The organism is Ochrobactrum sp. SFR4 (genome assembly GCF_019730395.1).
Lineage (GTDB): Bacteria > Pseudomonadota > Alphaproteobacteria > Rhizobiales > Rhizobiaceae > Pseudochrobactrum.
In genome coordinates, this window is the sequence record NZ_JAAPBB010000009.1 from 57,672 (window position 1) to 115,342 (window position 57,671).

General features: G+C 50.8%; 50 protein-coding genes, 3 tRNA genes and 1 riboswitch. Of the genes, 34 read left to right on the top strand and 19 right to left on the bottom strand.

The window, feature by feature from the left end; translation table 11 throughout:
• Positions 1-360: 360 nt before the first annotated feature.
• The gene (gene metE, locus HBA93_RS12505; protein WP_221723481.1) at positions 361-2,709 is read right to left on the bottom strand and encodes a 5-methyltetrahydropteroyltriglutamate--homocysteine S-methyltransferase; all 2,349 of its coding nucleotides are present in this window, start codon (positions 2,707-2,709) and stop codon (positions 361-363) included.
• A 64-nt stretch (positions 2,710-2,773) separates the two neighbouring features.
• Positions 2,774-3,067, bottom strand: a riboswitch (cobalamin riboswitch).
• A gap of 415 nt (positions 3,068-3,482) precedes the next feature.
• On the opposite strand from metE, the gene HBA93_RS12510 reads away from it, so the two are divergent.
• Complete coding sequence (locus tag HBA93_RS12510; protein WP_221723482.1) at positions 3,483-4,748, top strand: Glu/Leu/Phe/Val family dehydrogenase; 1,266 nt, start codon at positions 3,483-3,485, stop codon at positions 4,746-4,748.
• A 119-nt stretch (positions 4,749-4,867) separates the two neighbouring features.
• Here HBA93_RS12510 and HBA93_RS12515 read toward each other — a convergent pair whose 3' ends face one another.
• On the bottom strand, positions 4,868-5,215 hold the full coding sequence (locus HBA93_RS12515; RefSeq protein ID WP_121993161.1) for a VanZ family protein: 348 nt from the start codon (positions 5,213-5,215) through the stop codon (positions 4,868-4,870).
• Positions 5,216-5,578, bottom strand: coding sequence for a hypothetical protein (locus HBA93_RS12520; RefSeq protein WP_121993162.1), 363 nt, complete (start codon positions 5,576-5,578; stop codon positions 5,216-5,218).
• A 495-nt stretch (positions 5,579-6,073) separates the two neighbouring features.
• On the opposite strand from HBA93_RS12520, the gene mgtE reads away from it, so the two are divergent.
• Complete coding sequence (gene mgtE / locus HBA93_RS12525) at positions 6,074-7,495, top strand: magnesium transporter (protein WP_121993163.1); 1,422 nt, start codon at positions 6,074-6,076, stop codon at positions 7,493-7,495.
• A gap of 454 nt (positions 7,496-7,949) precedes the next feature.
• Positions 7,950-8,336, top strand: coding sequence for a MerR family transcriptional regulator (locus tag HBA93_RS12530; protein WP_022711931.1), 387 nt, complete (start codon positions 7,950-7,952; stop codon positions 8,334-8,336).
• A gap of 35 nt (positions 8,337-8,371) precedes the next feature.
• Here the strand turns inward: HBA93_RS12530 and HBA93_RS12535 are convergent, their stop codons facing one another.
• Entirely contained in the window at positions 8,372-9,334 is a 963-nt protein-coding gene (locus HBA93_RS12535; protein WP_221723483.1) for an acetyltransferase domain-containing protein, read from the bottom strand.
• A 940-nt stretch (positions 9,335-10,274) separates the two neighbouring features.
• Here HBA93_RS12535 and HBA93_RS12540 point away from each other — a divergent pair.
• Complete coding sequence (locus tag HBA93_RS12540) at positions 10,275-11,678, top strand: L-serine ammonia-lyase (protein WP_221723484.1); 1,404 nt, start codon at positions 10,275-10,277, stop codon at positions 11,676-11,678.
• 80 nt (positions 11,679-11,758) lie between these two features.
• Here the strand turns inward: HBA93_RS12540 and HBA93_RS12545 are convergent, their stop codons facing one another.
• Both HBA93_RS12545 and HBA93_RS12550 read right to left on the bottom strand, forming a co-directional pair.
• Positions 11,759-12,151, bottom strand: a complete 393-nt coding sequence (locus tag HBA93_RS12545; protein ID WP_221723485.1) for a pyrimidine dimer DNA glycosylase/endonuclease V — start codon at positions 12,149-12,151, stop codon at positions 11,759-11,761.
• Entirely contained in the window at positions 12,151-13,029 is an 879-nt protein-coding gene (locus HBA93_RS12550; protein WP_221723486.1) for a glucosamine kinase nucleotide-binding domain-containing protein, read from the bottom strand. Before HBA93_RS12550 ends, HBA93_RS12545 begins: the two co-directional genes overlap by 1 nt.
• A 646-nt stretch (positions 13,030-13,675) precedes the next feature.
• Between HBA93_RS12550 and HBA93_RS12555 the strand changes: the two genes are divergently transcribed.
• The 9 genes from HBA93_RS12555 to HBA93_RS12595 all read left to right on the top strand — a co-directional run bounded on the left by HBA93_RS12555 (position 13,676) and on the right by HBA93_RS12595 (position 25,173).
• Positions 13,676-14,950 (top strand): ABC transporter substrate-binding protein, encoded by a 1,275-nt coding sequence (locus tag HBA93_RS12555; RefSeq protein WP_121993202.1) that lies wholly within the window; start codon positions 13,676-13,678, stop codon positions 14,948-14,950.
• Positions 14,951-15,125: 175 nt separating this feature from the next.
• On the top strand, positions 15,126-16,055 hold the full coding sequence (locus HBA93_RS12560) for a carbohydrate ABC transporter permease (protein ID WP_113945627.1): 930 nt from the start codon (positions 15,126-15,128) through the stop codon (positions 16,053-16,055).
• Between the two features lie 10 nt (positions 16,056-16,065).
• On the top strand, positions 16,066-16,905 hold the full coding sequence (locus HBA93_RS12565) for a carbohydrate ABC transporter permease (protein ID WP_122005442.1): 840 nt from the start codon (positions 16,066-16,068) through the stop codon (positions 16,903-16,905).
• Positions 16,902-17,969, top strand: coding sequence for a Gfo/Idh/MocA family protein (locus HBA93_RS12570; RefSeq protein WP_221723487.1), 1,068 nt, complete (start codon positions 16,902-16,904; stop codon positions 17,967-17,969). Before HBA93_RS12565 ends, HBA93_RS12570 begins: the two co-directional genes overlap by 4 nt.
• A 62-nt stretch (positions 17,970-18,031) precedes the next feature.
• Positions 18,032-19,033, top strand: coding sequence for an ABC transporter ATP-binding protein (locus tag HBA93_RS12575; protein WP_221723488.1), 1,002 nt, complete (start codon positions 18,032-18,034; stop codon positions 19,031-19,033).
• Positions 19,034-19,273: 240 nt separating this feature from the next.
• Positions 19,274-19,936 (top strand): YiaD family glycine zipper/OmpA-like lipoprotein, encoded by a 663-nt coding sequence (locus tag HBA93_RS12580; RefSeq protein WP_121993171.1) that lies wholly within the window; start codon positions 19,274-19,276, stop codon positions 19,934-19,936.
• Positions 19,937-20,254: 318 nt separating this feature from the next.
• A complete protein-coding gene (gene recA / locus HBA93_RS12585) occupies positions 20,255-21,340 on the top strand; it encodes a recombinase RecA (protein WP_121993172.1) in 1,086 nt (361 codons plus the stop codon).
• 297 nt (positions 21,341-21,637) lie between these two features.
• Positions 21,638-24,298: an alanine--tRNA ligase gene (gene alaS / locus HBA93_RS12590; RefSeq protein WP_221723489.1), complete on the top strand. Its 2,661-nt coding sequence runs from the start codon at positions 21,638-21,640 to the stop codon at positions 24,296-24,298.
• Positions 24,299-24,426: 128 nt separating this feature from the next.
• Complete coding sequence (locus HBA93_RS12595; RefSeq protein WP_221723490.1) at positions 24,427-25,173, top strand: SDR family oxidoreductase; 747 nt, start codon at positions 24,427-24,429, stop codon at positions 25,171-25,173.
• A 284-nt stretch (positions 25,174-25,457) separates the two neighbouring features.
• Here HBA93_RS12595 and HBA93_RS12600 read toward each other — a convergent pair whose 3' ends face one another.
• Positions 25,458-25,937, bottom strand: a complete 480-nt coding sequence (locus HBA93_RS12600; protein WP_121993175.1) for an NUDIX hydrolase — start codon at positions 25,935-25,937, stop codon at positions 25,458-25,460.
• A 204-nt stretch (positions 25,938-26,141) separates the two neighbouring features.
• Here HBA93_RS12600 and HBA93_RS12605 point away from each other — a divergent pair, with 204 nt between their 5' ends.
• Positions 26,142-26,282: a hypothetical protein gene (locus HBA93_RS12605; RefSeq protein WP_221723491.1), complete on the top strand. Its 141-nt coding sequence runs from the start codon at positions 26,142-26,144 to the stop codon at positions 26,280-26,282.
• Positions 26,283-26,297: 15 nt separating this feature from the next.
• On the opposite strand, the gene gpt is transcribed toward HBA93_RS12605, so the two are convergent.
• The 3 genes from gpt to HBA93_RS12620 all read right to left on the bottom strand — a co-directional run bounded on the left by gpt (position 26,298) and on the right by HBA93_RS12620 (position 29,011).
• A complete protein-coding gene (gene gpt, locus HBA93_RS12610; RefSeq protein ID WP_121993176.1) occupies positions 26,298-26,795 on the bottom strand; it encodes a xanthine phosphoribosyltransferase in 498 nt (165 codons plus the stop codon).
• 393 nt (positions 26,796-27,188) lie between these two features.
• On the bottom strand, positions 27,189-28,085 hold the full coding sequence (locus HBA93_RS12615; RefSeq protein WP_121993177.1) for a universal stress protein: 897 nt from the start codon (positions 28,083-28,085) through the stop codon (positions 27,189-27,191).
• 179 nt (positions 28,086-28,264) lie between these two features.
• Positions 28,265-29,011, bottom strand: coding sequence for a competence/damage-inducible protein A (locus HBA93_RS12620; protein ID WP_286201909.1), 747 nt, complete (start codon positions 29,009-29,011; stop codon positions 28,265-28,267).
• Positions 29,012-29,286: 275 nt separating this feature from the next.
• On the opposite strand from HBA93_RS12620, the gene wrbA reads away from it, so the two are divergent.
• Together wrbA and HBA93_RS12630 are read left to right on the top strand one after the other, a co-directional pair.
• Entirely contained in the window at positions 29,287-29,886 is a 600-nt protein-coding gene (gene wrbA, locus HBA93_RS12625; RefSeq protein WP_121993178.1) for an NAD(P)H:quinone oxidoreductase type IV, read from the top strand.
• A gap of 381 nt (positions 29,887-30,267) precedes the next feature.
• Complete coding sequence (locus HBA93_RS12630) at positions 30,268-30,543, top strand: HU family DNA-binding protein (protein ID WP_022711909.1); 276 nt, start codon at positions 30,268-30,270, stop codon at positions 30,541-30,543.
• Positions 30,544-30,754: 211 nt separating this feature from the next.
• Here HBA93_RS12630 and HBA93_RS12635 read toward each other — a convergent pair whose 3' ends face one another.
• Entirely contained in the window at positions 30,755-31,060 is a 306-nt protein-coding gene (locus HBA93_RS12635) for a hypothetical protein (RefSeq protein WP_221723527.1), read from the bottom strand.
• Between the two features lie 574 nt (positions 31,061-31,634).
• Here HBA93_RS12635 and HBA93_RS12640 point away from each other — a divergent pair.
• From HBA93_RS12640 to HBA93_RS12655, 4 genes are all read left to right on the top strand, one after another.
• Positions 31,635-32,792, top strand: coding sequence for an efflux RND transporter periplasmic adaptor subunit (locus HBA93_RS12640; RefSeq protein WP_221723492.1), 1,158 nt, complete (start codon positions 31,635-31,637; stop codon positions 32,790-32,792).
• Positions 32,793-32,801: 9 nt separating this feature from the next.
• Positions 32,802-35,894, top strand: coding sequence for an efflux RND transporter permease subunit (locus tag HBA93_RS12645; RefSeq protein ID WP_221723493.1), 3,093 nt, complete (start codon positions 32,802-32,804; stop codon positions 35,892-35,894).
• A 157-nt stretch (positions 35,895-36,051) separates the two neighbouring features.
• Entirely contained in the window at positions 36,052-37,047 is a 996-nt protein-coding gene (locus HBA93_RS12650; protein WP_221723494.1) for an LLM class flavin-dependent oxidoreductase, read from the top strand.
• 4 nt (positions 37,048-37,051) lie between these two features.
• Positions 37,052-37,477: an OsmC family protein gene (locus tag HBA93_RS12655; RefSeq protein ID WP_221723495.1), complete on the top strand. Its 426-nt coding sequence runs from the start codon at positions 37,052-37,054 to the stop codon at positions 37,475-37,477.
• Between the two features lie 58 nt (positions 37,478-37,535).
• Here the strand turns inward: HBA93_RS12655 and HBA93_RS12660 are convergent, their stop codons facing one another.
• Together HBA93_RS12660 and HBA93_RS12665 are read right to left on the bottom strand one after the other, a co-directional pair.
• Positions 37,536-38,567, bottom strand: a complete 1,032-nt coding sequence (locus tag HBA93_RS12660; protein WP_221723496.1) for a DmpA family aminopeptidase — start codon at positions 38,565-38,567, stop codon at positions 37,536-37,538.
• 473 nt (positions 38,568-39,040) lie between these two features.
• Complete coding sequence (locus tag HBA93_RS12665; protein WP_221723497.1) at positions 39,041-39,889, bottom strand: D-amino-acid transaminase; 849 nt, start codon at positions 39,887-39,889, stop codon at positions 39,041-39,043.
• A 501-nt stretch (positions 39,890-40,390) separates the two neighbouring features.
• Between HBA93_RS12665 and HBA93_RS12670 the strand changes: the two genes are divergently transcribed.
• The 12 genes from HBA93_RS12670 (at position 40,391) to HBA93_RS12725 (ending at position 53,206) form a co-directional block, all read left to right on the top strand.
• Positions 40,391-41,158 carry an amino acid ABC transporter ATP-binding protein gene (locus HBA93_RS12670; protein ID WP_210307614.1) on the top strand — a complete coding sequence of 256 codons (768 nt, stop codon included), beginning with the start codon at positions 40,391-40,393 and terminating at the stop codon, positions 41,156-41,158.
• Positions 41,159-41,800 (top strand): amino acid ABC transporter permease, encoded by a 642-nt coding sequence (locus HBA93_RS12675; RefSeq protein WP_022711899.1) that lies wholly within the window; start codon positions 41,159-41,161, stop codon positions 41,798-41,800.
• Positions 41,797-42,459 carry an amino acid ABC transporter permease gene (locus HBA93_RS12680; protein ID WP_286201910.1) on the top strand — a complete coding sequence of 221 codons (663 nt, stop codon included), beginning with the start codon at positions 41,797-41,799 and terminating at the stop codon, positions 42,457-42,459. Before HBA93_RS12675 ends, HBA93_RS12680 begins: the two co-directional genes overlap by 4 nt.
• 36 nt (positions 42,460-42,495) lie before the next feature.
• A complete protein-coding gene (locus HBA93_RS12685; protein WP_286201911.1) occupies positions 42,496-43,335 on the top strand; it encodes a substrate-binding periplasmic protein in 840 nt (279 codons plus the stop codon).
• 58 nt (positions 43,336-43,393) lie between these two features.
• The gene (locus HBA93_RS12690; protein WP_221723499.1) at positions 43,394-44,530 is read left to right on the top strand and encodes an aldo/keto reductase; all 1,137 of its coding nucleotides are present in this window, start codon (positions 43,394-43,396) and stop codon (positions 44,528-44,530) included.
• Positions 44,531-44,911: 381 nt separating this feature from the next.
• Positions 44,912-45,001 (top strand): potassium-transporting ATPase subunit F, encoded by a 90-nt coding sequence (locus tag HBA93_RS12695; RefSeq protein WP_022711895.1) that lies wholly within the window; start codon positions 44,912-44,914, stop codon positions 44,999-45,001.
• 119 nt (positions 45,002-45,120) lie between these two features.
• The gene (gene kdpA / locus HBA93_RS12700) at positions 45,121-46,818 is read left to right on the top strand and encodes a potassium-transporting ATPase subunit KdpA (RefSeq protein ID WP_221723500.1); all 1,698 of its coding nucleotides are present in this window, start codon (positions 45,121-45,123) and stop codon (positions 46,816-46,818) included.
• Positions 46,819-46,827: 9 nt separating this feature from the next.
• Positions 46,828-47,001, top strand: a complete 174-nt coding sequence (locus HBA93_RS12705; protein ID WP_221723501.1) for a hypothetical protein — start codon at positions 46,828-46,830, stop codon at positions 46,999-47,001.
• An 86-nt stretch (positions 47,002-47,087) separates the two neighbouring features.
• Positions 47,088-49,148 carry a potassium-transporting ATPase subunit KdpB gene (kdpB, locus tag HBA93_RS12710; RefSeq protein ID WP_221723502.1) on the top strand — a complete coding sequence of 687 codons (2,061 nt, stop codon included), beginning with the start codon at positions 47,088-47,090 and terminating at the stop codon, positions 49,146-49,148.
• Positions 49,149-49,159: 11 nt separating this feature from the next.
• On the top strand, positions 49,160-49,723 hold the full coding sequence (kdpC, locus tag HBA93_RS12715; protein WP_221723503.1) for a potassium-transporting ATPase subunit KdpC: 564 nt from the start codon (positions 49,160-49,162) through the stop codon (positions 49,721-49,723).
• Positions 49,724-49,754: 31 nt separating this feature from the next.
• The gene (locus HBA93_RS12720) at positions 49,755-52,514 is read left to right on the top strand and encodes a DUF4118 domain-containing protein (RefSeq protein WP_221723504.1); all 2,760 of its coding nucleotides are present in this window, start codon (positions 49,755-49,757) and stop codon (positions 52,512-52,514) included.
• Positions 52,511-53,206 carry a response regulator transcription factor gene (locus HBA93_RS12725; protein ID WP_122092817.1) on the top strand — a complete coding sequence of 232 codons (696 nt, stop codon included), beginning with the start codon at positions 52,511-52,513 and terminating at the stop codon, positions 53,204-53,206. The genes HBA93_RS12720 and HBA93_RS12725 overlap by 4 nt, the downstream gene beginning before the upstream one ends.
• 133 nt (positions 53,207-53,339) lie before the next feature.
• On the opposite strand, the gene HBA93_RS12730 is transcribed toward HBA93_RS12725, so the two are convergent.
• A tRNA-Asn gene (locus tag HBA93_RS12730) sits at positions 53,340-53,414 on the bottom strand.
• A gap of 272 nt (positions 53,415-53,686) precedes the next feature.
• Positions 53,687-53,761, bottom strand: a tRNA-Asn gene (locus tag HBA93_RS12735).
• 900 nt (positions 53,762-54,661) lie between these two features.
• Between HBA93_RS12735 and HBA93_RS12740 the strand changes: the two genes are divergently transcribed.
• A tRNA-Cys gene (locus HBA93_RS12740) sits at positions 54,662-54,735 on the top strand.
• 171 nt (positions 54,736-54,906) lie between these two features.
• Here the strand turns inward: HBA93_RS12740 and HBA93_RS12745 are convergent.
• The 3 genes from HBA93_RS12745 to HBA93_RS12755 all read right to left on the bottom strand — a co-directional run bounded on the left by HBA93_RS12745 (position 54,907) and on the right by HBA93_RS12755 (position 56,458).
• Entirely contained in the window at positions 54,907-55,896 is a 990-nt protein-coding gene (locus HBA93_RS12745; RefSeq protein WP_221723505.1) for a tyrosine-type recombinase/integrase, read from the bottom strand.
• Between the two features lie 98 nt (positions 55,897-55,994).
• Positions 55,995-56,183: a hypothetical protein gene (locus tag HBA93_RS12750; protein ID WP_022711886.1), complete on the bottom strand. Its 189-nt coding sequence runs from the start codon at positions 56,181-56,183 to the stop codon at positions 55,995-55,997.
• A gap of 2 nt (positions 56,184-56,185) precedes the next feature.
• The gene (locus HBA93_RS12755) at positions 56,186-56,458 is read right to left on the bottom strand and encodes a hypothetical protein (protein WP_221723506.1); all 273 of its coding nucleotides are present in this window, start codon (positions 56,456-56,458) and stop codon (positions 56,186-56,188) included.
• Positions 56,459-56,778: 320 nt separating this feature from the next.
• Here HBA93_RS12755 and HBA93_RS12760 point away from each other — a divergent pair, with 320 nt between their 5' ends.
• Entirely contained in the window at positions 56,779-57,309 is a 531-nt protein-coding gene (locus HBA93_RS12760; protein ID WP_221723507.1) for a hypothetical protein, read from the top strand.
• A gap of 137 nt (positions 57,310-57,446) precedes the next feature.
• Here HBA93_RS12760 and HBA93_RS12765 read toward each other — a convergent pair whose 3' ends face one another.
• A complete protein-coding gene (locus HBA93_RS12765) occupies positions 57,447-57,653 on the bottom strand; it encodes a helix-turn-helix domain-containing protein (RefSeq protein WP_221723508.1) in 207 nt (68 codons plus the stop codon).
• Between the last annotated feature and the right edge of the window lie 18 nt (positions 57,654-57,671).

A 57,671-nucleotide genomic window follows, 5' to 3' on the forward strand; every position in this document is an offset into this window, starting at 1 on the left:
ATGCCTTTGTCAGATTGCAGAAGGCATGTCCTTATCCGGTATTTAAACACTAGAGCGTGTCGCGTTTAATCGAATTCACAGCGTTCGCTCTAGATTCATTTAATTGTCGCATGTTCGCGGACGCTAAATGAGTCCATTTAGCTGCGACATACTCTATCTGTCGCGCTTTTACGGCGCATAAGAGCATTACACAAGGTTTGGTGACGGGATAGTGGAGTCAGTTTTTGACCCGTTATATCAGGAAGATATCTCATCTTATTGTTTTTCAATAATCTATCCATATTTCTCACATAATAATAAAGGCCGTGACAGTAGGAACTGTCACGGCCTTTATCTTGTTTGTGATATTTGCCTTTATTGTCAGGCGGCAGCGCGCAGCTGACGGGCAGCTTCCACCAGATTAACCAGCGCCGGCTTGGTTTCTGCCCAGCCGCGGGTTTTCAGGCCGCAATCGGGATTAACCCAAATCTGCTGCGCTTTGAGTTTCCGGGCTGCTTTCTCGATCAGATCGACCATTTCTTCCACATCAGGAATACGTGGCGAGTGAATGTCATAGACACCCGGGCCGATTTCATTCGGATAACCCTGTTCAGAGAACGCGCTCAGCAGTTCCATCTTGGAGCGGGAGGTTTCAATCGAAATCACATCGGCATCCAGCGCCGCAATTGCAGGCATAATATCGTTGAATTCCGAGTAGCACATATGAGTGTGGATCTGGGTTTCGTCTTTCACACCTGCAGCGCTGAGACGGAACGCTGTCACAGCCCATTCCAGATAGGCAGCCCAGTCGCTTTTACGCAGCGGCAGACCTTCGCGCAGTGCCGGTTCATCAATCTGGATAACGCTGATGCCTGCGGCTTCCAGATCGGTCACTTCATCACGCAATGCCAGAGCAATCTGACGGCAAACCTCGGAACGTGGCAGATCATCGCGTACGAATGACCATTGCAGCATGGTGACAGGGCCGGTGAGCATACCTTTCATCGGCTTGTCGGTTTTGCTCTGGGCGAATTTTGCCCATTCGACAGTCATGGCAACCGGACGGGAAACATCACCATAGATTACCGGAGGGCGCACATAGCGCGAGCCGTAGCTCTGTACCCAGCCGGATTGGGTGAAGGCATAGCCGTCAAGCTGCTCACCGAAATATTGCACCATGTCATTGCGTTCAAATTCACCGTGAACCAGAACGTCAATGCCGATTTCCTCCTGCCAGCGGATTGCTGTTTCGGTTTCCTGCTCAAGGAAGTTTTGATAGTCGGAGGCAGACAATTCGCCTTTGGTAAAGCGCGAACGTGCCTGACGGACTTCTGCAGTTTGCGGGAAGGAGCCGATAGTTGTAGTCGGATAGAGGGGCAGTTTCAGGTGATCGGTCTGTAATTTGACGCGTGCATCAAACGGGCTGTTGCGATGCGATTGTGCATCGGTAATTGCTGCAACGCGTGACTGAACGGCTTTGTTATTGACCTTGGCTGAAGCCTTGCGGGCGGCAATAGCTTCATCTGAGGCCTTTAAAGCGGATTCTGCTGTTTCAGGCTTATCACCGAGTGCGGTGCCGAGCACGGACAGTTCTTCCAGTTTCTGCACGGCAAAAGCCAGCGACTGACGGATATCCGCGTCAAGTTTCTTTTCCGATGCCAGATCAATCGGCACATGTAGCAGCGAGCAGGATGGTGCAATCTGCACATTGTCTGTGCCATGCTTGGCAATAACTGATTTCACGCGCTCGGTAATGCCACGCAGATCAGCGCGCCAGATATTGCGACCGTTGATTACGCCGAGCGATAGCACCAGATCAGGGCGGGCGATTTTAGCAGCGGCATCAAGATCCTGTGGTGCACGCACCAGATCCAGATGCAGACCGGCAACCGGCAGTGTGATGGCGGTCAGCAGATTGTCGCCATAGGAGCCGAAATAATTGGCGAGCAGGATTTTCAGTTCCGGCAGTTCTTCCGCCAAAAACTCATAGGTCGTGCGAATGGCTTCGTGATCGCGGGCATTGAGATCAAGGCTGAGAACAGGCTCATCAATCTGCACCCAGTCAGCGCCTGCTGCATGAAGCTGACCAAGAATTTCTGCATAGACCGGCAGCAGGGATTCCAGTGTCTTGTTCAGATCAAAATTGGCATCATTGGATTTGCCGAGCTTGAGAAATGAAACAGGCCCGAGCAGAACAGGGCGGGTGTGAATGCCGAGTTCTTTTGCTTCATTGAATTCGTTGAGCGCTTTATTGTCGGTCAGGGTGAATGTCTGACCCGCGCTGAATTCAGGCACCATATAATGGTAGTTGGTGTCGAACCATTTGGTCATTTCCAGCGCAGGCACGCCATTGGCGGCTGTTTTATCGCCATGATTATGGCCGCAACCGCAGCTGGCAGCGTCTTTCTGCGCGCCGGTTTTACCGCCGCGTGCCAGAGCAAAATAGGTGTCCAGATCGACTTTACCGCTTTTCCAGCCATAGAGTGCCGGAACAACACCAAGTGTTACGGCCAGATCAAGCACATGGTCATAGAGGGAGAAGTCATTGGACGGAATGTTTTTGATGCCTTTTTCCTGCTGCAGCTTCCAGTTGGCGGCGCGCAAGGATTTGGCGGTGGCAAGCAGGTCTTCCTGTGAGGATTTGCCGGCCCAGTAGGATTCAAGAGCGAATTTGAGTTCGCGCTGTTTTCCGATACGCGGAAAACCGAGATTGGCTGTAGTAACGGTCATTTTAATACCCCGACGAATACTGACAAATTGTTGCTGCGGGCAGGAGGCGCGCAGCTCTTTCTGTCTCTTAAGGATGTACCGGGCAGGTCTCCTGGCTTGCGGGTCATCATTTGCTTCCGGTCTTCCCGAAATGTTGCCATTTCAGTGACCGCCCTTGGGCGTGTGCTGCAGGCACAGGCTGTCGGGGCAAATGTCCGGTGAAAAACTTCACAGAACAGGCGGAAGAAAACTCGCCGCTTACAGTTGCGGGGGCAGCTGCGGATTTGACCTGACCGGTATTTCAGTTGCTGAAAACCGGTTTGTTGGCCGCACCGCATTCCCTCTTAGCTTTCATGTAATCGGGCAAACGCTTGGGAGGATTGCGCAATTGCAGGAAAGAACCACGATGTACAAACACTGCATCATCAAAAACCGAATGTCAATAATGATATAAAGATTTGTTTATATGGATATATAGCTATGAATTTATGCTAAAATTGCGCATTGATACGCAAAAATCATTGGCAGGAGGTAAGAGGTGAAGTCTCACTGATACGAATCAAGTGGTGAGAATGTACGCCGTCAGGGATTTGTGCGGAGGCGGTATCAGATTATTTTTCTAATATACATTTCCGCGTCAGCTCATGTCGCATTAATCATGTGCTTACGGTCTGAGATTGTGCTGATTTTGCATAATGTCAGTATGGCTGCCATATTTATATTGCGCGAATGGCTGGCAAAAGTTATGCAAAATGTAATTTTTCATGCTGCAATCGCAAGAAAGGGAAATTTCGATGTCGCAGGATAATCCTCTCGAAAATGCACTTGTTCGTCTTGATGAAGCCGCCAGCCATCTGGATATTGACGCGGATGTTATCGAAAAGCTGAAATTTGCCCGAGAGACTACCAAGGTGCGACTGATGATCCGTATGGATGACGGATCTCGAAAATCCTTTATCGCATGGCGTTGCCGTTATGATGATACACGCGGCCCGACAAAGGGCGGCATCCGTTACCATCCGGAATCAACCGCTGAAGAGGTGGAAACACTGGCGTTCTGGATGACTTTCAAATGCGCGGTGATGAATCTGCCTTATGGCGGCGGCAAGGGCGCAATTCAGGTTGATCCGCGCAAACTCTCCAAAGCAGAGCTGGAGCGGTTGTCGCGCGCTTATATTCAGGCTTTCGCCCGTATTCTGGGGCCAGACCGTGATATTCCGGCACCGGATGTTTACACCAATTCGATGATTATGGGCTGGATGGCTGACGAATATTCGCAGATTGTCGGCCAGTCATCGCCTGCGGTGATTACCGGCAAACCGATTGCGCTTGGCGGTTCGCTTGGGCGTGATGATGCAACGGCGCGCGGCGGTTTCTATCTGGTGCGCCATCTGGCTGCCGATCTTGGTTTGAGCGAAGAGTTGCATGTTACCATTCAGGGCTTTGGTAATGCAGGGCAGCATATGGCGAGGCTCATGACCAGCGATGGTCATAAAATTGTTGCGGTTTCGGATTCTGAAGGTGCGGTTTATTGCGCATCCGGTCTGGATGTTGCGGCGCTGATCCATGCGAAACAGAATGGCCGCTCAGTACTGGCAACAGTTGGTCATGGCGGACATGAGGCGCTGGCATCGGAAGATCTGATCGGTGTTACCTGTGATGTGCTGGTGCCTGCGGCGATGGAAGATATGATCCATGCGCGCAATGCCGGTTCAGTCAAAGCCAGGCTGATTGTGGAACTGGCCAATGGCCCTGTAACACCGGAAGCCGATGCTATTCTGGAAAAAATGGGCGTGACCATTCTGCCGGATATTCTGGCCAATGCCGGTGGTGTAACCGTTTCTTATTTTGAGTGGGTGCAGAACCGTCAGTGTTATTATTGGGAGCTGGAAGAAATCCATTCGCGCTTACGCGTGATTATGGAGCGGGAAGGCCGCGCTATCTGGAATGTTGCCAAGGACAAAGGCGTGACCATGCGCACTGCCGCTTATGTTCATGCGCTGCTGCGTCTCTCGCAGGCGATTGAAGCACACGGAACGCAAAGCGACTTTGTTGCGTAAGATGCAACAGGTGTGATTTTATTGCATAGAACACTGCAAAGCAGATTTTATAGCTTAAAGAAAAGGCCGGTATAAACCGGCCTTTTTTAATTTATGAAGAAGATAAAATATCTCTTTGATTATTTTAAAGATTGTTTCCAAAAAAGAATAGTTTTTCCGAGGGCAACACCGGCAATTGCACCGGCAGATTTAACGATGAAATCTGAGATTTCACCATGTCTGTCCGGCGTCAGGCGCTGCATCAGTTCAAATAAACCTGCAGCAGAAATCAGCATAATCAGAACCAGCGCCCAGCGCTTCGGATAGGCCAGACAAAACAACAGGCCGATCACCAGCAACATTGTAAAACGCTCGGCGGTTACATAGCCCGGAATATGCGGACGAAAGCCGATCGGACTAATGGTGACTGCAAGAAGCACAGCCAGCATCAACCAGGCAAAAACAGGCAATACAGGGAAACGGCGCATTTATTCCTCGTCAGTCGGGAGCTGCTGCTGGCCGTCATCATCATTGCAGGGCAGATACAGCAATTCAGTAAAAAGCGTTTTGGCAGTTTCGCCGAGAATGAAATCACGGCGGGCAATTTCATCAACGCCGATGCACCATTGTACGCCGCGCGGAGAAAGGCCGAACTCCGTCGAGAGATAGGATTTTGCATAATCTATGCCGTCTGCGCAATCTGTCTGCTGGGCGTCTTTACAAAATCCGCCTTCCTGAGCAAGTTGTTTCAGAGACTGCTGGCCGACAGACATTGTATAAAAATAGGTGCCTGCGCAGGATACTGCGACCACACCACCAATGCCGATCAATGCAATGACTGCTTTTCTCATTGTAAACCTGTCTGGAGCGGTTCGGAAGGCTTCTGTCTGTCGCCTTAGCACGGAGGGGGATTGAGGGCTAGAGCATTTCACAGTCAGGTTGGATCAACTTGAAGCTCTTAAATTCGCCAGATTGGGTCAACCTGACGGCTGTGATAATGCGACCCAATAAAGAATATAGAGCGGGCGCTGTGGCCCAATCTGAATGCAAACCGCTCTGGAATATCGCTGAATGAATTATGATAGCCTTACAGGGCAGATTTATGGGGGAGTGCTATCTGCCCGTATTTCAGCTGTGTTGCACATCGGACATATCGGCAATGATAAGTCATTTTTCCGGTGGTTTGCTGCGGCGCAGCACCTTGTTATTATGCCGGCAGCTTTTTATAGAGTTGCTGTGCGCATTGCACAGATACGACACAAAACGGATATATAGTTCTGATAGACGCTGTTTTCCGAATTGCGTTTTTTCCCGCCATTTTCTGCTCTCTCACTGAAACGGTTCATATGCAGCACACTGACCCGTCCCAAAATATTGATTCCGAAAAACATATCCGTGAGGATGTGTATGATGAGGACGGTTCTGTCAGTGAGGCGCTTGTAACCCGTATTGAGGCTGCGCTTGAAGCGCGCGATTCAGATATTCTGCGCGATGAAGTGCGCGATCTGCACCCTTCAGAACTCGGTCATCTGCTCGAAGCACTGGATGCCACTGAGCGTCAGTCGCTGGTGGAGCAGCTTGGCGAAGAATTCGACTTTGAAGCGCTGACCGAGGTTGATGAAGCGATCCGTCTTGAGATCGTAGATGCCATGCCCAACGAGCAGATTGCCGAGGGTGTGCAGGAACTCGACTCTGACGATGCGGTTTATATTCTTGAAGATATGGACCAGCAGGATCAGGACGAGATTCTGGCCAAACTGCCATTTACCGAGCGCATTCGTCTCCGCCGCGCGCTGGAATATCCGGAAGACAGTGCAGGGCGCCGTATGCAGACGGAGTTTGTCGCCGTGCCGCCGTTCTGGACGATCGGGCAAACAATTGACTATATGCGTGAGGATAATGACCTGCCGGACCGGTTTTCGCAGGTTTTTGTAATCGATCCGGCTTTCCATCTGCTCGGCACGATTGATCTCGACCGCTTGCTGCGTGTACAGCGCGTTGTGCGGGTGGAAGACCTGATGGTTGAGGCGCGCCACGCTATCCCTGCGACTATGGATCAGGAAGAAGCCGCGCAGATTTTTGAACAATATAACCTGCTGTCCACCGCCGTTCTTGATGAGAATGAGCGTCTTGTCGGTGTGCTGACGATTGACGATGTGGTGGATGTTATTCAGGAAGAAGCCGAAGAAGACATCATGCGTCTCGGTGGCGTGGGTGACGAAGAACTGTCCGACAGTTTTTTGACAATTGCCCGTTCGCGGTCGCCGTGGCTGTTCGTCAATCTGTTTACGGCTTTCCTGTCTGCCTCAGTGATTGGTCTGTTTGACGGTACTATTCAGCAAATGGTGGCGCTGGCGGTGCTGATGCCGATTGTTGCCTCTATGGGCGGCAACGCAGCTACACAGACCATGACTGTTACCGTGCGTGCTATCGCGACCCGTAATATTGATATTCACAACGCCGCGCGCGTTATCCGTCGCGAAGCGCTGATCGGACTGCTGAATGGCATGATGTTCGCGATTATGATCGGAGCAGTGGCGGGGTACTGGTTTGATAACTCGCAGCTTGGCGGCATTATCGGCAGTGCGATGATTATCAATATGCTGGCTGCCGCACTGGGCGGAATTCTCATTCCGCTGCTTTTGCATCGTCTGGGGGCTGATCCGGCTATTGCATCTGCAGTTTTTGTGACAACTGTAACGGATGTGATCGGATTCTTTGCTTTTCTCGGTCTTGCAACATGGTGGTTCGGTTTTTCGTTCAGTTAGAAGCACAAGACTGAAATAGCGGGCTTTTTACTTATGCAGACATTTTGATAAAAGCCGTGCTGTCCGGAATGTTGTGAAACCGCATGTTTAAAAGTTGCGTAATATGCATCTTATGCGATTTTTTGTTGCGTATTTATTATTATTTAATATTGAATAATATTTTGCATTGATTGAGGGGCTATGCTGCCAATTGCTGCATAAGTTATATAAGCGGGTTTGTTTGACGGGGTTTCATCCAGGACACCATCTTAAAAAACGAACTAGAGCGTATCCCGAAAAGTGCGAAGCGTTTTTCGGATAAGATACGTGTTAAAACAAATAGTTAGAGCGGCTCTGCCGGTTCAGTATTAACCGGAACCGCTCTAGGTGTGATTATCAAGCTATTACGAATGAAATATTGACTTTTACGTAAGAGCGGTGTCACAAAAGAACAGAAAACAAATTGGTGGACTGAATGCGAGAATATTATTCGATTACGGAGCTGACGAGGGAGTTTGGGATTTCCACACGAACTCTGCGCTTTTATGAGGATGAGGGGTTAATTCATCCTCTGCGCCGTGGTCGCACACGTCTCTTCCGTCCTTCAGACCGTCATTTGCTTAAACAGATTATGCGCGGTAAACGGCTCGGCTTTTCTATCGCTGAAATACACGAGATCATTCAGATGTATCGCGAGCCGCCGGGTGAGGCCGGTCAGCTGCGTCTGCTCATCAAGCGCGTTGAAGAAAAGCGCGAGGATCTGCGCCAGAAACGCCGTGATATTGATGAGACGCTGAGCGAACTGGATCAGGTTGAAGAAGCCTGCATCGGGCGCATGGCCGAGCTGGGTGTGCGTACCTGATAGCGCGTTTAATTAATCAGAAGGGCAGCTTATTCTTATTGAACAGGCTGCCCTTCTTGCGTTTTGGCAACGCATTGTGCGGAGAATGCACTGAGTTTTTCGCGTTCTTCATCCGTTGTGGTGCTGCTTCTCAAGAGTTTGGTGAGCTTATTGCTCTCGATATTTTCCAGCATGCAGCCGCAATAGATTTGGCATAGTTGCGGATCGCTGTCGGAACTGCACTGGATTGTGCATTGCCGGACAAAATTCGCTGCCTGAATTGCCGGTGACGGCGGGAAGATCGCCGAAAACCCATAGAGTAAGCCAATCAAAACTGGCTGATGTACCAGATAAAAGATCAGGCTGTGACGCCCGATGAAGATGAGCAGACGCTCCAGCCATTGCGGTTTGATCCCGCCCTGCAGCCAGCTCAACAAACCGGTTGCCTGCATGATACGTGCCGCTGCAATGCCAAGCAGCACTGCGCCAAACCACGGAAACAGCGGCACATAATCATTGGAAGCCGGATTGACAGTAGAAAGACCAACCCACCACAGCGCCGGATGGTCGAAAATTTCTGCGCGGAAATAAACCGGTGTGGCTATGATTGCTGCGGCCAGTGCGATGGTGATCCACACGGGCATACGCAGGAATAGCAGGCCGAGCAGGCTGGCCAGTGCGATCTGATGCAGAATGCCGAAGAAGATAAAGCCCTGCGGCATGAAAAACCATGTCAGCAGGCTGATTGCGGCGGCGGCAATAACCACTTGTGCCAGACGCTTGAAGAATGGCTGCCAGCGAATGGCGCGGCCATGAGCAAGCACGAGACTGAAGCCGACCAGAAACAGAAAGCTGGAAGCAATACAGCGGGCAAAAATCCGCCACCAGCCCTGACTGGCGCTGCCTTGCACCAGATAACCGAAAAATTCCAGATCCCAGCCGAAATGATAGATCGCCATGGCAATCAGTGCCAGCCCGCGGGCAATATCCAGTCGTCCGAGCCGTGCGGCGGATTTCATGGGTGTTTCAGCGTTAAGGGCAGTGCTGGCCGGATTCATTGCAGACTTTCAGCTGATGCGTTTTACGGATTTGACCGCCTATAGCTATAATGAGTTCATGCCGGTGACAAGCTGACAGATGACCGGAGTTTTGTTGCGTATTGATGGTCAGACGGACGGGGTAACGGAGAATAACGCGCTTTAATGTGTGGTTATTCATGCAGTTCAGACAAAATTTGGCCGAAATGGTAAATATGACAAGTTGAGGTTTCTTAATTAATTATTTGAATTTAAATGATAATTTCTACCATGGTAAATTTGCATAGCTGCTATGTCATGGTTTCGTCGCAATTGCAGATTGCTTGTGATCAGGCTTTGGACTATAAATAAGACACAGGCATAGCAATGAGTGCGGTGCATGTTCTCATGAATGAAATACCGGAAACGAGTAAAATATTCCATGGATGAAACAGTTCAGAAGTCCTGCTGGGGTGTAACCCTTTGGGCAGTTATTGGATTGGCCGCTGTAATTTTGTTGACCTATTTGTTCTCCGTGTAATTACGGATATTCAAAAGAAATTTCAGAGCGTTCAGATCACCGGTGCTTACAAAGCCCGGTGATTTTTTATTGCGGCTGGATTGGCTGCAGCCTGCTATTTCAAGAGGGATATTTCAATCATTGTCGCTTTCTTGCTGTTTTTTGGTGCAATCCGCGCATGTTGCCACCATATTAAGTGAGACACTTATCTGATCCGGTTTTACAGAACCGCATAACGGGTTATATAAGGCTTGAGATGAGGGAGTTTGCGGGCGGTGATTTGCCTGCACTTTTAAGAGCGGTTTTCGTCCAGATTGGATCATAGCGCTCGCTCTAGATTCTTTGCTTTGTCGCATACTCGCGGACGCTAAATGAGTCCATTTAACTGCGATATGCTCTGGAAATGAAAGAACGGTATCTTCTATGTTCCTGTCAGTTTTTGATCTGTTTAAAATTGGCATCGGGCCGTCCAGTTCCCATACAATGGGGCCGATGACGGCAGGGCATCAGTTTCTGAAAGAGCTGAAAGACGGCGAGTGGCCACGTCCGCATAATGCGAAAGTGACACGTATCAAGGCCTATCTGCATGGTTCGCTGGCTTTTACCGGTATCGGCCATGCAACGGATCGGGCGGTTATCCTCGGCCTTTGCGGGTTTTTGCCGGCCAATATTGATCCGGATAAAATGGACGGCCTGCTGGCCAAGGTGAATGAAGAGCACAAAATTCGCCCCGCAGGTCATCCGGCCTATGATTTTGACCCTAAAGCCGATCTGGTAATGGATCGTAAAGTGGCTTTGCCGGGGCACGCGAATGGTCTGGCTTTTGAAGCACTGGATCGTGATGACCGTGTTTTGCTGCGCCGCGTTTATTATTCGATCGGTGGCGGCTTTATCGTCACCGAGGAAGAGCTGAATGCAACGCGTGTAAGCGGCGGCAAGAAGCAGGTCGATGATAATGTGCCTTATCCTTTCTCCACGGCGAAAGAGATGCTGCAAATGTCTGCGGCAAGCGGTCTTTCCATCGCGGAAATGAAACGCGCTAATGAAGAAACCCGTATGAGCCGTGAGGAGCTGGATGCGGGGCTGGATAAAATCTGGGACGCGATGCGCAGTTGTATCGAGCGCGGGCTGACACAGGAAGGCATTATGCCGGGCGGGCTGAATGTGCGCCGCCGTGCCAAGCAGCTGCATGACCGGCTGAATGAAGAATGGCGCCAGAACCGTCATAATCCGCTGCTCGCTAATGACTGGCTGTCCGTTTATGCGATGGCGGTGAATGAAGAGAACGCCGCCGGTGGTCGTGTTGTTACCGCACCGACCAATGGTGCGGCTGGTGTTGTGCCTGCCGTCATGCGCTATTACCTGCATTTCCATGATGATGCTGACCAGAAGGGCATTCGCGACTTTCTGCTGACCTCTTCAGCGGTTGGCGGTATTATCAAACATAATGCGTCGATTTCCGGTGCTGAGGTTGGCTGTCAGGGTGAGGTCGGTTCGGCTTCGGCTATGGCGGCGGCGGGGCTTGCTGCTGTGCTGGGCGGAACGCCTGAGCAGATTGAGAATGCGGCTGAGATCGCGCTGGAGCACCATCTGGGCATGACTTGCGATCCGATTGCCGGATTGGTGCAGGTGCCTTGCATCGAACGTAATGCGCTGGGTGCGGTTAAGGCTGTGACCGGTGCGTCATTGGCTGTAAAGGGCGATGGTACGCATTTCGTACCGCTGGATGCCTGTATCGAAACGATGCGCCAGACCGGCGTGGATATGAATGAGCGCTATAAGGAAACCAGCCTCGGCGGGCTTGCTGTGAATGTGGTTGAGTGCTGATTTTTCCTTTATATAATACAAAAAACTCCGCATGATGAATGCGGAGTTTTTTATTTTTATCAATAAGATATAGAAATATTTTAATCTTTTGAATTGAGTTTGTTCAGGCGTTCGTCAATCCGTTCTTTATTGATGGTGATTGCCGTTTCATCCGGTTGCCAGTCAGCGCACCATTGTGCCGGAATGCCTTCAATAAGATGTGCTGTTGACTGATAAGACGGCTGATAGCCGCGGCGCAGCATTTCATCAATCAATGCCTGTTGCCGTTGCACAAGAAAGCCCAGACGCGGATAGAAAAACCGCACATGGCCCTTGCCCAAAGTGTAGCTGCGCGGATTGCGCGGATCATCCGGTTTTTCTCCGCGCTCGATGGCTGCGCGGGCAAGGGTGAAAATCCGCGGCAGCTCACGATATTCTGCCACCAGATGCGGGCCCGTCAGCTCCTGCGGTGGTATGCAATTGATACGGGTCATCAGATTGCGGTGGTTTTGCTGTTTAATTTGGCTGCAAGGGCAACTGCACCGGTCAGAGCATCGGCTTCAGGTGTACGCAGGCGCGGCTGATAGCGTGCAGAGAGACGCGGGCCGTAAAACGCGCCGAGACCGCCAATCAGAGACAAAACCGGCTGATCATCACTCATGGATACGTCGAGAGCTGCTTCAATCGTCTCGACCGACTGTTTGAGGATTTTTTCTGCCAGCGGGTCATTTTGCGCAGCATATTCAAAAACCATTGGCGCAAAACGACCAAAATCATTCGGGCGTGCATCATGGGCAAAGCGCACAATGGCATGCGGCTCATTGTCAAAATGATCAAGCAGCGCATTGCTAAGCGGTGTTCGCTGATAAATACCGTCATAGGCCAGCAGGGATTCTTCCAGAAGTTTCTGACCAAGGCGCGCCCCGCCGCCCAGATCGCTGACTTTGAAACCCCAGCCACCTTTCATAGTAACATTATGATTTTGACGGGAAATATAGACAGAGCCGGTGCCGAGAATGACTACAACCCCATCCTGATCGCCGATAGCACCCTGCAAAGCAATAATACCGTCGGAGACCACACTGCTTCTGGCAAAGGGCAGGGCTTGCTGTAACTGTTCGGCAACGCCGGAAACATTGGCACCTGCCAGACCGAGGCAGGCAGTAATGCGGCTATAGGATTTTACCGGCAATTCGGCAGCAAGCAGTGCGGCATCGGTAGCGGCAAGAATATTCACCACGGATATATCCATATCGGTCATGATATTGGCAGGGCCTGCCTGACCGGTACCCAAGACTTTACCTGTTGTATCTGCAATTGCTGCACGGCATCCGGTGCCGCCACCGTCTATGCCAAGAATATAATCCGCCACATTATGCTCCCGATTCTCTGCCCGTTTCTGATACGGGTTTTATTGCAGGTAACACAAATTGCCAATTCCGAGAATATTTTCATTTAAACCGTTTTAAATTATCCGCAAGGCCCGTTAATTGCCCGCCAAATACTTTTGCGAGTCGCACAAGCCTGCTTTCACTCGGATTGTGTGAATTGGTATTCAAGGATGGTCTTTTATGATGATCCATATGGTCGAAAAAAATAGAACCAATATTGCTGTTTGAATAAGACGACTGCCTGAGAATGCAAGTAATGGTGATAAATTCTTTGCTTTTGCTGGACAGGAAAAGATATTTACGCATTACTCTATGCGAGGACAGACGGGAGAAGAGGTCTTAAGGGAGCCGTGAGTGCCGGACGGGGTATTTTGAGAAATATACCGTAACCTGCATCATGAAAACTCCCGAAGTTTTTCTTTCTGCAATCAATGGTTCTGTTCTGAGGCTGAGGGACATGATTTCCTGTCCGTATGCCGGAATTGGCAGCTGATAATGAACAGCCGGTGCGGCTTTTTGCAACGGTAAGATCTGAAAGTGACTATCCGGAAAACCGGAAGTGCTCTGAGAACAGAAACAAACATATTTCAATGACGCCTCTGAATGAGTGCGCGCGGGGAGAGTAAAATGAATTTTAAAAACTTCAGTTCCGCTTTGCTGGCATCAAGTGTTCTTGGTGCTTCCGTACTGGGTGCTGTATCGGCTGCTTCGGCACAGGATGTAACGCTGACCATTGAAAGCTGGCGTAATGATGATCTGCCGATCTGGCAGGAAAAGCTCATTCCGGCTTTTGAAGCAGCCAATCCGGGTATTAAAGTTACCTTCAATCCTTCAACACCGACCGAGTATGATGCGGCGCTGGGTGCCAAGCTTGATGCCGGTACTGCCGGTGATATCATCACCTGCCGTCCGTTCGACAAGTCACTGGCGCTTTATGAAAAAGGTCAGCTGTCTTCGCTCAATGATCTCGATGGTATGAAGAATTTCAGCGATGTGGCGAAATCCGCATGGCAGACCGATGACGGAAAGACATCTTTCTGCGTGCCGGTTGCCTCGGTTATTCACGGCTTCATCTATAACAAAGATGCCTTTGAAAAAGTAGGCGTCAGCGTTCCTAAGACTGAAGAAGAGTTCTTCGCAGCGCTCGACAAGATCAAAGCTGACGGCAATTATATTCCGATGGCTATGGGCACCAAGGATCTCTGGGAAGCCGCAACGATGGGCTATCAGAATATCGGCCCGACATACTGGAAGGGTGAGGAAGGCCGTAAAGCTCTGATCGCCGGTACACAGAAACTGACCGATGCGGACTGGGTTGACCCTTATAAGACTCTTGCAAAATGGAAAGATTATCTGGGCGACGGCTTTGAAGCACAGACCTATCCGGACAGCCAGAATCTGTTCACCCTCGGTCGCGCCGCAATCTACCCGACCGGCTCATGGGAAATCAGCGTTTTCAACCCGCAGGTTGATTTCAAAATGGGCGCGTTTCCGCCTCCGGTTCGTAAAGACGGCGACACCTGCTATATCTCCGATCACAATGATCTGGGTATCGGCATGAATGCCAAGACCAAAAATCCGGAAGCTGCAGCCAAGTTCCTGAACTGGGTGGCATCGGATGAATTCGCAACCATTTATGCAAATGCGCTGCCGGGCTTCTTCAGCCTGTCTTCCAATGAAATCAAACTGGAAGACCCGCTGGCTGCGGAAATGGTTGGCTGGCGTAAGGATTGTAAGTCGACCATCCGTTCGACCTACCAGATCCTCTCACGCGGTACACCAAATCTGGAGAACGAAACCTGGATTGAATCCGCCAATGTTATCAATGGTACAGTGACACCTGAACAGGCTGGCGAAAAGCTGCAAAAAGGCCTCGACAGCTGGTACAAGCCTGCGAAGTAACATGAATTAAAGCCATTCGCCGCAACCCGTACCACTGTCTGATGAATATGTGGTGCGTGAGCAGGCGGGTGGCTTTTTTGCCGTGTTATTATTGTTACCTGTTTTTTATGCATGTTCCGGCACAAGACTAAAGTTGCTCTGCCGGAAATGCCCTGTTTGAAAGCTTACGACCGGTATGGCGCGAAACTCGACAAGCAAACCGCCTTTCCGCTGGCATATAGCGGTTTTTCTGGCACCGGCGGTGCTGGTTTATACGGCTATTATGATCCTGCCGCTTTTCGGAACCATGCAATTGTCGCTGTTCCGCGTCGAAAATCAGCAAAGTTTTTTTGTCGGTCTGGATAATTTCCGCACATTGCTTGGCGATGAGCGCTGGTCTGCAAGCTTCTGGAACGCGCTGGGCAATAATATGTGGTTCTTTGTCATCCATATGGTGGTGCAGAACCCGATCGGTATTTTGCTTGCCGCATTGCTCAGCCATCCGAAATTACGCTTTGCCGCTTTCTACCGCTCGGCGATTTTCATTCCGACCATTCTGTCCTTTGTGATTGTCGGATTTGTCTGGAAGCTGATCCTGTCACCGCTTTGGGGCGTGGCACCGAATATGCTGGATCTGGTCGGGCTGAAAAGCCTGTTTGCACCATGGCTCGGCCAGAAAGAATATGCGCTGACAGCACTTGGCCTGATCTCAGTCTGGCAGTTTATCGGTATTCCGATGATGCTGATCTATGCGGCGCTGCTGTCTATTCCTGACGAGATTATTGAAGCTGCGGAATGCGACGGAATTACCGGCGCGTCGCAGTTCTGGAAGATCAAACTGCCGCTGATCCTGCCGTCCATAGGGATTATCTCCATTCTGACCTTTGTCGGTAATTTCAATGCGTTCGATCTGATCTATTCGGCGCAGGGTGCGCTGGCAGGGCCGAATTACTCCACCGATATTCTCGGCACATTCATGTTCCGCACCTTCTTCGGCTTCCAGCTTCAGGTTGGCGACAAGAACATGGGTGCGACGATCGCCTCGCTGATGTTCTTCATCATTCTGATCGGCGTCTGTGTCTATTTGTTCGGTATTCAGCGACGTCTGCGTCGCTACCAGTTCTGAGGATAATAATATGAGCCGCGCAACCCAGTCTCCGGTACGCAGTATCGCCGCCCATGCGATCCTTATCCTCTATACGCTGATCGCTCTGTTTCCGGTGGTGATCATCATCATAAACTCCTTCAAGACCAAGGCGGCAATTTTCCGCTCGCCTTTGTCACTGCCAAATTCGGAAACATTCAGTCTGGTCGGCTATCAGACGGTGATGACGCAGGGTAATTTCTTCCTCTATTTTCAGAACAGTATGATCGTCACAGTGGTTGCGATTGCACTGGTGCTGATTTTCGGGGCAATGGCCGCCTTCGCACTGTCGGAATATCGCTTCCGCGGCAATACGCTGATGGGGCTGTATCTGGCTTTGGGCATCATGATCCCGATCCGCCTTGGTACGGTTTCCATTCTGGAGCTGATGGTGGCCAGTGGTCTGGTGAATACGCTGACATCGCTGATCCTTGTTTATACGGCACAGGGGCTGCCGCTGGCGATTTTCATCCTGTCTGAATTTATGGGGCAGGTGTCGAAAGACCTCAAAGATGCCGGCCGTATGGATGGTCTGAGTGAATATCGTATTTTCTTCCGCCTTGTTCTGCCGCTGGTGCGTCCGGCTATGGCAACAGTTGCGGTGTTTACGATGATCCCGATCTGGAATGATCTCTGGTTCCCGCTGATCCTTGCGCCGTCTGAGGAAACCAAAACCGTTACGCTGGGCGCACAGATGTTTATCGGGCAATATGTAACCAACTGGAATGCGGTTCTGGCCGCGCTGTCGCTGGCGATCCTGCCGGTACTGATCCTGTATTTCATATTCTCCCGTCAGTTAATTCGCGGCATTACCGCAGGAGCAGTCAAATGAATGAAGTAGGGGCAAAAAAACTGCGCGTAATGGTCGCCGGTCTGGGGAATATGGGGCTGAGCCACGCGCTGGTCTATCATAAAAATCCGGGCTTCGAGATTGTCGGTCTGGTTAATCGCTCAAGCATCAATCTGCCTGAAGAACTGCGCTCCTATCCGCTGCTGACCTCCTATGAAGAGGCGCTGCAGCAGCTCAAGCCTGATCTGGTTTGTGTGGCGACCTATTCGGACAGCCATGCCGATTATGCGATTATGGCTATGGAAGCAGGCAGCGACGTTTTTGTTGAGAAGCCATTGGCGACAACCGTGGCGGATGCTGAACGCGTAGTGGCAAAAGCCAAAGAAACAGGCCGTCAGCTCGTGATCGGCTATATTCTGCGCCATCATCCGTCATGGGTTCGCCTGATTGAAGAAGCGCGCAATCTTGGCGGGCCTTATGTCTTCCGTATGAATTTGAACCAGCAATCCAGTGGCGCCCATTGGCAGACACATAAGCAGCTGATGAAAGCCACATCGCCGATTGTCGATTGCGGTGTGCATTATCTGGATGTGATGTGCCAGATCACCGATGCCAAGGCCGTAGAAGTGCGCGGCATGGGCGTGCGTCTGAGCGATGAAGTTGCGGAAGGCATGTATAATTACGGTCATCTGCAAGTGTTGTTCGCGGATGGCTCGGTAGGCTGGTACGAAGCCGGCTGGGGTCCAATGATGTCGGAAACGGCTTTCTTCGTGAAAGATGTGATCTCGCCGAAGGGCTGTGTTTCGATTGTTATGGAAGAGGGCGCAAGCTCCGCTGACATTAACACCCACACCAAAACATCTGTCATTCGTGTGCATCAGGCCGCAACCGATGCCGAGGGCAAATTCAAGAAACAGGATGAATTGCTTTCTATGCAGGGCGAGCCGGATCATCAGGAACTGTGCGACCGCGAGCAGGCGTTCATGCTGAAGGCGATTACAGAGAAGATTGATCTGACCCGCCATATGGACGATGCGGTACAGTCTTTGCGTATTTGTCTTGCCGCGGATGAAAGCGTGCGCAGCGGTCTGGCTGTGAAATTATAAAACAGCCTGCGATTTGCATTGCGTAGCTTTGGCCTTGAAAACATTCTGACAGGAAAACGACTTTGGGAACTCTGAAACTCAATAATATCCGTAAATCATATGGTCAGGTCGATATTATCAAAGGTATCGATCTGGATGTGCGGGACGGGGAACTGGTCGTTTTCGTCGGGCCGTCCGGTTGCGGAAAATCCACACTGCTGCGTATTATTGCGGGGCTGGAAGATGCTAATTCCGGTGAAGTGCGTATTGATGATCAGGTGGTCAATCAGACGCCGCCTGCCAAACGCGGTATCGCTATGGTGTTTCAGAGCTATGCGCTCTATCCGCATTTGACAGTTGAAGCCAATATGGGGCTTGGCCTTAAGCAGGCTGGTAAGCCTGCAACTGAAATTAATGAGCGGGTCACGCAGGCCTCCGGTATGTTATCGCTTGAGAGCTATTTGCAGCGCCGTCCGGCTGAGCTTTCCGGTGGTCAGCGTCAGCGTGTGGCGATTGGCCGTGCGCTGGTACGTGAGCCGAAACTGTTTCTGTTCGATGAGCCGCTTTCCAATCTTGATGCGGCATTGCGTGTGAATACGCGTCTGGAAATCGCCAAACTGCATCGCCAGCTGTCCGCGACTATGATTTATGTTACTCATGATCAGGTGGAAGCGATGACACTGGCAGACCGGATTGTTGTGCTGAATGCCGGACGTATTGAGCAGGTCGGCGCACCGATGGATCTCTATAATGCACCGGATAATGAATTTGTTGCGGGCTTTATCGGTTCGCCGAAGATGAATTTCGTCGATGCTGCTGCGCTGAATGACGGTCAGGCAAAGCGCATCGGCATCCGGCCGGAACATATTACGCTGGATACAAATTCAGGCCAGTGGAAAGGTTCCGTGGTGCATGTAGAGCAGCTCGGTGCGGATACCAACGTTTATATTGATACAGAGGCTGCAGGACTGCTGACAGTGCGTATTTTCGGTCAGTATCGTATTGAGGCAGGCGCGCAGGTTTATGCGACGCCGGACAGCGGTAAAATTCATCGCTTCGACGGTGAGGCGCGGGCAATTCGCTAAGCATTGCGATTCTTAAAATAAGCGGAAAACCTGAACAGATTGTCCGGTTGTTATTTTGTATTGTCTGAAATGACGGGCAACTATGGTCGTGGTTGTCCGTTTTAAAGCGGGTTTGTTAAAGTATGAAACTTTAAAACACCCTTTTTGCGATATGAATTTGACCTTGCGTCCAAAATTAACCAACATGCTGCCGTATTTGCCGTTATCCTGCGGCACATCTTGAATCAGGAAAATTGAACCATGTTGAAAAAGATTGCTATTGCCGCAACCGCTGCGACCTTTCTGGCCGGTTGTACAACGGATCCTTATACAGGCGAACAGAAGATGTCTAACACTGCCGGCGGTGCAGGTATCGGTGCCGCTGTTGGTGCGCTGGGTGGTCTGATGGTCGGCGGTTCGAGCACTGCGCAGCGTAATGCTGTTCTGATCGGTGCCGGTCTTGGCGCGTTGGGTGGCGGTGCAATCGGTAACTATATGGATCGTCAGGAAAATGAACTGCGCGCACAGCTGCAGGGCACCGGCGTATCGGTTACCCGTAATGGCGACCGCATCATTCTGAACATGCCTTCCAGCATTACCTTTAACACCGATCAGGATGTTGTAATGCCGCAATTCTATTCGACACTGTCTTCAGTGGCGATTGTTCTGCGTAAGTTCGACAAGACTCTGGTTGATATTAAAGGCCATACGGATTCAACAGGTTCTGCTTCACATAACCAGAATCTGTCTCAGCGTCGTGCTATGTCCGTTGGTAATTATCTGAGCGGTCAGGGCATTGATGGCCGTCGCTTTGCTATTATGGGCTTTGGCTCAACCCAGCCGGTTGCTTCCAATGCAACACCGGATGGCCGTGCCCAGAACCGTCGCGTGGAAATCGAAATTTCCCCGCTCAAAGGCGTTTAAGGCTTTAAAGCTATTTCAAAGAGCCGCTCCGGTCATACCGGGGCGGTTTTTTATTGTCTGCCGGAAGGGTATATGTCTGCACGGGTAAGACAAAATGATCGAATCGACTTTTGATTAAATCCGTTCCCGTCTTGTTTTAATTTTCGAAATCTTTTTTAGTGTTGCATTATTTGTAAATTAGAACATCAGAAGAACAAAATGTTATATTGATTTAAAATCAATGACTTAATCCTATTGCGAATTGAGAACAAATAGGATACATATTATCCATAAAGTTTCATTCTGCGGACTTCAAGTGACGCAAAGGGATAGTGTAAAATGTCTCAGAATTCATTACGACTTGTTGAGGATAAATCAGTGGACAAATCAAAGGCTCTGGACGCGGCACTGTCACAGATTGAGCGCTCATTCGGTAAGGGCTCGATCATGCGCCTTGGTCAGAATGACAAGATAGTGGAAATTGAAACTGTCCCGACCGGTTCGCTGTCTTTGGATATTGCGCTTGGCGTTGGTGGTTTGCCGAAAGGGCGTATTGTTGAAATTTACGGGCCTGAAAGCTCGGGTAAAACAACAATGGCGCTGCACACGATTGCCGAAGCGCAGAAAAAAGGCGGTATCTGTGCGTTCGTGGATGCTGAACATGCACTTGATCCGGTTTATGCCCGCAAGCTCGGTGTTGATCTGGAAAATCTCTTGATCTCGCAGCCGGATACCGGTGAGCAGGCGCTGGAAATTACTGACACGCTGGTGCGTTCCGGTGCGATTGATGTGCTGGTTGTGGATTCCGTTGCAGCTTTGACACCGCGTGCGGAAATTGAAGGCGAGATGGGTGATTCTCTTCCGGGCCTTCAGGCACGTCTGATGAGTCAGGCATTGCGCAAGCTGACAGCTTCGATTTCCAAATCCAATACGATGGTGATTTTCATCAACCAGATCCGTATGAAAATTGGCGTGATGTTCGGTTCGCCTGAAACCACGACCGGTGGTAATGCGCTTAAATTCTATGCTTCGGTTCGACTGGATATTCGTCGCATCGGTTCGATCAAAGAGCGCGATGAAATCGTGGGTAACCAGACCCGCGTTAAGGTTGTTAAAAACAAGCTCGCTCCTCCGTTCAAGCAGGTTGAGTTCGATATCATGTATGGTGCCGGTGTTTCCAAGACCGGTGAGTTGATCGATCTTGGTGTAAAGGCCGGTATTGTTGAGAAATCCGGTTCATGGTTCTCCTATAATTCGCAGCGTCTTGGTCAGGGGCGCGATAATGCGAAAAACTTCCTGAAGGAAAATCCGGAAGTGGCCAATGAGATTGAGTTGACCCTGCGTCAGAATGCCGGTCTGATTGCGGAGCAGATGCTGGACGGCGGACCTGAAGGCGATGATGCGCCGGATGCCGCTGAAGCGTAATTTATTGCGCTCAGATCATTGATAAGATCGCAATACCCCGCATTACATGCCGTGATGCGGGGTATTTTGTTGCTGCGGCACTTCTATGCATGCAGATATATGGGCGGATATCTGGACACTGCATGATCATCTGTTTAAAAGCAGGCAGTAACAATAACGGATATGGTTACATGCTGAAGGCGATCGGGTAATTATCTGGCCGGATCAAGCTGTTGCGCAAACCGGATCCCATACTTATTTGAGATATGACAGGCCGTGTTACTACGGTTTAAATCGGGCAGAACCCAAAGGTGAATAATGAGCGGCGTTAACGAGATCAGGTCAACATTCCTCGATTATTTTCGTAAGAATGGCCATGAAGCGGTGGCGTCGAGCCCGCTTGTGCCACGCAATGACCCGACTTTGATGTTCACCAATGCCGGTATGGTACAGTTTAAAAACGTTTTTACCGGTCTTGAAACACGCCCTTACAGCCGTGCAGCGACTGCGCAGAAATGCGTGCGCGCCGGTGGTAAACATAACGATCTGGACAATGTCGGTTATACTGCACGCCATCACACTTTCTTTGAAATGCTGGGGAATTTCTCCTTCGGCGATTATTTCAAAGAAGAGGCAATTACCTTTGCATGGAATTTGCTCACCAAAGAATTTGGTCTGAACAAAGATAAGCTGCTTGTTACCGTTTATCATACGGATGACGATGCTGCGAATTACTGGAAAAAGATCGCCGGTCTGTCGGATGACCGTATCATCCGTATCGCAACCAATGACAATTTTTGGTCGATGGGCGATACCGGCCCTTGCGGCCCTTGCTCGGAAATCTTTTTCGATCACGGCGACCATATCTGGGGTGGCCCTCCGGGATCGGCAGATGAAGACGGTGACCGTTTCATCGAGATCTGGAATCTCGTTTTCATGCAGTTCGAGCAGATTACAAAAGAAGAACGCATTGATTTGCCACGCCCGTCGATTGACACAGGTATGGGGCTGGAGCGTGTCGCTGCCGTCTTGCAGGGCGTGCACGATAATTATGATATTGATCTGTTCAAAGCACTGATCCGTGCTTCGGAGGAGGCAACCGGCGTGAAGGCTGAAGGCGGACAACGCGCCAGCCATCGCGTAATCGCCGATCATCTGCGTTCTGCCAGCTTCCTGATTGCCGATGGTGTTTTGCCGTCCAATGAAGGTCGTGGCTATGTGCTGCGCCGTATTATGCGTCGTGCCATGCGTCATGCACAGTTGCTTGGTGCACGCGATCCGCTGATGTATCGTTTGCTGCCGACACTGGTTCGCGAAATGGGACAGGCTTATCCGGAGCTGGTGCGTGCAGAAGCTCTGATTTCTGAAACGCTGAAGCTTGAAGAGACCCGTTTCCGTAAGACACTTGAGCGCGGTCTTGGTCTTCTCAGTGATGCAACAGAGAATATGAGTGAAGGTCAGAGCCTTGATGGCGAGACTGCATTCAAACTCTATGACACTTATGGTTTCCCGCTTGACCTGACGCAGGATGCTTTGCGCCAGCGTGGCATTACTGTTGATACAGATGGTTTCAGTGCGGCTATGGAGCGCCAGAAGGCCGAAGCGCGCGCCAACTGGTCGGGTTCGGGCGATGCTGCGACTGAACGGGTTTGGTTCTCGGTACGTGACAAAGTCGGCGCTACAGAATTCCTCGGCTACGATACCGAGAAAGCTGAAGGCGTTGTGACTGCTCTGGTGCGTGATGGTCAAATCATTGACAAGGCTGCGCAGGGCGAAACTGTCAGCATTATCGTCAACCAGACACCATTCTATGCGGAATCCGGTGGTCAGCAGGGCGATGCCGGTTTCATCTATGGCGATGGTTTTGTCATTGAAGTGACCGACACAGTGAAGAAAGCTGATGGTGTATTTGTCCATCAGGCTGTGATCCGCGAAGGCAAGCTCGCAACCGGTGATGCGGTTGAGCTGGTCGTTGCTCATGATCGCCGCACACGTATGCGTTCCAACCACTCGGCAACCCATCTTCTGCATGAAGCACTGCGCGAAACGCTTGGTGATCATGTAGCGCAGAAGGGCTCTCTCGTTGCTCCTGAACGTCTGCGTTTTGACTTTTCGCATCCGAAGCCGATCAGCGAAGAAGAGCTGCGCAAGGTTGAGAGCATTGCTAATGAAATCATTCTGCAGAACTCGCCGGTTGTTACCCGTCTGATGGCCGTGGATGATGCGATTGAAGCCGGTGCTATGGCGTTGTTCGGCGAGAAATACGGCGACGAAGTGCGCGTGGTTTCCATGGGCACTGCGACACAGGGCGATAAAGCCGGTAAAACTTATTCTCTGGAACTGTGCGGTGGTACGCATGTCCGTCAGACCGGTGATATTGGTCTGGTTCGCATCGTGTCGGAAGGTGCGGTTGCGGCCGGTGTTCGCCGTATGGAAGCGCTGACCGGTGAGGCCGCACGTCTTTATCTGGAAGAACAGGATGACCGTGTTAAAGCGATTGCATCTGCTCTGAAGACCACATCGTCTGAAGCGCTTGATCGCGTGAACAGTCTGATTGATGAACGCCGTAAGCTTGAAAAAGAGCTCACAGAAGCCCGCAAGAAGCTGGCGCTCAGCGGTAGTTCTTCCAAGTCGGATAATGAAGCGAAGACCATTAATGGTGTTCAGTTCATGGGACGCAGTGTGACCGGCGTTGCACCGAAAGACCTGAAGCCATTGGCGGATGAAGGTAAAAAGGCACTCGGCTCCGGCATTGTTGCTTTCATCGGTGTGAGCGAAGACGGTAAGGCCAGTGCAGTTGTTGCTGTAACGGATGATCTGACATCGCGCTTCAGTGCTGTTGATCTGGTGCGTGTTGCGTCTGCAGCACTTGGCGGTCAGGGCGGCGGCGGCCGTGCAGATATGGCACAGGCTGGCGGCCCGGATGGCAGCAAGGCTGATGAAGCACTGGCTGCTCTGGCTGAAGCTATTGCAGGTTGAGCCTTGAACGAGCTTTAATAGTTCAAGCCGCCGGAGAGATCCGGCGGCTTTTTATTTATAAAAATGCTTTGAGATGCCGGAGGGGCATGTTTCTCAAAGAATACAGACTGGAATAAAGGGTGGAGATAATGAGCAAGACTATTTTGATTACAGGTGCAAGCCGTGGCATCGGACGGGCTGCTGCAATTTTATGCGGTGAGCGTGGCTGGTCCGTTGGTCTTAATTATATTGGCAATCGTGAGGCTGCGGAACAAACTGCGGAAGATGTGCGCAAGGCTGGCGGACAAGCGATCACCATACAGGGTGATGCTGCTGTTGAGGCTGATGTTATTGCCATGTTTGACAAGACTGAAAAGCAGTTTGGTCAGCTGGATGGCGTTGTGGTCAATGCCGGCATTGTTGCACCATCCATGCAATTGGCTGATATGAGCGCGGAACGTTTGAAGCGCATGTTTGATGTCAATGTGCTGGGAGCTTATCTTTGTGCCCGTGAAAGTGCGCGACGCCTGTCTGTAGAACGGGGCGGCAAGGGCGGTTCGATTGTTCTGGTTTCCTCTGTTGCTTCACGAATTGGCTCACCGTTTGAATATATTGACTATGCCGGTTCAAAGGCTGCTGTGGATGCACTGGCGCTCGGATTGTCGAAAGAACTCGGTGCTCAGAAGGTGCGTGTAAATGCTGTGCGGCCGGGTTTAGTAAATACGGATATTCATGCCAGTGGCGGGCAGCCGGGCAGAGCGCACAGGCTGGGTGTGAATACGCCAATGGGGCGCCCCGGCGAAGCAGTTGAGATTGCTGAAGCAATTGTCTGGTTACTGAGTGATACTTCATCTTATACATCCGGTGCGCTGCTGGATGTATCCGGTGGTCGCTAAGGCATAACTGCCCAAAGCCAGCCGCTTTGAATGGGGAGCAAGAATGCAACGCGCCCACAGCATTGACATGGAAATCTAAGGCATGTCTGGCTTAAATGGATTTATTCGGCTCCCGTTAACATGCGCTAATCAAAAGAAAGTAGAGCCGCCGCAATGAATTTAGAGCGTTAGAGCGGCCTTTGTGTGCCAAGTCTGGCACATAGCGCTCTGGTAAATGCAACATGTTTCTTGGCTAAAGTAAAAGGCGCAGTGTGATACACGGCGCCTTTAAATTTTAATGAAATTTACTTGCTGTAGATGAAGTCCGGCAGGTTCAGCAGAAGTTTTTTCAACTCCGGTTCATCAACGCGTATTGCGGCTTCTTCAGGGCTGACCCATTCACTGATACGTTGGCCGCGTTCCGGCCAGTTTTTGGCCATGCGCTTAAACTCGACGGCATAGACATTAACGGTAAAGCTTGGAATGGCTTCGGCAGGCAGGTCATATTTCATATAATCAAATTGACCAACAGGATCAGGATTAACTGAGCCGCGAATACCCGCTTCCTCAAAAGCCTCACGCAGTGCCATGTCATGCAATGTCTTGCCAGCTTTTGGCCAGCCTTTTGGTGTAATCCAGCGACCGGTGCCGCGACTTGTAATCAACAGAATTTCAGGAGAGGGACCGGGATTTCGATAGACCAATGCCGCAACCTGCAGAAGACGTCCTGCAGCTGTTAAAATCCGTTTATCTGTCGCGACAATTCCGCTTCCCTGTATATTCACTGAGTTTACTTACCTTTTTATATATTTTGTTGGCCATTTTTGAATATATGGCATTTATTCATATGCTTATTCTGATCTGCATTTTATTTATGCAAATCATTATCCTCATCAATGTGGTTTTTAATTGTCTGAGGTGTGATCATCTTAAAAATAAGACGAGTTATATTTGTTAAGTTCCGGCGCTTTTTCTGTCAGGAAATCATGTTGACCACCCATTCCGGTCATTATGATCTGGCGGCGCTTATTTTTGTTTTTGTAGTTTACGCGGATAAGAATTTAGCACAGCTGCCGGTTTTATCAGTTGTTCGGAGCCGGCATTGCGGTGTCGCCATCAGAAAAATCTGACAGCGACACAAATATTTAGCCACGATGGCTTTTGTTAATCGGCTCCTGATAGGTGAATCCCATATCCCAAGGGAAATAAATCCATGTGTCCTGCGAGACTTCAGTGACAAATGTATCAATCAGCGGACGTCCCTGCGGCTTGGCATAAACAGTCGCAAAATGCGCTTTTGGCATCATATCGCGTACAATTTTTGCGGTCTTGCCGGTGTCTGTGAGATCATCAATGACCAGAACGCCTTCGCCGCCGTTTTCCAGCAGTTTTTCACCGATGGATTTGATAACGCGCAATTCACCCTGTTCACTGTAATCATGATAGGAGGCAATGCAGACGGTCTCGATCATACGGATGCCAAGCTCACGGCAGATGATGGCTGCCGGTACCAGACCGCCGCGGGTGATGGCGACAATAGCGTGCCAGTCTTTACCCTGTCCGGAAATACGCCATGCGAGTGCGCGGGCATCGCGATGAAATTGGTCCCAGGAAACCGGGAAAGCTTTATCAGGCAAGGACATCGAAATGCTCCGTTTATAAAATAGTCTGACAGATCCGCCGTCTCAGATGAAAGTAGCGGTGGCTCTGTACTGTTGTTTCGTTTCAGTATGATTCAAACCGGCAGAGAGTTTGAAAACAGTGAAATATCCGCCGGGAACCGGATTCATTACATCCGCTTCTGATCAGAAATAATGACGGTATTCCGGCAGAGTACAAGACCCTAAATTCGGCACATCATTGCAGATTTACCGTTTTCAGGTGATTTACTGTGATAAACGAAAAAGCGCTTTTCTGGCAATATTAACTTTGTCACAACCGCAGATAAATATGCAGTTGTGTGTGCTTTTCACTTGTTTTCGTTTTCTTTCGTTTCTGGTGCCGGATATAGAGAGCTTTCGCAGCAGAAACAAGGATCATCGTGAAAACAGTGTCAGACAGGGCATATTCGCCAGAAATGAGCGTGTAACACCGCCAAAAATCAGCTCTTTCAAGCGTGACTGACTGTAAGCCCCCATAATCAGCACATCAATTTCATTGGCTTCGACATAGGCGCGCAGACGATCCTGAACGGTTTGCCCCTCGGAAGGGATCAGATCAATTCTGGCTGAGATATCGTGGCGCTGATAAGCTTGCTGCAGTCTGACCGCAATTTCCGGTGCTTCACGCGGTGCGTCAGGATCGCGGTGCGGGGCAGGGATAACCGTTGTTGCGGCTTCTTCACTCTCGGGTTTTGGTGCATTGACCCAGACAATGCGCACGGTTGCGCAATGGCGTGCCAGCGGCAAAGCATCGAAAGCAGCGCTGGAAGCTTCATATTTTCCGTTAAAAGCAATAGCGAGCTGACGGATGCTGCGGGGCGGATGGAAATTATACGGCACGATAAGTGTCGGGGTTTTGGTATTATAAACGAGCTGATCCAGAGGGGTGATCTGCGTGTCCGGATCATCAGGATCGGCCTGTCCGGCAAGAATGAGATCTGCTGCCATACCGAATTCATTGATGGTCTGGCTCGCATTATCACTTTCGGAGCGGACGATCAGGAATTCAGATGTTGTGGCATAGCGGGCAATCTGCTCCTGAAAGAGACGGGCAACTGCCTCGGCATTTTTTTGATGATGCCGAAGATGCCCCTCATAAAAACTGGCATCTATAAAGCCGCTTGCATCAGAATAAATAACCGGTGTCGGAATAACATAGAGACCGGTTACATGCATGGGCTCCCCGTCTTGCGCGAGCAGCGCAAGAGCCCTGTATATTCTCTGCAATTCCTGTGTGCTGCGGATATAGGCGATGACGGTACGATAGGACATGGATAACACTCCGTATTCGTTACGCGTGAAAGCTGCGCAAATTCAGATGACTTTATTTCCTGCTACCAATCCCCCGTTTTGTGCGGGGGATCAGTCATAATCTGCTGTCCGTTTCCTCAAAAATGCCTGATGTGTATTATAGCGTATTTTATGGCGGTGATAAACGCAAATGCTTGCAATTATTGCTGAATATCTGACAGCATTTTCTCAACGGCTGCGGCTGCGGCGGCGAGTTTTTCCTCGTCGCGTGCACGCACAACCAGCTCTGTAGAAAACTTGCCGTTCTCGAACTTCGGATAAGAGCCGATGATTGTTTCAGGATGGGCTTCCTGAACTTCACGCAGCGGGATGCCGATCACACCCTCACCAAACGGGCAGATAATCGTGCGGGAATGAAAGCGGCTGCCGGTACGCAAAGTTGGCAGAATATTTTCGACCATTGCCTGAAAAACAGAAGGCACGCCGGCCATCACATAGACATTGGCAATAATGAAGCCCGGGGCAACAGAGACGGGATTGTCAATGTGCTGTGCGCCTTGCGGCATGCGCGCCATGCGCTGACGCGACGGCGTGAATTCCATGTCTCTGGATTTATAATGAGCAGCCAGCAGTGCCATGGCTTTTTCATCATAAATACAGGGCAGGCTGAAAGCGGCGGATACTGCATCCGCAGTAATATCGTCATGGGTGGGGCCGATGCCGCCGGACGTAAACAGATAATCATATGCTTCGCTCAGCTCAAGCACAGCCTTAACAATGGCTGGCTGGTCGTCGGCAACAATACGAACTTCGGTCAGGTCGACACCGGCATCATAAAGGCGATCGGCCATATAGCCGATATTTTTATCTTTGGTGCGGCCGGAGAGCAGTTCGTCGCCGATTGCCAGCATTGCCGCGCGGATAATCACGGGTTGTTTATTCGTCATGGGAGACTCCATTCACAACCAGAACATGACCGGACAGAGCACTGATCGTCAAGTGATCCTGATGTGATGATTTACGATCCGCATTGTTTCATAAAGAGGAAGCATTGACGTGCTAACAGACGGTTATTGTCCTGAATGTTGAACAGTGCGTCCTGTAAGTCGCGACTGGCACATTTCAATTTCTGTATTAAATAGAATGTATGGATATCAATGTGGTTGCCGGTTTTGTCTCAGAACAGTACCGGCAGATCTGATTAAACGGAGAATTTTCGAATATGGCTAAGGTTCTGGTACTTTATTATTCCGCTTATGGTCACATGGAACAGATGGCGAAAGCCGCTGCAGAAGGTGCGCGCGAAGCCGGTGCTCAGGTGGATATTAAACGCGTTGCAGAACTGGTGCCTGCTGATGTTGCCAAGGCTTCCGGTTTCAAGCTGGATCAGGAAGCAGAAGTTGCAACACCTGCAGATCTGGAAAATTACGATGCGATCATCGTTGGTGTGTCTTCGCGCTTCGGCATCATGTCTTCGCAGTTGAAAAACTTCTTTGACCAGACCGGCGGTCTGTGGGCCAAAGGCGCATTGGTGAACAAGATCGGCTCCGTTATGGCTTCGTCTGCAACACAGCACGGCGGTCAGGAACTGGCGCTGATTTCCACCCAGTGGCAGCTGCAGCATCACGGTATGATTATCGTTCCGTTGTCCTATGCCTATCAGGGACAGCTTGGTAATGATGTTGTTCGTGGCGGTGCACCTTATGGTATGACAACCACTGCCGATGGTGACGGCTCCCGTCAGCCTTCCGAGCAGGAACTCGAAGGCGCTCGCTTCCAGGGCAAGCGCGTTGCGGAAATCGCCGCTAAAGTTCACGGCTGATTTATATAGCAGCAGACTTTGTCTCGCTGGTAATTTGAAAAAAAGCGGCTCCGGCCGCTTTTTTTATTGCGTGCTCACAGTCGGATATCTGCGTGAAAAATGACCGGTGAGCAGGTGAGTTTTGAACTGCTGCCGGCAGAATCCTTTGCCTGCTGATAGATTCGCAATGCCGGCATTTCGTGCCTTATCTCATATGAAAATGGGAAGCTGTTGGTGTGGCGGAGAGCAAAATGCCGGTTTTCAGGGGTTATTTCTGTGTTTAACCCTGCTTTTGCGGGGTCGAAAAGGAAAACTCTGCTTGGTTCAGCTGTTTCTTTGAATAAACTTCGCCAATCCGGCTGAGTCGTAACCAGCGGAAAAAAACACGAAAGGAATTACCTCATGAACAAAAATGAACTGGTTGCTGCCGTTGCAGAAAAATCAGGTCTCACCAAGACCGATGCTGCTTCAGCCGTTGACGCTGTGCTTGAATCCGTTACCGGTGCATTGAAGGACGGTGGCGAAGTTCGTCTGCCAGGTTTTGGTATTTTCTCCGTATCCCACCGCGCTGCTTCCACAGGCCGTAATCCTTCGACCGGTAAGGAAGTTGAAATTGCTGCGCGCAACGTACCAAAATTCTCGGCTGGTAAAGGCCTGAAAGACGCTGTTAACAGCTAATCAGCCTGTGACGAGAGCAGGGGGAATTCAGATTGTTCCTGCTCAGCCAGAGGGCTGCGAAAACGGCATTGCTGTGATTTTTAACAAGAGCAGCGAATGCCGGTAATTTCCGGCCGGTCTGGATTGATATAAAAAAGCCGCGAAGACTGTTTGGTCTCTGCGGCTTTTATTTTATTCGGCACTATACGGCCTGATACTGAGGGCACGTTTGTTATCTGTTGTTCTGCGGATTGTTACCGATATCCATGATGATTGAGCCGCTGATTTTCACTCTGGTTTTGCCGACCATAAAACTGCCGTCCGGATTGCTCTGAAGGTAGGTTTCATCCGGCTCTGCCTGCGGTGGTGTCACAATAGGTTTGGCGGGTTTTACACCGGGCAGTGAGTAGACAGGTTTGGGAGCTTCCTGTGTTGCCTTTATCGGTGCGCGCACGTCCTGTGCGAAGGCAGGCAAGGTCAGCAACAGGGCTGCTCCTGTCATCAATGCGGATACTGTTGCCGGTTGTCGTTTTCTCATGGAAAGCATTGTCCGTTTGTAACAGGCTGAGATGAATTTGGTATAATAGCTGTCTTCATAATCAGCAATGAATCATGTCATAATATAGTGCAGGAAAACAATTCCCGTAGTGCGCAGCCGCCGGATCGCGCCGGCGGGATGGTTAAAATTCATAACAATTTCGTGAGTAGTGCGGGAAGATGCGTGGCCGATAATATAAGGTGTAAAAAACCGGTTTTTAGTCTAAGCTTCAAAGAATTGATGGGAAAACGGCACAAATTATATTGATCGGAGATGAATTTACCGTTTGCTGACAAAATCTTGCGCCGAAATTGGGCAAAACCTGACATTTCTGATCCGTATTTTTCAGTTTGCGAATATGTTGAGCCGGAAACAGGTTTATCAATCGGGCTGATATGAGGCGGTAATTTCGTTACCGCACAATGCTGATGACCATAGCGTGACCAAGCATGAGTTGACAATTTTCAGCTTAACGTACAGTTATCGCACCCTATTTAATAAAAACGTGTGTCCAGCCATGCCGATTGGACATTCTTCGTTCTGTATCCATTCTGCGGCAGGAGTGCCACATAAGATGATTAAACGTTTCATCATCGCGATTATATTACTCGTTCTGGTATGCGGAGGGCTGATTGGGTTCAATCTGTTCCGCGCACAGGCGATCAAGGATTTCTTCGCTAACATGAAGCAGCCTTCACAAGCTGTTTCAACCATTGAGGTTAAGCCAGGGCAGTGGTTGCCTGGTGTTGAAGCGATCGGTTCCGCCCGCGCTGAAGACGGTGTTAATCTGACATTCCAGATCGATGGTATCGTCAAGGAAATCTTCTTCAAGCCAAACCAGCACGTCAAAAAAGGCGATCTTCTGGTACAGCTGGATGATGAAATCCAGAAAGCTGATCTCGTTGCAACCAAAGCTGAAGCCGAGCTGAGCGAACAGAATTATAAGCGTGCCCAGACCTTGCGTACACAGGGCGTCGGCGCTGTATCGAATGTTGATACAACCGCAGCGGCTCTGTCATCCGCCAAGGCCAATGTTGCCAAAGCACAGGCAACACTTGATCTGAAGCGTCTGATTGCACCTTTCTCAGGTGCTATCGGTATTTCCCGCGTTGATATCGGTCAGTTCATGGCTCCGGGCACTGTTGTGGCGACATTGCAGAATGTTGATACCATGCGTGTTGATTTCACCGTGCCTGAGCAGGAACTGAAGAATCTGTCTATTGATCAGGAAGTTCAGATCGGCGCATCGGCTGCAGATTATGCCTTTAAGGGCAAGATCATCGGTATTGATCCGAAGATTGATCCTGCAAGCCGTCTGGTTTCCATTCAGGCGCAGGTTGATAATTCTGACAAGTCATTGGTGCCGGGTCAATTCGTACAGGTTCGCGTTGTGCTACCGCAGGAAGACAATGTTATTGTTCTGCCGCTGACAACAGTCGTAACCAGCCTTTACGGCGATTATGTTTTCACCGTTGTGAAAAAAGAAGCCGCCAAAGACGATGCAGCGAAAGCTGCTGATGCACCAAAGGCTGATACAACGACAGCTGATGATCTGGTTCTGCATCAGGTCTTTGTGAAGCTTGGCCGCCGTACCGGTAATAATGTTGAAGTTCTGAGCGGAGTGAAGGACGGCGATATTGTCGTGACTTCCGGCCAGAACCGTCTGAGCAACGGGATGAGCGCGCATATTGACAATAAGGTCAATCCTGCTGATGCCCAGAAGAAACCATAAGGCCGAGAGATGAGCTTTTCTGATAGTTTTATACGCAGACCGGTTCTTTCGATTGTTGTTGCGCTGATGATTATCCTGCTCGGTTTGCAGGGGATTTTCAATTTGTCAGTGCGGCAGTATCCGGAAGTGGACGAAACGGTTATTACCGTTACGACCTCGTATCCTGGTGCGAGCGCGGAGCTCATTCAGGGCTTCATCACGGCGCCTATTGCGAAAGCAGTGGCGACGACCGAAGATGTTGACTATGTGACCTCCAAAAGTAATCAGTCGATCAGTACTGTTACTGTTCAGATGAAACTGGGTGCAAACCCTGATGCGGCTTTGACTGAGGTTATCTCCAAGGTTAATCAGGTTCGCGGCGACTTGCCGACTGAATCTGAAGATCCGGTGATTTCCAAAGGTACCGGTCAGTCCTTTGCGACCATGTATCTGGCCGTACAGAACCCGAATATGACCAATGAGCAGATCACGGAATATATTGACCGCGTGATCCGTCCGCGCATGTCCACCATTGAAGGTGTGGCTGATGCGCAGATCCTCGGTGGTCAGGAATATTCCATGCGCGTTTGGGTTGATCCTATCCGTATGGCGTCACGTAATGTGACTGCTTCCGAAGTTCTGGCTGCGATTAAAGCATCCAACTTCCTGTCGGCACCTGGTAAGACAAAGAACGAATATTTCGCAACTGCGATTACCCTGCGTTCCACTTTGCAGACACCTGAGGCTTTTGCGGAAATGCCGATCCGTGCGGACGGCGCAGATATCATCCGTATGCGTGATGTTGCCAATGTTGAACTGGCTGCAAAAAGCACGGATACAGTTGTGACCTTTAACGGTTCCAGCGGTACCTTTATCGGTGTGTTCCCGACACCTTCGGCTAACCCGATTGACATGGCGACAGCCGTGAACAAGGAACTGCCGAGTATTCAGGACAGCCTGCCGCAGGGTATGAACATCATTCTGGTTTATGATGCGACCGAGCAGATTTCTTCTTCGATTGTTGAGGTTTTCAAAACAATCGCTGAAGCGATGATCATCGTTGTTATCGTGATCCTGTTGTTCCTCGGTTCGTTCCGTTCGGTTCTGATCCCGATTGTTACCATCCCGATCTCGCTGATCGGTGTGTGTTTCTTCCTGTTCATTCTCGGATTCTCGATCAATCTTCTGTCCTTGCTGGCGATGGTTCTTGCCATCGGTCTGGTGGTGGACGACGCGATCGTGGTGCTTGAAAACATTCACCGTCATATTGAAGAAGGTCTGACACCGATCCATGCTTCCTTTGTGGGCATGAAGGAAATTACTTCTTCCATCGTGGCGATGACCATTACGCTGGCTGCGGTGTTTGCACCGCTCGGCTTTACCGGTGGTCTGACCGGTTCCTTGTTCCGTGAATTTGCGTTCACGCTCGCCGGTGCGGTTATTCTGTCCGGTGTTGCGGCGCTGACCATCTCTCCTATGATGTGTTCGCGCATGCTCAAGCATGGTGAAGCCAGCCGTTTTGCGCAGTTCGTTGACCGTCTCTTCACCCGCTTTGAAAACGGTTATGAGCGTTGGGTATCCGGTTCTCTGAACTACCGTCCGGTCACCATGCTGGTGGTTGTATCTCTGGTCGGCGTCATGGGCTTCCTGTTCGTGAACACCTCATCGGAACTCGCTCCTGAAGAAGATTCCGGTGCATTGTTCTCGATGTTCAGCGGCCCTGAATATGCAACTTCAGACTATACCAAGCTTTATGCAGACCAGATTGATGAACTGACAAAAGATCTGCCTGAACTGAAAGCCCGTTTTAACATTGTCGGTTTCGGCAATGCGACAAATGAAGGTATTGCTCTGTGGGCACTGAAAGACTGGTCACAGCGTGATCGTTCCCAGAAACAGATTCAGGAAGACCTGACCAAGCGTATTAAAGATGTGACCGGCGTACAGGCCTTCATCTTTGCCCCGCCGTCGCTGCCGGGTACCGGTGGTGGTCTGCCGATCTCGATCGCTATTCAGTCGACAGGTTCTTCGGATCAGGTTTTTGAAATCTCTGAGGAAATCAAAAACGAAGCGCAGGCTTCAGGACAGTTTATCATTGTTCAGAACTCCCTGTCGTTTAATGCTCCGCAGACAACGATTGAAGTTGACCGTGAACGTGCATCCGCAATGGGCGTAACTGTCAGTGAAATCGGTGCGACCCTCGGTCTGATGACCGGTGGTGGTAAAGTTGCCCAGTTCGACCGTGATAATAACAGCTATGATATTATCATGCAGGTGCCGGATGAGTATCGTCGCAATCCGTCCAAGCTCGGCGAATTCTATGTTCGCAGTGCGTCGGGTGAGATGGTGCCACTGTCTGCTGTTGTTAAAATTAACAACAACGCATCGCCGACTGCAATTGAACAGTTCAACCAGCTGAACTCCTCAACGATTTCAGCACTGCCGCTGCCCGGTGTTACAACCGGTGACGGTCTGAAAACGATCCTTGATATTGCCAATGCCAAGCTGCCGGAAGGCTTCTTCATTGACTATTCGGGTCAGTCGCGTCTGGAAGTGGAGCAGGGTAATACAATCCTGATCGCCTTCTCGCTGGCTGTTATCGTGATTTATCTGGTGCTGGCTGCACAGTTCGAAAGCTTCCGCGATCCGTTCATCATTATGATGACCGTTCCGCTGTCGATTTTCGGTGCGATTGTGCCGCTGAACCTCGGTCTCGGTACGCTGAACATCTATACGCAGGTTGGTCTGATTACCCTTGTGGGGCTGATTACCAAGCATGGTATTCTGATGGTGGAATTCGCTAATCAGCAGCGCCATGAACACGGGCTGAGCCGTCACGATGCGATTATCGCTTCGGCTAAAACCCGTCTGCGTCCGATTCTGATGACAACTGCAGCTATGGCACTCGGCGTTGTTCCGCTGATGATGGCAACCGGTGCCGGTGCGGCAGCGCGTTATTCCATGGGTCTGGTGATCTTCACCGGTCTGATGGTCGGTACAATGTTCACTTTGTTCGTGGTGCCGATGTTCTATACGCTGATCTCTGCGAAGACCGTTAAGCCTCTGGTTTCGGTTCCGACAGAGGAAGAGCTGAAGGCGGAAGTACAGTCTGCTCATCACTGATGTGACAGAATATGAAACTAAAAAAGGCCGGTCTTTATGACCGGCCTTTTTATTTTGAAGATATTGCTTCCGGATTTATTCAAAGAAAAATACAAAATTATTCACTCTGAAGATTTCAGGCTCTGGTATTATATAGTCATTACTATATATATGATGCATGACCAAATTTTCCGTTCTTGATCTCGCGCCGATCACACTCGGCAGCACCGCAGCACAAGCCATGCAGAACAGCGTTGAGCTTGCACAACATACTGAGAAACTCGGCTTCCGGCGTTACTGGCTGGCCGAGCATCATAATATGCCGGGCATTGCCAGTGCGGCGACAGCCGTGCTGATCGGCCATGTGGCCGGTGCCACAAAATCCATCCGTGTCGGGGCAGGTGGTATTATGCTGCCCAACCACTCACCTCTGGTGATTGCTGAACAATTCGGCACACTGGCCTCGCTTTACCCGAACCGTATTGATTTGGGTTTGGGGCGTGCACCGGGCACAGATCAGGTGACATCCTATGCATTGCGGCGTAATTCCAGCTCGGATGCGCAGTCATTTCCGCAGGATGTGGTGGAGTTGCTGGGGTATTTCGGTGAGCCGACCACAGAACAGCGGGTGCGTGCTTATCCGGGTTCGGGCCTGAATGTGCCGGTCTGGATTCTCGGATCCAGCCTGTTTGGTGCGCAATTGGCGGCTATGCTTGGCCTGCCTTATGCTTTCGCTTCGCATTTTGCACCGGGTGATCTGGATGATGCGATCGCGCTTTACCGGCATCGTTTTGAACCGTCGCAATATCTCGACAAACCTTATGTGATGGCCGGATTTAACGTCTTTGCAGCCGATACAGATGCGGAAGCCCGTTTGCTGTTTACCTCAATCCAGCAGGCTTTTGTGAATTTGCGCACTGGCAATGCAGGGCAGTTGCCGCCGCCGGTCGAAGGCTATGAGGAAAACCTCGATCCGCGCTTTGTGCCGATCATCAAAGCTGCGCTTGCCTGCTCGGCTGTGGGCAATAAAGAAACTGTGCGTCAGCAGATTGATGCTTTTGTTGCCCGTACTGATGTTGACGAACTGATGATTACAGCGCAGATTTTTGACCATCAGGCACGCCTGCATTCATTTGAATTGCTGGCGGATGCCGTCGGACTGAAACCGGAATAAAAGCATGGTTGGATTGGCAGTACGTACCCGAGAAACAGGCGCTGCGGCGACATTGCAGGGGCAGGAGAAGCCGCTGATCCGCTCACTGACCGGCGGCGAGCTGACACTGGAAAATACGGTTTCCGGTGCGGGTTTCAATGCGATTGATCTGCTTTATGCCTCTCTCTCGGCTTGTCTGGTGATGAGTGCACGCATAGCTGCGCGAAAACTGGGGTTGATTGAGAGGATCACCAGCTATGAGGTCAAAGTCAGCGGTGAGAAAACTGAGCATGAGCCATACCGCATCACACGGTTCAATGTGCAGTTTCTGATTGCCGGTGAACTGTCTGATGATGAGCGCCATGAACTGGCAGAAGCAGCAGAAGCCATGTGTACGGTCAGTAATACACTCAAAGCCAGTGCTGATGTCGTACTGACAATTGGCAGATAAATAAAAAGCCTGCTGTGAAATCACGGCAGGCTTTTTTCTTTGAGCAGAATATTGACGATCAGCTGTTGAGCTTCAGCCAGTCCGCCAGTGATTTGCGGCTGTTGCCGTCGCGGCCGGTAAAGCTCTCTGCGGCGCACATGGAATTGAGAATAGCTTCCTGAGTGGATTCTGTTGCTGCACGGAACAGCTGGTCAATCTTGTCTTCATTCAGCGCCTGCATGGTCACCAGATCGGATTTCTGGTCGTGATCAATAGTGTTGCCGGTGGTGAAGCCGATAACAATATCCCCGCTGCCATGACCCCAGAATGCACCAAGACGTGCGATACCCGCACCACAACGACGAATGACACGCTGTAACTGGCGGTGTTCCAGCGGGATGTCGGTCGCCATAATCATCATGATCGAGCCTTTTTCAGGTTGATCGGGGAAATCCGGTGTCGGATGACGGCCATCCGGCAGTGTAAGATCGCCTTTACGACCGAAATTGGAGAGTACCAATGTGCCCAGATGATAGTCTTTGCCATCCAGTTTGATGCGGCGGGATGAGGTGCCGATACCGCCTTTAAAGCCGAAACAGGTCATGCCGGTGCCGGCACCGACATTGCCCTGTGCAACTGCGCCCGTGGTTGCAGTATCGAGTGCCGCATAAGCGTGCTCTTCAGTAACGGCCATGGCCTGAATATCATTGAGCGGGCCGTCATTGCATTCACCGACAACCGCATTGACGGTTGAGGTGGTGCGGCCAATATCACTGTTCGCAGCAATAGAGCGTTTGATAAGTGCATTCACGCAGGTGCCGACACTGAGTGTATTGGTCAGCAGGATCGGTGTTTCCAGAGAGCCAAGCTCGTTGACCTGCACAAGACCGGCGCTTTTGCCGAAGCCATTGATGGATTCGGATGCTGCCAGAACCTTCTTGCGGAACAGATTGCCGTCATGCGGCACAATCGCGGTTACACCGGTATTGATATTGCCTTCACGAATGGTGGTGTGGCCGACTTTAACGCCCGGAACATCGGTAATGGCATTATGCGCACCGGTCGGCATGATGCCGCAAACAATACCGAAATCGCGTGCTGAAGCAGACATGGGATACTCCTGTTAAAGCATTTCCAGCAAAAGTACGAAGCGATTTGCGTTGGATAATGCGTGAAAACAAAGATTTAGAGCGGTTAAAAATCCATCTTCAATACAACGGCTCTAAATCCGTAGAGGCATGCGGTAAGAAACAGATAGCAGATAAAGAATGACAGCCCGACCGGTTTCCGGAGGGGCTGTCAGGGCATTATCATCAGGCATTAAAAAGAAACGTAGTGTCACTTCTGCGGCGATACTGCCGTTTCAGTGTGGTGCTAATGCCCGACATATGATCAGTGCCAAGGAAATTAAACGGTCTTTTCCGGGGGAGGCCCAAAAGATCAGAACCGTTTACGGGGCGCTTGCGATCATGACGGTATCCGGCCAGAATTACGAAATTATGGCCGGATGAATTCAGTTCTATCGAAGATTTAAGCCGAAAGTTTTTGAAACATAGTTTTCAACGAAAACCGGTTCCGGTTTTTTTAAACTGCTTTAGCAATCTCGATATATTTTTCCTGCAGGCTGCGGGTAATTGCACCCGGCTTGCCGTCTGCAATGACTGTGCCTGCAATTTTCACAACAGGGGTCACAAAACCGGAAGCACTGGTCTGGAATGCTTCTTTCGCTTTGAAGGCTTCTTCAAGCGTAAAGCGGCGTTCTTCGATCTTCAGGCTCTGTTCTTCAGCAATCTTAAGCATGGCCAGACGTGTGCAGCCCGGCAGAATTGCATTGGAATTCGGGCGCACAATCAGTGAGCCTTCTGCGGTGACGATGAATGCACTGGAGGATGCGCCTTCAGTAATATAGCCGTCTTCCTGCATCCATGCGTCCTGACAACCATGCGCGGTTGCTTCCTGCTTGGCAAGTACCTGAGCCAGCAACATCACAGTTTTAATGTCGCGGCGCTGCCAGCGGATATCATCCACAACATGAATGGCAATACCGTTTTTCTGGGCAGCAGACGCAGTCAGGTTTTTAACCTGCGTGTAAGCGACCAGCGATGGTGTCATATCTTTGCTGTAAACGAAGTCGCGGTCAGCGGCACCACGGGTGATCTGCATATAGACCACACCCTCGGTGAGGTTGTTGCGCTTGATCAGTTCGTTCTGCATGGCAATGATGTCTTCGTCGCTCATCGGCGCCGGAACATCAATCATTTTCAGGGAACGGCCAAGGCGTGCCATATGGGCGTCATTATCAACGAGCTTGCCATTGATAACGGCACTGACTTCATAAATGCCGTCGCCAAAAACGAATCCGCGGTCGAATACCGAGATTTTGGCTTCTTCTTCAGGGACATAGGCACCGTTTACATATACAATTCGGCTCACAACGCATTCCTTGGCATTAAAATTTTATGGGAATCTGCTGAAACTGAAGCTATGAAAAAAAATCCGGCAGAGCCAATGCTTTGTTTTTTGATTGTTATGCAAGATTTGCATATTCCGCAGGATGAATGTTCTGTCTGTGATAATGCGACATAAAATGCCGGAAAAGCGTATTTCGGGTCGCAAAATGAGCAATAACTTTTAATAGCGGTCAAGCCATAACCACGGGTTATCGGCACCGCTATTTTTTATGCTCTCGCTGGCACGGCCAGTTTGCCTAAGCTGATGAGCATAAGAGGAACTATGCCGGTTACAGGCTGTCAATCTGTCCGGTTTATAAAAATGTATGACGGGCTTTGTTTTATAACAATAAAAACAAAAACAACCCGGACGGCATAAGGCGTCGGTCTGCAATCAGATAAAAGAACGCTGTGATCCGTCGAAATATTCTGTGCCGGTTGTGCAATGTTGCGGACAGGCATGGAGAATATGTAAGGGGAGAAACTGCGGGTGAAAACCAGTCAGAAAACGGTTATCCGGCTTGAAAAACTACAAAAGCATTATGGCGCGCATATTGTTCTCAAAGAGATCGATCTGACTGTGACCTCCGGTGAGGTGCTGGCGATTATCGGGCCATCCGGTTCGGGCAAAAGCACATTGCTGCGCTGCATCAATTATATTGAGCCGCCGGATGCGGGCATTGTCACGGTTGGTGATGTGACCCTGCAGGCCGAGAAAAAAGCCTCTGCCAAACAGCTGCATGATCTGCGCCATTCGATCGGCATGGTGTTTCAGTCGTTTAATCTGTTCCCGCATATGAGCGTGTTGCGCAATGTCAGTCTGGCTCAGGAGCGTGTGCTTGGCCGCTCTAAAAAAGAGGCCGATGAGCGCTCGATGGATCTGCTGGAGAAAGTCGGTCTTGCCGACAAAGCGCAGCAATATCCGATGCGTTGTTCCGGTGGCCAGCAGCAGCGTATTGCCATCGCCCGCGCTCTGGCTCTGGATCCGAAAGTGATGCTGTTTGACGAACCGACCTCGGCGCTTGATCCCGAACTGGGGCTGGAAGTGCTGAGCGTAATGCGCAGGCTGGCTGACAGCGGCATGACTATGATTGTTGTGACGCATGAGATGGGCTTTGCCGAGAATGTCTCCGACACCGTGATGGTAATGGCCGACGGCAATGTGATTGAAAGCGGGCCCAGCCGCGAAGTGATGCGCAATCCGCAGACGGAGCGGGCGCAGCGTTTCCTCAAAGCGGTGAATGAGCGTTAAATGCTGGCAGATTTCTCTTATATTATTCGCGGATTGCCCTGGACTGTTGCGCTCACAGTTTCAGCTCTGGCTGTCGGTACGATACTCGGGCTGATCCTGATGCTGATGCGGCGTTCCAAGTTCTGGCCGCTGCGCCTGCTGGCAACCGTCTATATCAATCTGGTGCGCGGCATCCCGCCACTGGTATGGCTGTTTGTGATCTTTTTCGGTCTTGGCACCGGCTATATTACCATTAATCCGTTTATGGCGGCGTTGACCGGTTTTGGCATGATTGCCGGAGCCAATATGGCAGAGATTTTTCGCGGCGGTATGATGGCTGTCCATCACGGGCAGTTTGAAGCTGCAGAGGCGCTTAATCTCAGTCGCTATCACGCTTTCAAGGATGTGGTGGCACCGCAGATGCTGCGCGTATCGCTGCCTTCTGCCGCCAGCTATGCGATTGGCCTGCTTAAAGACAGTGCGATTGCCTCAGCCATTGGCGTGACAGAACTGGCCTATCAGGGCAGCCAGCTGTCACAGATGACCTTCCGCGGCCTTGAGGTATTTGCCGTGGTGGCTTTGCTTTACATTCTTCTCAGCCTGCCGGTTGCATGGCTGTCACGGACTGCGGATATCTATCTGCGGGCAAAGGTGGCGCGATGATTGATTTTCCGATTGATGATGTCATTTCATGGATGCCGGAATTGCTCGACGGTCTGGCTCTGAGCATCAAAGTTACACTGGCCAGTCTGGCGATTGGCATTCCTTTCGGCTTGCTACTGGCACTGGGTGTGCAGGCGAAGTCGAAATTCACGCGCGGGCTGTGTCTGGTAATTGTCGAAATCGGACGCGGCGCACCGGCTCTGATCCTGTTGCAATTCATCTATTTCGGATTGCCTAGTGCCGGTATCACGATGACATCGATTGTGGCGGCGATTGCGGCTCTGAGCTGGAATACAGGCGCTTATACCAGCGAGATCATCCGCGCAGGGCTTGAATCTGTGCCTGCAGGGCAGAAAGAAGCGGTGATGGCGCTGAATATGAGCCGGATTGACGGTTTGCGCTATGTGATCCTGCCGCAGGGATTGCGTGTGGCCGTACCTGCTTTGCTCGGTTTTTCGATCCTGATTTTTCAGGCAACATCTCTGTGCTTCACCATTGCCATGCCGGAACTGATAAGCCGTGCCTATGAAATTGGTTCGACGACTTTCCTGTATTTTCCGGCTCTGCTGGCGGCAGGTATTCTTTATGCAATGATCTGTATTCCGGCATCTATGCTGGTAAGCTGGGTTGAAAAACGTGCGGGACGTTTCTCCCGTTAAAAATAAATAATAACATAAACAATATGGGGTAGTGATATGAAATTAATGGGAAAAATGATTGTCGCAGCATCAGTTCTTGCCAGTGCGACAGCACTGGCTGCAGTGCAGGCCAATGCACAGAACTGCACACCGAAAAACAGTTTTAAAACTGTTGAAGAAGGTGTGCTGACCATCGCTGTAACCACTTATGCGCCTTATTCCTATCTCTCACCGGAAGGCGAAGCCAAAGGCGTTGACGGCGATATTGCCAATAAGATCGCCGAGATGGAATGCCTGAAGGTTAAGGCCGTTGCCGTGGATACCGCTGCCGGTATTCAATATGTGTTGTCTGGCAAGGCCGATATCACCACCGGCGACTGGTATCGTACGGCAGAACGCGCCAAGGTGATGAACCTTTCATGGCCGCTCTATAATGACCAGATGGGGATTTATACCAAGGAAGGTTTTGAAGAGGTCAAGGATATTGAGGGCAAAAGCGTCGGCACCGTGCAGGGTTATCTCTGGGTTGCTGATTTGAAGAAGCTGCTCGGCAGCAATCTCAAACTCTATCCGAATTCCGTGAGCATGCAGCAGGATCTGGCAGCTGGTCGTATTGCTGTTGGTATTGACGGTTATTCTACCGGTGTTGTCGCCAAGAAAGCCGGAGCCATGCCGGATATTGAAGTGAAGGTTGCCAAGAGCGATGATCGTGTGAAAGCGACCACCGAAGCCGGACAGGGCAGCTTCCCTTATTCCAAGAAAAATCCGGAACTTGGTGCAGCACTTGATGCCGATATCAAGGCTTTGCATGAGGATGGCACAATCAAATCTATCCTCACCGCCAATGGTATGGAAGCTTCAGCCGGTGATGTCGGCGAACCGCGTCTTATTGACTAAAATTAGTACGAGACCGGATGATTAAAAGTCCGGTCTCTCTTTTGCAGAAAGAAAACTCATGGCGCTGGATCATTATTATACACTTGGCCGTTCCGGTCTGCGGGTCAGCCGGATGGCGCTCGGCACCATGACTTTCGGCAATGCTGCCATACGCGGGATCAGCGGCAGCTGGGGCAGCGCCGATGAGATATCGCGTGCGATATTTGACCATTATACGGATATGGGCGGCAATTTCATTGATACCGCCAATTCCTATGGTGCGGGCGCCAGTGAAAGCCTGATCGGGCAGTTTATACGCGAGAAAGGTAATCGTGAACGGCTGGTACTGGCGACCAAATACAGCAATAGTCTCGAACCCGGTAATCCCAATGCAGGCGGCAACAGCCGCAAAGCGATGATGCGCGCGGTAGAAGACTCCCTGCGCCGTCTGGGTACGGATTATATTGACCTTTATATGGTGCATACATGGGACCGGATAACGCCAGCGGAAGAGGTGGTGCGCACGCTGGATGATCTGGTGCGGGCAGGAAAGATCCGCTACGGCGGATTGTCTGACGTGCCTGCATGGTATGCTGCACGGGCACAAACATGGGCGGAATGCCATGCACTGACACCGCTGATCGGTCTGCAACTGCCATATTCGCTTGCCGAGCGGAATATTGAACAGGAATTTGTGCCGCTGGCGCAGAATATGGGCTTGGGCATCACTGTCTGGAGCCCGTTATCCATGGGGCTGCTTTCAGGGAAATACCGCGTTGAGGGGGATCACTGGGCAGGAGAAGGCCGCCTGACCACAGATGCATCCGGCAAAGGCATGGGGCTGTTTACGGCGCGCAATCACGCCATTCTCTCGGCCTTACAGGATGTGGCAGCAGAGCTTGAGCGTCCGATGGCGCAGGTGGCTTTGAGCTGGGTATTGAACCGCCCGTCTGTTGCATCGCTGATTATCGGTGCGAGTAAATTGGCGCAGTTGCAGGATAATATTGCGGCCTTTGAACTGCAGATACCTGCGGAACTGAGCGCAAGACTGGATGCCGTAAGTGCTCTGCCTTCACCGCAGCCTTATGCTTTATTTGATGCGGATTATCAGGCGGGGGTACTGAATACCGGTACATCGGTTGGCGATAAGCCTGCTTCTTATGCACCGCCGCAATGGATGCCGAAGGTGGATGATTTCACCTATGGCAAAGGCTGATTTTTATTATACGGAGAGCGGTATATAATGCCGCTTTCATTAAATTTATATCTTAAGATATTTAAATAAATTTATGAATTATCATAGTTAATTATGCTTCATTTGCTTGGCGTTATGCGCAAAGCAACAGCGTTTTATATATGAGATTTTTATATCTCTCCTTCTTTCCCTCTCTCGAACCACTATGCGTTTTTGCGCCATAGTTCCGCCTGATTTCGGCTTGTCGCGCTTCGCGTTGCTGCCGGAAGCAGCTGCTGCAATTGCACCGGCTGAAATTCAGGAGTTCGAAAAATGGATGTCATCATGATTGCCGCAGGCGCCGGATTTATCGGCTTGTCCTATTTTTACGCCCTTGTTTGCGACCGGCTGTGAGGACGCGTCATGTGGTTTGATTATGTTCTCGGCGGCTCGGTTGCCGCATTGCTCAGCCTCTATCTGCTTTACGCACTGGCACGACCTGAGCGCTTCTAACACTTTGTTTTGTCGCATTGTCCTACGCATCGAAGCGGGAACAGAAATCAGTCCGGTGAACTGATTTCCCCGCGTAGGCGCTTCGTACTAATGCTTTGAAAGACAGAAAGTATCTTCCAATGACTTTCAACGGAATATTGCAGATTGCGGTCCTGTTCGGGCTCACAATTCTGCTGGTGAAACCGGTCGGTGGTTATCTGACCCGCGTGTTCACCGGTGAACGAACCTTCCTTTCGCCGGTGATCGCACCGGTTGAACGCGGCCTCTACAGACTGGCCGGAACTCATGAAAAAGAAGAACAACACTGGACAGTCTATGCGGCATCGCTGCTGATGTTCAGCATTGCCGGTTTTGTGGTGCTCTATCTTTTGCAGCGCCTGCAAGGTGCATTGCCTTATAATCCTGCGGGTATGCAGGCTGTGGAGCCGACATCTGCCTTTAATACGGCAATCAGCTTCATGACGAATACCAACTGGCAGGGTTATAGCGGTGAAAGCACGATGAGCTATTTCACCCAGATGGCAGGTATCACGGTGCAGAACTTTGTCTCTGCTGCGGTGGGTATTGCCGGTGCTATGGCAATTACCCGTGGTTTTGCCCGTTCTTCGAGCAATACAATCGGCAATTTCTGGGTCGATCTGACCCGCGCCACACTTTATGTGCTGCTACCTATTTGCATTATCGGCACGCTTGTACTGGTGTGGCAGGGCGTTCCGCAAAATCTCAATGCCTATACGCTTGCGACCACGCTGGAAGGTGCGCAGCAGACCATTGCACAAGGGCCTGTGGCCTCGCAGATGATAATCAAACATCTGGGTACTAATGGCGGCGGCTTCTTCAATGCCAACTCAGCGCATCCGTTTGAAAACCCGACAGCGCTGACCAATCTTATCCATCTGCTGTCGATTTTTGTAATCTCTACCGCCATGACCAATGTCTTTGGCCGTATGGTCGGCAATCAACGTCAGGGCTGGGTGCTGTTTGCCGTCTCCGGCGTGCTGGTGGTTCTGGGAACATCGGTGCTCTATTGGGCTGAAGCCAGCGGTAATCCGCTGATGCAGGCTCTGGGCGTTGTCGGCGGCAATATGGAAGGCAAAGAAGCACGCTTCGGCATTGCACTATCTGCCTTGTTCTCCGAAGTGACGACTGCGGCTTCTACCGGTGCGGTTAATAATATGCATGACAGTCTGATGCCACTCGGCGGTCTGGTACCGCTGTTCAATATGCAGATTCCAAATCTCGGCGGTATTGGTGCCGGTATCTACGGCATGTTGCTGTTCTTCATTCTGGCAATCTTTATTGCCGGTCTGATGGTTGGCCGCACACCGGAATATCTGGGCAAGAAAATCGAGGCCAAAGAGGTAAAGATGAGCCTGCTGGCCACGCTTGGACCATCGCTTGCCATCCTCGGTTTTGCCGCACTGGCTGTGGTTTTGCCGCAAGGGCTGTCGAGCATTCAGGATGCAGGCCCGCATGGTTTCAGCGAAGTGCTTTACGCTTACTCTTCCGGTGCCAACAATAACGGCAGTGCCTTTGCCGGTCTCAATGCCAATACGCCTTTCTACAATCTCACCATTGGTTTTGCGATGCTGATGGGGCGCTTTCTTCTGATCGTGCCGGTGCTGGCGATTGCCGGTTCATTGGCCGCCAAGAAAACTGTTCCTGCCTCTGCCGGTACATTGCCGACCACTGGCCCGTTGTTTGTTGGTCTGGTCTTTGGCGTGACGATGATTGTCGGCGGTTTGACTTTTTTTCCGGCCTTGGCGCTGGGGCCGGTTGTCGAGCATTTCGCAATGCTTTCCGGTCAGCTGTTTTAAAGGTGCGTGATGGCGAAGAATTCTTTTCTGATGAAGCAATTATTTCGTTCCAACGCCGCGCAAAAACAAAATCCGCGCGGTATGAAAAAGGAAGATTGCCCGAAACTCACCAGTATTATGCTGATCCTTGTGCTGGCGATGCTGGCCGGTGTTTTTCTCGTGCAGGCGCTGACCGGAGTTTAAGTTAACACATTAACTTATCACTCTATTTCCATGAAATTTCTATGCAGTTCGAAAATAAACTGCATAAATTCAGACGGAGGGCTCTGATGAGCCAGTCAAAATCTTCCAGTATTCTGGATGCCAAAATCCTGTTGCCTGCGATAGGCGGCGCTTTTCGCAAACTCGATCCGCGAAGCCTCGCTAAAAATCCGGTGATGTTTGTCGTTGCCGTTGTCACACTGTTGACGACTGTGCTGTTTATCAAAGATATGGCAAGCGGCGGCTCTGATCTGGGCTTCTCGTTCCAGATTATTCTGTGGCTGTGGTTTACTATTCTGTTTGCCAATTTTGCCGAAGCGGTGGCTGAAGGGCGCGGTAAAGCACAGGCGGAATCTCTGCGCCGCACCCGTACCGAAACCGAAGCAAAATTGCTGAATGGTGATAGCAAAACCAATTATACGGTTGTTGCGGGTAACAGCCTTAAAGTCGGTGATGTGGTGCTGGTGGAAGCCGGAGACATTATCCCTTCCGACGGTGAGGTTATCGAAGGTGTGGCCTCGGTGAATGAGGCGGCTATCACCGGTGAATCCGCGCCGGTAATCCGTGAATCCGGCGGTGACCGTTCGGCGGTGACCGGCGGTACGCAAGTGCTGTCCGACTGGATACGGGTGCGTATTACCGCTGCTGCCGGATCGACCTTTATTGACCGGATGATCTCACTGGTCGAAGGCGCAGAACGCCAGAAGACACCAAATGAGATTGCGCTGAACATTCTGCTCGCCGGTATGACGCTGATCTTCGTGCTTGCTGTTGTGACAATTCCGAGCTTTGCCACTTATGCGGGCGGTTCCGTGCCGGTGATTGTGCTGGTGGCTTTGTTCGTCACGCTGATCCCGACCACAATCGGCGCTTTGCTCTCCGCCATTGGTATTGCCGGTATGGATCGCCTGGTGCGGTTTAATGTGCTGGCTATGTCCGGCCGTGCGGTGGAAGCCGCCGGTGACGTGGATACGCTGCTCTTGGATAAGACCGGCACAATTACGCTTGGTAATCGTCAGGCGACTGAGTTCCGTCCCGTCACAGGTGTCAGCGAACAGCAACTGGCCGATGCGGCGCAGCTTGCCTCACTTGCCGACGAGACACCGGAAGGCCGCTCCATCGTTGTGCTGGCTAAAGAGAAATACGGCATCCGTGCCCGTGACATGGCCAGCCTCCATGCAAGCTTTGTGCCTTTTACCGCACAAAGCCGTATGAGCGGTGTGGATGTGGATGGCAGTATCATCCGCAAAGGCGCGGTGGATGCGGTGCTGAAATATGTTGAGGCGGAATGCAGTAAAGCTTCCACGCCTGCCCAGCTACAGGAAATCCAGTCGATTGCCGCGCAAATTGCCAAGGCGGGCGGTACGCCGCTGGCTGTGGTCAAAGACGGGCAGCTGATGGGTGTTGTCTCGTTGAAGGATATTGTCAAAGGCGGTATCCGCGAGCGCTTTGCGGAACTGCGCCGCATGGGCATCCGCACGGTGATGATTACCGGTGATAACCCGATGACGGCTGCGGCGATTGCTGCAGAAGCGGGCGTGGATGATTTTCTGGCGCAGGCAACACCGGAGAACAAGCTGTCGCTGATCCGTGAGGAGCAGGCTAAGGGCAAGCTGGTGGCAATGTGCGGTGACGGTACCAATGATGCGCCGGCGCTGGCACAGGCTGATGTGGGCGTGGCGATGAATACCGGTACCGTAGCTGCGCGTGAAGCAGGGAATATGGTCGATCTCGACAGCGACCCGACCAAGCTGATCGAGATTGTGGAAATCGGCAAGCAATTGCTGATGACGCGCGGTGCGCTGACAACCTTCTCGATTGCCAATGATATTGCCAAGTATTTCGCGATTATTCCGGCAATGTTCCTCGCTTTCTACCCGCAGCTCGGTGTGCTGAATATTATGGGGCTGCATAGCCCGCAGAGCGCCATTCTCTCGGCCATTATCTTTAATGCGCTGATTATCGTGGCATTGATCCCGTTGTCGCTGCGCGGGGTTAAGTATCAGGCGGTTGGTGCGGGCGCACTGCTGAGCCGCAATCTGATGATCTATGGTCTTGGCGGGATTATCGTGCCTTTCGTAGCGATCAAGCTGATTGATATGGCGATTACCGCTCTGGCTCTGGTGTAAGGAATAAACCCTTGTTGAAACAATTACGTCCTGCTGTGGTGATGATTGTCAGTCTGACCGTAATCACCGGCATTGCCTATCCGCTGGCTATGACCAGCGTGGCGCAGACCCTGTTTCCCTCTCAGGCCAATGGCAGTCTGATCGTGAAGGACAATAAGGTGATTGGCTCATCCCTGATCGGCCAGCAATTTACGTCTGATCGTTATTTCCACGGTCGTCCAAGTGCAGCAGGAGAAGGCTATAATGCTGCATCCTCCGGCGGTTCCAATCTGGCGCCAACCAGCGCAGCATTACTGGATCGTGTAAAGGCCGATGTAACTAAGCTGCAGGCAGAGAATCCAAATCAGCCGGTGCCTGTTGATCTGGTGACAGCATCCGGCAGCGGGCTTGATCCGCATCTGACACCGGAGGCTGCTTTGTTCCAGATACCACGCATCGCTAAAGCCCGCGGACTGGATGAGGCCAAACTCAAGACATTGGTTGATGCACATATACAGGAGCGTTTGCTGGGTGTGCTCGGCGAGCCGGTTGTGAATGTGCTTGCGCTTAATCTCGCACTGGATCAGGTTAAATAAGACAGAACATGCAGAGTCCGGATCATAATTGATGAATGATGACAGTCAGCTGCAGGAAAGTATGCGCAATGGTGACAACAGACCGTCACCGGATGCGCTGCTCGCCAAAGCCGAACAGGAAACACGCGGCCGCCTCAAGATTTTTCTCGGGGCGGCTCCGGGCGTTGGTAAAACCTATGAAATGCTGATGTCCGGCCGCAGTCTGCTGACTGACGGTGAGGATGTGGTGATCGGGGTTGTCGAGACCCATGGTCGTCAGGAAACACAGGCGCTGACCGAAGGCTATGAGATTATTCCCCGTGCGCGTGTCGATTATAAAGGCCATGTGCTTGAGGAGATGGATCTCGACGCTGTACTGGCGCGTCGCCCCAAGCTGGTGCTTGTGGATGAACTGGCGCATACCAATGCACCGGGCAGTCGCCATCCCAAGCGCTATCTCGATGTTGAAGAACTCTTGGCCAACGGGATTGATGTTTACACCACGCTGAATATTCAGCATGTCGAGAGCCTCAATGATGTGGTGGCGCAGATCACCCGTATCCGCGTGCGCGAAACCGTTCCGGACAGTATTATCGACCGCGCCGATGATATTGAGATTGTCGATATTACGCCGGAAGACCTGATTAAGCGTTTGAAAGAAGGCAAGGTCTATCTGCCTAAAACGGCGAAGCGTGCAACACAGAATTACTTCTCTGCCGGTAATCTCACAGCGTTGCGCGAGCTTGCCTTGCGGCGTACAGCGCAGCGTGTGGATGATCAGTTGCTCAGCCATATGCAAGCCAATGCCATTTCGGGTCCGTGGTCGGCTGGCGAGCGTGTGCTGGTTTGCATTGATGAACAGCCGCATGGCGCGGCACTGATCCGCTATGCCCGCAGACAGGCAGACCGGCTGCGTACGCCGTGGACAGCGCTCTATGTGGAGACATCCCGCGCAGCAACACTCTCGGAAGAAGAGAAAGACCGTATTGCCGCCACCTCACGGCTGGCAGAGCAACTCGGCGGTGAAATCATCACGCTGACCGGTCATGATGTGGCGCAGGATATTATCAATTATGCTTTGGCACATAATTTCAGCCACATCGTAATCGGTAAGCCGAATAAGCCGCGTCTACGCGAGATTTTTGAGGGCTCGGTCTCTCATGATCTGATCCGCAAGGCCGGTAATCTCAGTATCCATATTATTTCCGGCAGCCAGCAGGATGCCGTGCCGGTGCGGCAAGTGGCAACCGCTGAGGAGAAGGCGTTTTCACTACGGCCTTACCTGATGAGCCTAGGCTATATCGTGATTGCGCTGGTTGTCGGTACGCTGCTCGATCATGTGCTGGATGTACGCAATATTGCGCTGGTGTTTCTTATGGCCGTGCTGGCGACTGCGGTGACCTCCGGTTTGCGACCCGCTTTATTCGCTTCGCTGGTCAGTGCCTTTGCTTTCAATTTCCTGTTTCTGCCACCGCTCTACACATTGCATATTGCAGGGCCGGAGAGTGTGATTGCACTGGCATTTTTCATTTGCGTGGCGCTGGTCGCCAGCAATCTGACCGCGCGTGTGCAGCGTCAGGCCGTGGCTGCAAGCAATCGTGCAAGGACAACGGAAGGCCTTTATCAGTTCAGTAAAAAACTGGCGGTGGCGGGTACGTTGGAGGATGTACTTTGGGCAACGGTCTATCAGATTGCTGCGATGCTGAAAGTGCGGGTTGTTGTATTGTTGCCGGATGAAGGCACGGCTAATACGTCTATTTCCGTACGTGCCGGTTATCCGCCGGATGATACGCTGGCCGATGCGGATATTGCCGCTGCCCGTTGGGCGTGGGAGCATGATCATGCGGCCGGACGTGGTGCGGATACTTTGCCTGGTGCTAAACGGCTTTATCTGCCACTGCGCACCGGCGGTGATACAATCGGCGTTGTCGGGCTGGATGATGACCGGCAAGGGCCGATCCTTACGCCGGAACAGCAGCGGTTGTTTGATGCGCTAGCAGAGCAGGCGGCACTGGCGATTGCCCGTATTCAGCTGGTGGATGATCTGGATCGGGCGCAATTGGCAGTGGAGGCGGATCGGTTGCGCTCGGCCTTGCTGACTTCGATCTCGCATGATCTGAAAACGCCGCTGGCCGCTATTCTCGGCGCGGCTGATACGCTCAAAAGCTATTCCGGCTCGTTGCCGGATGAAGACCGTGCGGAACTGCTGACAACAGTGGTCGATGAGTCTGAGCGGCTCAATCGCTTTATCGCCAACCTGCTGGATATGACGCGGATTGAATCGGGAGCTATGCAGCCGAATAAATCGCTGCATTATCTGGGCGACATTGTTGGCAGTGCGCTGAAGCGTGCCGCGAAAATTCTGCAACATCATCGTGTTGAAACCGATATTGCCGCCGATTTGCCGATGCTGAAACTTGATCCGGTGTTGTTTGAGCAGGTATTATTCAACTTACTGGATAATGCCGCCAAATATGCGCCTGAAGGCAGTCTTGTGCAGATTGCAGGACAGGTAGAGCAGGGTGACATCGTATTGCGCATCAGTGATGAAGGTGCGGGTATACCGGCAGGCGATGAGACGCGTATTTTTGATAGTTTCTACCGCGTGCGTAAAACCGATCAGGTGCGCGCCGGAACAGGATTGGGACTGGCAATCTGCAAGGGCTTTACAGAAGCGATGGGCGGCACCATTACCGCTGCCAATCGTAGTGATCATTCGGGCCGTAATGGTGCTGTTTTTACGATTAGATTGCCGCTGAGTAGCTGCGCTGAAATGATAAGCGGAACAGAAGAGGGACTATCCTCCCAATGACACAGAATATCGTCAAAATCCTTGTGGTGGATGATGAGCCGCCAATTCGCAAACTTTTGCGCGTAGGGCTGGGGACAGAAGGTTTTTTAATACTCGAAGCACCATCAGCAGCCATCGCCAGAGAGATTATGCGGGATGACCGGCCTGATCTGGTGCTGCTGGACCTTGGTCTGCCGGATATGTCCGGTCATGATCTTCTGACGCTGTGGCGCTCGGAACTGATTGATCTACCCGTGATTATTCTTTCCAGCCGCACAGATGAAAGCGGAATCGTCAAGGCGCTTGAGCTTGGTGCGGATGATTACGTGACCAAGCCGTTTGGTATGAAAGAGCTGGCGGCGCGAATTCGTGTAGCACTGCGCCATAAATTGCAGGAGCAGGGCGAAAAGCCGGTCTTTCAGACCGGTGAGCTGTCGGTTGATCTGGTTAAGCGCATCGTACGTCTTAAAGGGCAGGAGATTAAGCTCTCGCCGAAAGAATATGATATTTTACGCATCATGGTGCAGCATGCAGGCAAGGTGCTGACGCATAGCTATATTCTCAATCAGATCTGGGGCGGCATGAGTGATGTGCAATATCTGCGCGTCTATGTTCGCCAGCTGCGTCAGAAACTCGAAGATTCGCCGGATCAGCCGTTTTATATTCTGACAGAGACAGGTGTTGGCTACCGGCTACGCGAGCCGGATGCCTGAACAGGATTCGTCAGAGGTTCATGCAATCTCTGACGAAAAGCAATTTTTATAAACGTCATGAAGCGCTGTATGTAACAGATCTTGTGAGGCATTTCTCTGGAAAATGTGCAGTTTATAAACTCTTAAAGAAGAGTGGCTCCCCGGGCCGGATTCGAACCAGCGACCAACCGGTTAACAGCCGGTTGCTCTACCGCTGAGCTACCGAGGAACAGTTGCTCTGCATTTGCATGACAGCCGTATAGCAACGCAAAATGGTCTTGCCAAGCCCTAATTTTGATATTGTACAGGAAAAAAGCAGATTTATGATAGGAAATGCTTTTTCTGATTATTAGCCGGGTCCGAATAGCGAAAGAAAATGATAAATATCATTTATTTCAGATGTTTAGATGAGGGTAATGAAGTGGCCAGCTCTCTTCGGAAGAAGAGCAAATTATATAATTTTTAGTTTGGAAAATTTGCACGCTCTTTATGAGAAAAGAGTGGCTCCCCGGGCCGGATTCGAACCAGCGACCAACCGGTTAACAGCCGGTTGCTCTACCGCTGAGCTACCGAGGAACAGGTGCTCTTGCTTTCAGCGATTTGGCGTATAGCAAATGATTTTCTGTTTTGCCAAGCCCCTTTTCGCTTTTCTATCAACTTTTTAGCGTGATTGTGGATGAGACATGTATTTCAGCCGTTAAAATCTGAAATATCGCAGTTTTAACTCTCTGTTTCGAACGTTTCCAACATCTTAGAGTTGATGTGATTGTAAATTACACGCGCGGGCTACGGAATCACGGGAGGAGTTATGCGTTCTGATTTCGGATACCCCGCGGACAAGTATATTTAAATCTCATTCATTGCAGCTGAAATTTTCAGAAAAATGCAGCTTTGATTGAAGTGGTATTTTTTTGAATAAAAGGACACTTATATAAGGGGTTCATATAAACAGAGAGAGTTCAGGCAGGGCAAAAAGATTGCTGAAACCGGATGCTGATATAGATAATGCTGCAGAACAGCAAAGCACTGAAAGCGGGGAGGCTAGCAGCCGGCACCGGATCAAATTGTTTGGAAAACATTTGCCGCTGCCGCAATCTGTCTGGTTACGACGAATTCTCGGCGGCGGGCTTATTGTCGGTGGTATATTCAGCTTTTTGCCGGTTCTGGGCGTTTGGATGCTCCCTCTAGGTCTGATCATCCTTTCCCGTGATTCCAGCCGCATAAGACGGATCAGACGCAAGTCTGAGGTTGGCTTGCTGCGCCGGTGGCGTGAATACAGAGCGCGCAAGAAAGCAGAGAAGGCGGAACAGCAGGAGTAACCGGTGTTTCCGGTGCGATCATATTGTATGTGCTGTGAATAAAATCCCGGCTATCTGCATTATTTTGATAGGAAATTTAAAATTTCTCGGAAAGCATGGCGGGGGTACTTGACGAGTCATGCAGCTTAACCTATTCAGCACTCAACCACATACGGATGGCCTCGTGGCGGAGTGGTTACGCAGAGGACTGCAAATCCTTGCACCCCGGTTCGATTCCGGGCGAGGCCTCCATCCAAATTCTAAGCATTTGTTATATATGATTTATTTTGCTTAAATCCCTCACTAATGAACGAGGTGAGGGCAAAGTGCGTAGATAATCTCTGAATTTCTATCATGAAAAACAATGAAATAAAAAAGCCAGCTAAAGAATTAGCTGGCATTTATGGTTGTAAAATTCTGTTTTTAATCGGCTTGTTTTTTATTTTTTCTTCTTGAGCGGGTGAGAGCGATTTCACTCTCAATCTGGTCTGCAACGCGTCTGGAGTTTTTAATGCCCAGGCGCACTCTGTCTGCGCCTTTGGTGTAGAGTTCTGCCTGTTTAACATTAGACCAGCCATATTGTGCCATTAGCTCATGTGTGGCTGCACCGGCTTCTGCAGATAGAGTTGCTGAAAGTTTGCGCAACCCGTGTGCGCTTTTCTTGATGCCGGCATCATTACATCTGTCTCTGAACCAGTTTCCAAAGCTTGCAGTTTCAAATGCATTGCCCGCTTCACTGATGAGGAATGTGTTGATGCCGGTTTCAGTTACGGAAATCACATCCAGCAGCGCCTTAGGAAACTCTACGGTTATCTGGGAACCGGTTTTTTGGGTTTTAATGCTGAAAATATTGCCGCGCATGTGCTGGCGGCCAGCGCGCACAACGTCAGATCGGCGTAATCCGGTATGCAGTAACAATTCTACCGCAAGACGAGCTTTGGTTCCTACTGGCCATCGATCATAGAACTGTAGCAGATCTTCCATTGTCCAGGGCGCGAAACCAACGGTTTTGTACTTCAATGGTAATACGCCTGCAGTTGGATCAATGGTCACATAATCATTTTGGAGTGCCCAACTGAACAAGCCTCGCATTGCTTTCAGGAAGTGATTAGCTTGGGCAGGCGTATCAGCTCGTGCTTCAACGGCCATAACCATTGAGCGGCGGTCAATTACTGTGTAGCGGGTATTATTGGAGCGTTTGATTGCCTCAATAAAAATGTTCTCTCGTTGACGTTGTGTCGCAATCGAAAATGCTCTCCAGGTGGAGCTTTCCCGATACCGGTCAATAAGCCATCGCAAGCTATAAGGCTGGGCAGGAATACCACGCGGGGCTTCTTCGATTTTATAGCCCATTACGGCCTGCTTATAGCCTTCTTTGAATTCACGTGAGTTCACATCATCGGGCAGGCGCACGCGCAAACCTTTCCCGATCCTGTAAAAATATTTCACTTTGCCGTGGCGGCTCACTTCACGCACAACATGAGGTGGGAGTTTGCGTCTCAGTTTGGTCATTACAGCCGCACTATATTTTTATGTTCAATCAAATGAGGATAGGTATCTGTGAGTGGTGCAGGTTGCACTGATAAAGAGCCATCAGCTTCTAGGCGCACGCTCACGCCCTGTTCTTTGGCAATGATCGCTGCACTGCGGATTTGCGCGCGGGTGTAGCGCACTTTCTCTCTTTCGACTTTATGATCCATGCTTATTTACCTCCTTGCACCAAGGCAGTGCGGCCTGCAGCGACGACCGGCGATACACGGTCAAGCAAATAACAGCCCGATACGTTTTCAAGCCAAATAACAGCTGAGTGGCCGCACATTACCTGTGCAGTGCTACGCGTCGTTGTCGGAAACAATTCGTCGTGGCCGTCCTTTTTCAAAAGCACATTTGTTCCCACTGGATAGGAAGCATTGAATTTGTCGCAAATGCATTGCAGTTTAGTCGCTTTTGATAGCTGGCGTTTTGTCAGTTTCATTTGCTTACTTCCAATAGCGCTGCACTGCTTGTGAATAGCGGGTAGAGATCTGTTTTGGCTGTCTTATAAACGGACAATCTCAAATATCTGTAGCAAGATTGGCGGTGATGGATCGCGCTGTAACGCGATCCATCACCTAGCATTCCCTTATGCAACCACCACAAAGGAACGATCTGAATGAATAGAAATCTTGAATATGAAATTAGAAGTTTAGGAACGCGCCAGCCGCGACCAACCTCCTCAGGAGGAGTTGGTGCTGGTGTAGGTCCGCGCCAGCCTGAGCCACGGCCAAGCGCGCCCAAACCCGGAAAGTAGGAACTATGGAAGACAGACTTGAGAATATCCGTTTCAACGTTCTCAGAAATGCGCTGTATCACACGGCCAGACGTTTGCGTTTTGAGCGCTTGAATAGATTTATGAATTTCGCAGTAGTCTTGCTGGGTGCGGCTGCTTTCAGTGAGATATTCTCCGGTTTGTCTATTCCGCAATCCTGGATCGGTGCGGCCGTTGCTATAATAGCTGCGGCTCAGCTGGCCTTCGATCTCGGAGGTGTGGCACGCACACATCAGCAATTGCAGCGTGATTATTATAATCTGCTGGCTGACATCGAGGGTGCAATAGCACCCGATGAGCCGCAATGTGCTCATTGGTATAGTAATATGGTTCGTATTACTGGAGATGAGCCACCAACCATGCGTGCCGTTGATGCAAAGGCATATAACGATGCACATGCGGCTATGGAATTGCCCGCAGACGATCGGTTGGTCATTCCTTTTTGGCACTTGGTATTTAAAAACTGGAGCTCTTTTGAGGGGTATACCTACCAAAAGATAAGTGAAATCAATCGTTGACTGTGGTGCTACATGATTACCCTTGGCGACATTCAGCAGTGCTTGCAGATCTACAGTCTGCAGCGTAATGCGCTTCGTACGGCAGACACTGGATAGTAGGAGCTTGTAGCTATGTATGAGCTTTGCCTGTTCCTTTGTCATGGCCGCACTAACTCAAACAGATCGTTGGGCTGGCAATTTAATATTTGGCACAGTGTAGCCATCTGCTTGTAAGAAATGGATTTGGATTTGCCGTTTATGAGCAAGGAGACATTTGGCTCAGTGATATTGAGCAGTGGTGCCAATTGGCGGCCGCGGATGCCTGCTTCAGCCATACGTGTTTTAATGTTGACCTTAATTTGCATACAAGTTCTCCTTCTGCC

Excerpts from the sequence above, each read along its gene's own strand:
- HBA93_RS12540 (WP_221723484.1), top strand. The coding sequence starts at position 10,275 with ATGTTCCTGTCAGTTTTTGATCTGTTTAAAATTGGCATCGGGCCGTCC.
- HBA93_RS12555 (WP_121993202.1), top strand. The coding sequence starts at position 13,676 with ATGAATTTTAAAAACTTCAGTTCCGCTTTGCTGGCATCAAGTGTTCTT.
- recA (WP_121993172.1), top strand. The coding sequence starts at position 20,255 with ATGTCTCAGAATTCATTACGACTTGTTGAGGATAAATCAGTGGACAAA.
- HBA93_RS12720 (WP_221723504.1), top strand. The coding sequence starts at position 49,755 with ATGAATGATGACAGTCAGCTGCAGGAAAGTATGCGCAATGGTGACAAC.
- HBA93_RS12725 (WP_122092817.1), top strand. The coding sequence starts at position 52,511 with ATGACACAGAATATCGTCAAAATCCTTGTGGTGGATGATGAGCCGCCA.
- kdpB (WP_221723502.1), top strand. The coding sequence starts at position 47,088 with ATGAGCCAGTCAAAATCTTCCAGTATTCTGGATGCCAAAATCCTGTTG.
- HBA93_RS12645 (WP_221723493.1), top strand. The coding sequence starts at position 32,802 with ATGAGCTTTTCTGATAGTTTTATACGCAGACCGGTTCTTTCGATTGTT.
- HBA93_RS12640 (WP_221723492.1), top strand. The coding sequence starts at position 31,635 with ATGATTAAACGTTTCATCATCGCGATTATATTACTCGTTCTGGTATGC.
- HBA93_RS12705 (WP_221723501.1), top strand. The coding sequence starts at position 46,828 with ATGGCGAAGAATTCTTTTCTGATGAAGCAATTATTTCGTTCCAACGCC.
- wrbA (WP_121993178.1), top strand. The coding sequence starts at position 29,287 with ATGGCTAAGGTTCTGGTACTTTATTATTCCGCTTATGGTCACATGGAA.
- HBA93_RS12680 (WP_286201910.1), top strand. The coding sequence starts at position 41,797 with ATGATTGATTTTCCGATTGATGATGTCATTTCATGGATGCCGGAATTG.
- HBA93_RS12755 (WP_221723506.1), bottom strand. The coding sequence starts at position 56,458 with ATGAAACTGACAAAACGCCAGCTATCAAAAGCGACTAAACTGCAATGC.
- HBA93_RS12515 (WP_121993161.1), bottom strand. The coding sequence starts at position 5,215 with ATGCGCCGTTTCCCTGTATTGCCTGTTTTTGCCTGGTTGATGCTGGCT.
- HBA93_RS12760 (WP_221723507.1), top strand. The coding sequence starts at position 56,779 with ATGGAAGACAGACTTGAGAATATCCGTTTCAACGTTCTCAGAAATGCG.
- HBA93_RS12510 (WP_221723482.1), top strand. The coding sequence starts at position 3,483 with ATGTCGCAGGATAATCCTCTCGAAAATGCACTTGTTCGTCTTGATGAA.
- HBA93_RS12570 (WP_221723487.1), top strand. The coding sequence starts at position 16,902 with ATGAATGAAGTAGGGGCAAAAAAACTGCGCGTAATGGTCGCCGGTCTG.
- HBA93_RS12650 (WP_221723494.1), top strand. The coding sequence starts at position 36,052 with ATGACCAAATTTTCCGTTCTTGATCTCGCGCCGATCACACTCGGCAGC.
- HBA93_RS12685 (WP_286201911.1), top strand. The coding sequence starts at position 42,496 with ATGAAATTAATGGGAAAAATGATTGTCGCAGCATCAGTTCTTGCCAGT.
- HBA93_RS12565 (WP_122005442.1), top strand. The coding sequence starts at position 16,066 with ATGAGCCGCGCAACCCAGTCTCCGGTACGCAGTATCGCCGCCCATGCG.
- HBA93_RS12545 (WP_221723485.1), bottom strand. The coding sequence starts at position 12,151 with ATGACCCGTATCAATTGCATACCACCGCAGGAGCTGACGGGCCCGCAT.
- kdpA (WP_221723500.1), top strand. The coding sequence starts at position 45,121 with ATGACTTTCAACGGAATATTGCAGATTGCGGTCCTGTTCGGGCTCACA.
- gpt (WP_121993176.1), bottom strand. The coding sequence starts at position 26,795 with ATGTCCTTGCCTGATAAAGCTTTCCCGGTTTCCTGGGACCAATTTCAT.
- HBA93_RS12750 (WP_022711886.1), bottom strand. The coding sequence starts at position 56,183 with ATGGATCATAAAGTCGAAAGAGAGAAAGTGCGCTACACCCGCGCGCAA.
- HBA93_RS12695 (WP_022711895.1), top strand. The coding sequence starts at position 44,912 with ATGTGGTTTGATTATGTTCTCGGCGGCTCGGTTGCCGCATTGCTCAGC.
- HBA93_RS12675 (WP_022711899.1), top strand. The coding sequence starts at position 41,159 with ATGCTGGCAGATTTCTCTTATATTATTCGCGGATTGCCCTGGACTGTT.
- HBA93_RS12595 (WP_221723490.1), top strand. The coding sequence starts at position 24,427 with ATGAGCAAGACTATTTTGATTACAGGTGCAAGCCGTGGCATCGGACGG.
- HBA93_RS12635 (WP_221723527.1), bottom strand. The coding sequence starts at position 31,060 with ATGAGAAAACGACAACCGGCAACAGTATCCGCATTGATGACAGGAGCA.
- HBA93_RS12660 (WP_221723496.1), bottom strand. The coding sequence starts at position 38,567 with ATGTCTGCTTCAGCACGCGATTTCGGTATTGTTTGCGGCATCATGCCG.
- HBA93_RS12530 (WP_022711931.1), top strand. The coding sequence starts at position 7,950 with ATGCGAGAATATTATTCGATTACGGAGCTGACGAGGGAGTTTGGGATT.
- mgtE (WP_121993163.1), top strand. The coding sequence starts at position 6,074 with ATGCAGCACACTGACCCGTCCCAAAATATTGATTCCGAAAAACATATC.
- HBA93_RS12690 (WP_221723499.1), top strand. The coding sequence starts at position 43,394 with ATGGCGCTGGATCATTATTATACACTTGGCCGTTCCGGTCTGCGGGTC.
- alaS (WP_221723489.1), top strand. The coding sequence starts at position 21,638 with ATGAGCGGCGTTAACGAGATCAGGTCAACATTCCTCGATTATTTTCGT.
- HBA93_RS12535 (WP_221723483.1), bottom strand. The coding sequence starts at position 9,334 with ATGAAATCCGCCGCACGGCTCGGACGACTGGATATTGCCCGCGGGCTG.
- HBA93_RS12520 (WP_121993162.1), bottom strand. The coding sequence starts at position 5,578 with ATGAGAAAAGCAGTCATTGCATTGATCGGCATTGGTGGTGTGGTCGCA.
- HBA93_RS12615 (WP_121993177.1), bottom strand. The coding sequence starts at position 28,085 with ATGTCCTATCGTACCGTCATCGCCTATATCCGCAGCACACAGGAATTG.
- HBA93_RS12630 (WP_022711909.1), top strand. The coding sequence starts at position 30,268 with ATGAACAAAAATGAACTGGTTGCTGCCGTTGCAGAAAAATCAGGTCTC.
- HBA93_RS12655 (WP_221723495.1), top strand. The coding sequence starts at position 37,052 with ATGGTTGGATTGGCAGTACGTACCCGAGAAACAGGCGCTGCGGCGACA.
- metE (WP_221723481.1), bottom strand. The coding sequence starts at position 2,709 with ATGACCGTTACTACAGCCAATCTCGGTTTTCCGCGTATCGGAAAACAG.
- HBA93_RS12580 (WP_121993171.1), top strand. The coding sequence starts at position 19,274 with ATGTTGAAAAAGATTGCTATTGCCGCAACCGCTGCGACCTTTCTGGCC.
- HBA93_RS12765 (WP_221723508.1), bottom strand. The coding sequence starts at position 57,653 with ATGCAAATTAAGGTCAACATTAAAACACGTATGGCTGAAGCAGGCATC.
- HBA93_RS12560 (WP_113945627.1), top strand. The coding sequence starts at position 15,126 with ATGGCGCGAAACTCGACAAGCAAACCGCCTTTCCGCTGGCATATAGCG.
- HBA93_RS12620 (WP_286201909.1), bottom strand. The coding sequence starts at position 29,011 with ATGACGAATAAACAACCCGTGATTATCCGCGCGGCAATGCTGGCAATC.